The organism is Vibrio limimangrovi, from assembly GCF_054064025.1.
This window is the reverse complement of the sequence record NZ_JBSUGF010000002.1, coordinates 115,344-172,286: the sequence shown is the minus strand read 5'-3', so window position 1 is coordinate 172,286 and position 56,943 is coordinate 115,344. Positions and strand designations below refer to the sequence as shown.

Sequence of the window (56,943 nt, the reverse complement as noted above, 5' to 3'; positions counted from 1 at the left end):
CTTCTGTGAGCTATTTATCAGTCAACATCGTGAAAGCAGCTTGCCTATAAAGTTCAGAACAAAAAACCGGGTGCCATTTGGCTCCCGGTTTACTTATCCACTACCGTTTTATCCTCTTAGGCAACGTTGTCCATCTGAGGATAGCTTGGCTTTGCTGCCAACAGTTCTGGTGCAAAGTCATCAACATTGATGGTGTCCAGGCGATGTTGCTCTGCTTCTCTTAGCAGCTCAGCTTCTTCCTCAGTAATGATGCCTTGCTTCAACCCTTCCTCTGCAATCATATCCAGACGCAAGAATGGACGACGCTTACCTTGTGCTTTACACACTTTGTCAAACACAGGCTCCGCTTGTAGAATCACAGACAGTGCCAACTCAATCTTACCCGCAGGGTTGTGCTCTGTTGGCTCCAGATACTGACCGCGACCAATGCGGGAGCGTGTTGCACTCGGTGTTTGCAGAATACGAGCGACTTTGCTGTCGAGTTTATCGTTTGGTGCTTTTCGCACACGACCAAATGGCATGATGAGGACGCGAAGTACTCGGCCAATCACTTTGTTCGGGAAGTTCGCCAGGAACTCATCAATCGCAACTTCAGCTTGCTTCAAGCTGTCTTGCAATCCCCAGTGAACTAATGGTAAATCTTCCACCGGGCGGCCATCTTGATCAAAACGTTTCAGTGCTGCTGAACTCAAGTACAGTTGACTTAGGATGTCACCAAGACGTGCAGACAGGCGCTCTTTACGTTTCAACGAACCGCCAAGCACCGCCATAGAAATATCAGACAGCAGGGCTAAGTTTGCGCTGTAACGGTTAAGTTGCTGGTAGTAACGTTTGGTTGCATCTTTGGTTGGTGCTGATGAACCAAGACCATCGCTTAAGCCAAACCAAATGCTGCGCACAAGGTTACTCATGGTGAAGCCGACATGACCAGCTAGCGCTTTATCAAACTTCTCAACCGCGTCATCTGCTTCAGAATATGCCGCGTTCATTTCTTCCAGAACGTATGGATGACAACGAATTGCACCCTGACCAAAGATGATCATAGAGCGAGTAAGAATATTGGCACCCTCTACGGTCACTGCAATTGGTGAGCCTTGGTAGCCACGTGCCAGAAAGTTAGAAGGACCAATACAGATACCTTTACCACCGACGATGTCCATTGCATCGATGATGCTTTGTTGACCGCGGTGAGTACAGTGGTACTTCACTATCGCTGAAATGACCGATGGTTTCTCACCAAGATCGATACCAGCCACCGTTAAGTTACTGGCTGCATCCATTACATAAGCGTTCCCGGCGATGCGTGCCAATGGTTCTTCAATGCCTTCCATGTGTCCGATAGGCTGTTTGAACTGACGGCGAATACGTGAGTAAGCACCGGTTGCCAGTGCCGCTGTTTTGATGCCTCCGGTTGAGTTTGAAGGCAGGGTGATACCACGTCCGACAGACAAACACTCAACCAGCATACGCCATCCCTGTCCAGCCATCTTCTCACCACCGATAATGAAATCGATAGGAACGAAGATATCTTTGCCGCGTGTCGGGCCGTTCTGGAATGGAACGTTAAGCGGGAAGTGGCGGTTACCAATCTCTACGCCTTTCACGTTGGTTGGGATTAGCGCACAAGTGATACCGAGATCTTCTTTATCACCAAGCAGGCCTTCAGGATCGCGCAGTTTAAAAGCAAGACCAAGCACGGTTGCCACTGGAGCAAGCGTAATGTAGCGCTTATTCCATGTCAGGCGCATACCCAATACTTCTTTGCCTTCCCACTGACCTTTACACACAACACCGTAGTCTGGGATAGAACCCGCATCAGAACCGGCTTCTGGGCTGGTTAGGGCGAAACATGGGATCTCTTTGCCTTCGGCCAGACGAGGTAAGTAGTAGTTTTTCTGCTCTTCTGTACCGTAATGTTGCAGCAGTTCGCCCGGACCTAATGAGTTAGGCACGCCAACGGTAGAAGACAGAACGCCAGAAACGCCGGTCAGTTTTTGCAAAACCAGTGATTGTGCGTAAGCCGAGAACTCCAGACCACCGTATTTCTTCTTGATGATCATGGCGAAGAATTTGTGGTCTTTCAGGTATTGCCAGACTTCTGGTGGCAGGTCAGCAAGCTCATGAGTGACCTGAAAATCGTTCACCATAGCGCACACTTCGTTGACTGGGCCATTTAGAAAAGCCTGCTCCTCAGCGCTCAGTTTAGGTGTGCGGATAGCATGTAGTTTTTGCCATTCAGGTTTACCCTTAAATAGCTCGGCTTCCCACCAGACAGTGCCGGCATCCAAGGCTTCTTTCTCGGTTTGAGACATTGCAGGCAGGACTTTTTTGAAAACCACCAAAGCCTTACGACTGATAAGAGACTGGCGAATTGCCGATATGGCAAAAACGGCGATAGCAAGAACGTAAATAGCCCAGCCAATAAAGCCAACAGAACCGATGATTGTCAGCAGTAACATGGCAGCGGTTAAAAGGCTGACGGATTTTACGAGTGACATTCGGTGATAGAGCGTAATCCCTAAAACGACTGTCAGCGCAATGATTGAAAGCAAGATGTCCATATGTGTTTTCCTTTGCAGACTTTATAAGTGTGTCTGTATTCTGATAAGAGGTCTAACCAGTTACTGTAATTGTAATCAGAATATTAATAAAATGTAAAACCCAATATTGAGCAAAAAGCGAACCAAATAGAGTAAAGATTCTAAAAGTGAGATTTGGATGCTGTTTTCTTAGGCAATTTACTAAGTTTATTACTGCCACCAATCCAAATCTGTTGCTTCGCTATCGACACTAATTCTCGTTTGTGGGTAAACTCTCAGTAACGAAATGTCCGGAGCCAGATTGGCATCAGAACAATATGCTAAGGTAATGCAGATGCACGCCGATGGCCGAAATAATAAAGAGAACGTCTTATGTACCAAGATCTGATTAGAAGTGAACTGAACGAAGCTGCTGAAGTGCTCAACAAATTTTTAAGCGATGACCAGAACATCGCTCAAATAGAAGCTGCGGCGAAATTGATTGCGGATTCTTTTAAACAAGAAGGTAAGGTGCTGTCATGCGGTAACGGTGGTTCACATTGTGATGCAATGCACTTTGCTGAAGAGTTGACCGGTCGCTACCGTGATAATCGTCCAGGCTACGCTGGTATTGCGATTTCAGACCCAAGCCATCTATCTTGCGTGAGTAACGATTTTGGTTACGACTTTGTATTTTCTCGTTATGTTGAAGCAGTAGGTCGTAAAGGTGACGTACTGTTTGGTTTGTCAACATCTGGCAACTCAGGCAATATTCTTAAAGCAATTGAAGCTGCTAAAGCAAAAGGCATGAAGACCATTGCACTGACGGGCAAAGACGGTGGTAAAATGGCAGGCTTGGCCGACGTTGAAATTCGTGTTCCTCACTTTGGCTATGCTGATCGTATTCAGGAAGTACACATTAAGATTATTCACATCATCATTCAGCTGATTGAGAAAGAGATGGAATAAGTTTTTAGCAGCTTCTTTTGGGCTGTATAGGTAAGGAGTTCGTTACACCATGTGTGAATTGCTCGGCATGAGCGCCAATGTCCCAACGGATATCTGTTTCAGCTTCACCGGCTTGATGCAGCGTGGAGGCCGAACTGGCCCACACCGTGATGGCTGGGGAATCACTTTCTATGAAGGGAAAGGTTTTAGGACGTTTAAAGATCCTAAGCCAAGCTGTGATTCCAAAATAGCTGAACTTGTTCAGAACTATCCGATCAAAAGCCGGGCTGTTGTCAGTCATATTCGTCAGGCGAATCGTGGTGGAGTCAATTTAGAAAATACTCACCCATTCACGCGTGAATTGTGGGGTAAGTATTGGACATTTGCTCACAATGGTCAGTTGTCTGATTATCAGGACCTGCATACGGGACGACATCGTCCGGTAGGTCAGACCGATAGTGAACTGGCGTTTTGCTGGTTGTTGAAGCAAATGGAAGATAGATACCCAGAGCCTCCTGAGGATATGGCATCGGTTTTTGTCTATGTTGCAAAGTGCTGTGATCAACTCAAAGAGAAAGGTGTATTTAACATGCTGCTCAGTGACGGTGAGTTTGTCATGACCTATTGCACTAATCACCTCTATTGGATCACCCGCCGAGCACCATTCGGTAAAGCTGCATTACTTGATGAAGATGTGGAAATTAACTTCCAGGAAGAGACAACGCCAAACGATGTTGTTTCTGTTATCGCGACTCAACCGCTTACCGGCAATGAAGCATGGCAGCGAATGAAGCCAGGCGAATATGGTTTGTTTCATTTAGGTGAATTGATTGATGGCAACGCCGCAGAGCTTACTGATGTTGCTTTTGCACCAAAGAAAGTAGCCAGCCAGGCGCCGACGGAACCTTTGGAATAATCCATTCATTCTAGCTATTAAAAAGGCAGTCAATTGACTGCCTTTTTTGATTTTTTAAATCTGCGAGAAAGAGTTAGAGGACTACTCTTCATCCTCAGCGGCAGCGTAACCGTGTTTACCGAGTTCTTTGCCATCTAACCAGGCTTTACCGTTTTGCATCTTCAGTCTGTCTTCAACCAGCCACTTCGTCACAATTGGATAGATGGTGTGCTCTTGGGTTTGCACGCGTGCTGCCAGTGTTTCCGCATCATCATCTTCAAAAACAGGCACTTTTGCTTGCAGAACAATTGGGCCACCGTCTAGCTCTTCCGTCACAAAATGGACACTGGTGCCGTGTTCTTTATCTTTTGCATCAATGGCACGCTGGTGGGTGTGCAAGCCTGGATATTTTGGCAGCAGGGAAGGGTGAATGTTGATCATCTTCCCCATGTAATGCTGGACAAACTCGCTGCTGAGAATGCGCATGTAACCGGCCAGAATGACTGCGTCAGGTTTGTACTGATCGATTTGTTTCATTAACTCAGCATCAAATGCGTCGCGTGATTCAAATGCTTTTGGATCGACAAAATGGCCATCAACATTGAATTTTTTCGCTCGCTCTAATCCGTAAGCATCCGCTTTATTTGAGAAAACGGCAGCAACTTGTGCGTTAGGCATATTCGCTTCACACGCTTCCAGTATCGCTTGTAGGTTACTGCCACTACCAGAAATTAGGACCACTATGTTTTTCATGATGTTGAGACTGCCTTACTATTGTAGGTTTTCTAAATTACCTACTATTGAAATGGTTTTCGAGTTCCAGATAGCAGAATGAGGACCTAGTGTCCTCATTCTTTTTATTTTGTGAGCGAGAATCGCAAGTTAGTTAATTTCAACTTGTTCTTCATTTGCTTCCGCTTGAGCGATTTCACCAATCACCCATGCGTTTTCGCCTTCTTCTTGTAGAAGTGCAACTGCTGCTTCAGCTTGTTCTTTAGGTAGGGCAACGATTAGGCCAACACCACAGTTAAATGTACGGTACATTTCGCGGGTTTCTACGTTACCTTTCTCTTGTAGCCATTGGAAAATCACTGGCCATTCCCAGCTGTTACCGTCGATCACTGCTTTAGTGCCTTCAGGTAGTACGCGAGGGATGTTTTCCCAGAAACCACCACCAGTGATGTGTGAGATAGCGTGAATGTCGTGCTTCTCAATCATCTTCAGTGCTGATTTGATGTAAATCTTAGTTGGTTCAAGAAGGTGTTCACCGATAGTACGGCCTTCCAGTAGTTCGTTTTTGTCAGCACCAGAAACTTCAAGGATTTTACGAACCAGTGAGTAACCGTTTGAGTGTGGACCGCTAGAACCTACAGCGATAAGTGCATCACCAACCGCAACTTTAGTGCCGTCAATGATATCTTCTTTCTCTACTACGCCAACACAGAAACCAGCAACGTCGTAGTCTTCGCCTTCATACATTCCAGGCATTTCAGCAGTTTCACCACCGATAAGTGCACAACCAGCTTGCACACAACCATCCGCGATACCAGAAACAACATCTGCCGCGGTGTCTACGTCTAACTTGCCTGTTGCGTAGTAATCTAAGAAGAACAATGGCTCAGCACCTTGCACGATTAGATCGTTTACACACATAGCAACAAGGTCGATGCCGATGGTATCGTGCTTGTTCATATCCAGTGCCAGGCGAAGTTTCGTACCTACACCGTCGGTACCAGAAACCAGTACAGGTTGTTTGTATTTCGTTGGTAATTCGCATAAAGCGCCAAAACCACCGATACCACCCATCACTTCAGGGCGACGAGTACGTTTAACCGCACCCTTAATACGATCTACAAGCGCATTGCCTGCATCAATATCTACACCAGCGTCTTTATAGCTAAGAGAAGAGTTATTACCACTCACAGGGAAGTCCTCGGTATTTAAGTTGGATATGAAAACGGCGCTATTCTACCAGTGCTTAAATACAGATAGCAAACGTTTGCGCGAGTTTTTTTCTTTAGTCATATATCCTGATTTCCTAGTGGAAATCGTGTATAATCTGAAGGTTTGTTTAAATATAGCCAACTATAGCCGGAGATGGACATGAAAGTTGTTGAAGTAAAGCACCCTCTAGTAAAACATAAAATTGGTCTAATGAGAGAAGGTGATATCAGCACAAAGCGTTTTCGTGAGTTAGCGACAGAAGTCGGTAGCCTACTTACTTACGAAGCGACAGCAGACTTTGAAACTGAGAAAGTTACTATCGAAGGTTGGAATGGTCCAGTAGAAGTTGACCAAATTAAAGGTAAAAAAGTAACAGTAGTGCCAATCCTTCGTGCTGGTTTGGGTATGATGGATGGTGTTCTTGAGCACATGCCAAGTGCACGTATCAGTGTAGTCGGTATTTACCGCGACGAGGAAACGCTAGAACCAGTACCATACTTTAACAAGCTTGCGTCTAACATCGATGAGCGTATCGCGCTGGTTGTTGACCCAATGCTGGCAACTGGTGGTTCGATGATCGCGACGATCGACCTTCTGAAAGAGAAAGGTTGTAATCAAATTAAAGTTCTTGTTTTGGTTGCGGCTCCAGAAGGTATTGAAGCTCTGGAAAAAGCACACCCAGACGTTGAACTATATACAGCGGCAATTGATGAGAAGCTGAACGACAAAGGTTACATCGTTCCTGGTCTTGGTGACGCGGGTGATAAGATTTTTGGTACTAAATAAGCGCACAAAACACGCTTAATCAGTTGTGAACAAAGAAGAAAGGCTTGGTTAATACCAAGCCTTTTTTGTATAAGTCTAAGTTGATTCGACAAATTAGTTTGCTTTGTCTTCTTCCATTTGAGCGTTATCTACAACGTGGTTTTCACCCAGGTCGTGTGGAAGCACAAGGTTAAGAATGATCGCCACGATACCGCACAAGCTAACGCCTTGTAGGCTGAACTCGCCAATACCGAAAGCCATGCCGCCGATACCGAATACTAGCGTAACTGCAACGATAACCAGATTACGAGATTTGTGTAGGTCCACGTGGTTTTTGATCAGTGTGTTCAAACCTACCGTTGCGATAGAACCAAATAGCAGGATCATGATGCCACCCATGACAGGTACAGGGATTGTCTGAAGAATTGCGCCTAGCTTACCAACCAGAGCCAGAACAATAGCCGTCACTGCTGCCCACGTCATAATCACCGGGTTGAATGCTTTAGTCAGCATAACTGCGCCAGTCACTTCACTGTAGGTTGTATTTGGCGGTGCACCAACCATCGCCGCTGCCATAGTCGCTACCCCGTCACCTGCGATAGTGCGGTGAAGGCCTGGCTTTTTAAGGTAGTCTTTACCCGTTACATTTGAGATCGCCAGCATGTCACCCACGTGTTCCACAGCAGGGGCGATCGCTACAGGGATCATAAATAGAATCGCGTTAATATTGAATTCTGGTGTCGTGAAGTTTGGCAATGAAAGCCAAGCCGCCTGTGCTACTGGTGTAAAGTCAACCACACCGTATGCAAGTGACACTGAGTAACCAGCCAAAATACCACCCACGATCGGTACTAGCTTCAGGAAGCCTTTTGCAAATACACTCAATGCAATCGTCGTCAGTAGTGACACTGATGAAATCATAAGAGCGGCATCACCATTAATCAGTTGAACGCCGCCATCTCCTGTTTTACCAATCGCCATATTCACAGCGGTTGGTGCCAGGCCAAGGCCAATAACCATGATAACCGGACCAACAACCACGGGAGGCAGAATCTTATGGATAAAGCCTACGCCGCGAACTTTGATCGCTGCGCCCAGAGCAATATAAACCATGCCCGCCGCCATTAAGCCGCCCATTGTTGCGCCGATACCCCAAGTCTGGATACCGAACATAATAGGAGCAATAAACGCGAAAGAAGAGGCAAGGAAAATTGGGACAGAACGTTTAGTAATTAATTGGAAGAGGAGGGTACCGACACCGGCACCGAAGAGTGCTACGTTTGGATCGAGGCCAGTCAGAAGGGGCACTAGAACCAAAGCACCAAAAGCGACAAAGAGCATCTGAGCGCCTTGTAACGCATTTTTCATAATCATTTCCTATTTAAAGATACGCGGACAAATCCGGCGAATAGTATCACTCAGCAAACGTTTGCGACAATGATCAGATCAAACTTTTCGCCGATTTTAAGTGGCCAAATTATAGTTTTCGAGGTGTTTTATAACAAAAGTGTTTGTTTTATGAGCTGAAATTAATATTTTGGTAGATGAGCCGCAAATACAAGGATGTAATGTCGTATTTCTTACATTAGATAAGTCATTGTGGCGGATCATAATTGTTCTTACGTTCATCACATAAGCAATCAGGCACTTAAGGAAAAAGGGGGGCGAGTTAATGTACTCTACAGGACGTCCCGAAAGTGGCCTAAGCTGTTCATATTTCAAGCTATTTACCTTTGGGCTGCCTTGCTCCGGGTTTGATAGTTTTTTATTATGCGGTTTCTTGTTTAGAGGAAAATGAAAACTATGCACTATTTAGCTCTCTTATTGATAGGTTGGTTGTCCCTGCCCGTGTATGCATCAACTCAGGTAGATATCTATCATGCTGCAGTAGTCATCGACAGTGAACAGGAAAACGGTGAGTCTCTGGCTAAAGAACAAGGGATGAAAGATGTGATTGTTCGAGCAACTGGTTCTCAATCATCTTTAAACAATCCAGTTATTCAAAAGGCTTTGAGCTCAAGTTCACATTACATTTCTCAACTTGGTTATGCGCAAGTCAATGGTCAATCTAGTTTGAACATGCGTTTTAATGATAGCCAGATTGACGCGCTGCTCAAGCAAGCACAGTTACCGTCGTGGTCACCTTACAGAGCGAATATCCTTGTCTGGCTAATCGAAGAGCAGGCTTATGACCGCACGGTTACCTGGGAATATTCAGATTCCTCAAGCATCGCAGATCTGCGTTCTGCGGCAGAAGAGAGAGGATTGCCAATCACTATTCCTGTCGGCGATATTGATGATGTTACGGGTGTGAACGCGTCTGATCTTTGGGGCGGTTTCGTAGAGCCAATTGCTAAGGCCAGCCAACGTTACCCTGTTGATGCTGTACTGGTATTGCGTGCTCAAGGCGATCAAATCCGCTGGACACTTTACGATCAGCCACCATCTGCCATTCTTATTTCTCAACGCGCACCGCGCAGTGGTTCCGCTTCGGGTGCTGATGCGATTACTGCTATGGTCGATGGCATTAGCGATTACTACGCAGGTAAGAGCGCTTCCGTTGTCTCCGGCGAGTCTTCAGAAGGTATTACGATGAAAGTCGTTAACATTGCTTCAGCCTCTGATTTCTTCCGTTTAGAAAGTGCATTGAAGAAACTCAACTCGGTTGCAGGGAGTGAGATTAAACGTATTCAAGGTAATGAGTTGACGCTTAAACTTCATCTATTGGCATCAAAACAGGCCTTTGAACAAGAAGTGTCATCAATATCTCAACTCGCGGTGCATGAAGAGCCGAATAAGCCAGTTGAAGAGCGACTTCCTGTGCTGGTGACACAAGAGCCAACCTCAACGGACACATTGACAGATAAAGAGCAAGTAAACTCGCATGTAGTGATGGCTGAGGCTGAAATGCCGGTTCATGAAAGGCAGGAATCAGAGTCTGTCACTGTAGAGCCAGCGCAAGAACAGTATGATGTCATATACGAGTGGACCGCTCGTCAACGTTCTTAAAGTAAAATAATAACGTTTTCCAAATAATAAAAAGAGTCGCAAATCGCGACTCTTTTTTTGACACTTTGAAAGTGCTTATTTATTGAACTTGGCTTTTTCTTCTTTTTCTACTTGGGATAAGCGTTTGAGCTTTAGCCCGAGCTCTTTGCCTCGTGCGCGCGCAAACAGAATATTGCCGAAAAAGCCTAAAGTAGTCAGCACCAGTTCAACCACCGCTAACCAACGTTCCCCATTATCGACGTACAGGATGGTCAGCCCATGCAGGAAGTAAAGCATTAGCACGAAATTAGCCCAAGCATGCGTGTAAGGTTTACCAGCCAAAATACCCGGAAGAGGAAGTAACAATGGGATACACCACGCAATCGCTAAAGTTGTGCTGCTTAAGTGAGGGTGAGGCGACAATGCCAGTTGCCAGATTGCTACCCACGCCAACAAAGCCAAATTGCCAAACAAAGCCAGATATCGATAGCTTTTAGTCTGGGCACCAAGTGCAGGTTGGTCAAAAGATTGAGACATCGATTTACTATCCTTGAATTTACTAACAGCTTTTCAGCTTTAATGCTGCTGTCGCGAGTCGTTTGCCCAGTTTCTGAGCCAGACGAGCCTCGTCATTGGTAAGGCTTGGATCTTTTCCTACACTACTTGCACCGTAAGGTGTTCCACCTGACGTCGTTGAGTGCAGCTCGGGTTCCATATAAGGAATGCCAAGTAGCATCATCCCGTGATGCAACAATGGTGTCATCATGCTTTGTAGCGTTGTTTCCTGGCCACCATGCATCGAAGATGATGAGGTAAATACACACGCTGGCTTATCAATTAAGTCACCGCTTACCCACAAAGGAGTGGTTTGATCCCAGAAGTGCTTTAGAGGCGCTGCCATATTGCCAAACCAAACGGGACTGCCAAATGCGAGGCCATCGCAATTTTTCAGTTCTTCTAGAGTAACAATTGGATCGGAAGGGGTATGTGAGTGAGGTGACAATTCTTCAACTGTACGCAAAATTGCCTGGCATTGAGGAGTCGATTCGACTCCTCTTGCTATTTGTCTTGCCAGTTGTTTGGTTGCGCCATGTCGGCTGAAGTACAAAATAAGGATCTGGCAATCCATTTATAGAATATCCAACACTTGCTCTGGTGGACGACCGATTTTCGCTTTGTCGTTTGCGACAACAACAGGGCGCTCGAATAGTTTTGGATTTTGTGCCATTGCTTCGAACAGTTGTTCATCACTGACAGACGCCTCACCCAAGCCTAATTCTTTGTACTCGGCTTCTTTTGTACGCATCATGTCACGAACTGATGTGAAACCAAGCTGGGCATGAAGGGCTTTCAGTTCATCTACATTAAGTGGATTATCCAGGTACTTTACAACTTCTGGTGTCACACCATTTTGTTCAAGTAGTTCAAGAGTTTGACGGCTCTTTGAGCAGCGAGGGTTGTGATATATCACGACTGACATGGTTTTCTCCATTTCGTTATTGTAATGCCATGAATCGATCTCTTTGGATCATGAGTTGGTCAATACGAGCATCGTATCGAGCTTGTTCTAAGCTGCCCAACTGGGCCATTTTACTTGCTTCACTATAATATTGAATCGCTTTATTCCAGTTTGCCTGCAACGCCAAAATTTCGGCGCGTGCAGCTAGCTCTTCGTCATTACGTCCGAGTTCATGGTAATTCTTCGACAATAACTGCCAGCCATTGGTGTCTTCGGGGCGATCATGGGTGTAACGCTGAAGTAGGCGGACAGCTTGATCGTATTTTTTTGCCTCAAGCAGGGCATTCGCATAGTTAATGGTCAGGACTGTGTTCTGAGGGTTACGTGCAAGCGCACGACTCAACATCTCGACCGCTTTTTCAGGTTGTTTTTTCTCGATATAGAGATCACTCATCGCATCAAGATAGAACGGATTTCCTGGGTCTTGTGCCAACAGTTTTTTTAGGATTGTTTCAGCTTGAGACAAGCGTTTGCTGTCCAAATGAACCAAAGCCCTTCCGTAATCGAACGCTGGCATGATATCGGCAGAGGCATTTTTCTGTGTACGCTCAAACCAACCTAACGCGGCTGGTCCATCAATGCCTGCATAACGCGCAACGATCCGTGCCCGAGCCAGATGGTAATCAATCGATGGGACGATACGCATCGGTGGATAAGCCTGTGCTCGTTGTCGACTATCAGTAATACGGTCTTCTGGCAGCGGGTGGGTAAGCAGCATCGGTGGGGGCTTACTTGCATAGCGATACTCATCCGCTAAACGCCCAAAGAAACGGGGCATGGCTTGTACATCAAAACCTGCTTTTGCCAGTGTCGAGATGCCAAAACGGTCGGCTTCTTTCTCATTCGCACGCGTATAGTTTATCTGACTCTGCATGTTACCAGCCGTCGCTGCTGTGATGGCAGCAATACCTGCTTCTGGTGCTGCAATCGAAAGAAGCAAGGCACCAGCCAATGCCGCTAATGACGCTGGTGAGCGTCTCGCTTGGTCTTCCATACTGCGAGCAAGGTGGCGCTGGGTGACGTGAGCGATTTCGTGAGCAATAACGGACGCTAACTCACTTTCACTGCGGGCATGCAGAAACAGTCCTGAATGCAAAGCGACGTAACCACCAAAAAACGCAAATGCGTTGATATTACGGTCACGTATCATGAAAAAGTGGAACGGTGTCTTTACATCTGCCGCGTTGGCGACTAGACGATGGCCGAGAGAATCAATGTACTCGTTAATTACGGGATCGTTAACAATGGGCTTACTCGCTCTGAGCATGCGCATGTAAGCATCACCATAAATTAACTCTTGGTCTATCGATAGTGTACTTCCAGCGGCAGTCCCAATATCTGGTAAGTCAATACTACTGGCGTAGGTTGCCGGCGAACTAATTGCAGCAGCAATACATAGGCAAACTAGCGATCGAGTGCGTTTTAACATACGTTTTAAAGGTTCTCCCAAATACCTAAGCAAGTGGTTGGAGGTAGGGTACCTCTCAACGCTACCACTCTACTTTATGCTCATCCTGCCGGATGAGTGCGCTAGCAATAAGACCGAGAATAAATGAATTGGTTTCGTAAATTATTCTGTATCTTAGTGATTTCAGTTTCCGGTTAAATCATGTCAGAATAGCTAGCTCCAGCTCAAAAAGCCGTTACAATACAACCCTATCATAAGTGCAGAGCAATACAATGGAATCCATGTTACTTGATTTGCGCGCGCAACGCTGCCCCTTGGCACTGTTACTCGCTAAGCGTCACACTGCCGAGGCCTTTCAGGGAGAAAAGCAGCGGTATCATAAGCTTGTCATCAAAGTGATGGATAACAGCTCTAAGCAAGATATTGTGAAATACCTAAACGCTCAGGGATACATGGTTGATTGCCAACCAACATCAGATCACTACACATTGACTGTTCTCAATAAGGAATCCGTTTAAGATGTTCGAAATGGTAAATCGTTGGTATCAACGTCGATTTTCAGACCCACATGCCGTGAGCCTTGTAGCGATCCTGCTGTTTGGCTTTATCACCATTTATTTCTTCGGTCATCTCATTGCACCACTGCTTGTTGCAATTGTATTGGCCTATTTACTGGAATGGCCAGTGGTGCAAATGTGTCGTTTAGGCATGCCCCGAACGCTCTCGGTTATCATCGTACTGCTGGTTTTCATCAGTCTGATGTTGATCGCTTTATTTGGGTTGGTTCCAACTATTTGGACTCAGGTTGGCAACCTAATTAACGATATTCCAAATATGTACAATGGCTTACAAAAAATCATTGTGTCATTGCCTGAACGTCATCCAGAGCTGGCTAATATGCAAATCGTTGAAACTATTGCGACGAATGCGAAAAACCAGGCGTTGAGTCTTGGGGAGAGTGTGGTCAAAGGTTCATTGGCTTCTCTAGTCAGTCTGGCGACGTTAGCGGTGTACTTAATTTTGGTCCCTTTACTGATTTTCTTCCTGCTAAAAGATAAAGAAGTGATGCTCGGTATGGCCAGCGGTGTGTTACCTAAGAACCGTAAGCTAGCGAATAAAGTCTGGCATGAGATGAATCAACAAATCTCGAACTACATTCGCGGTAAAGTGCTGGAAATATTGATCGTCGGGAGTGTCAGCTATGTCACCTTCGCGATTTTGGATTTGCGTTACTCTGCGTTGTTAGCGGTAGCGGTGGGTTTATCGGTACTTATTCCTTACATTGGTGCGGCGGCGGTAACCGTACCAGTGGCTATTGTCGGGTTGTTCCAGTGGGGACTAACTCCGCCATTCTATTGGTTACTTGTCGCTTATGGCATCATCCAAGCACTAGATGGAAACGTACTGGTTCCGGTTCTTTTCTCTGAAGCAGTGAACCTGCATCCCGTAGCCATTATTGTCGCAGTGTTAGTCTTTGGCGGTCTGTGGGGCTTCTGGGGAGTATTCTTCGCAATCCCTCTAGCGACATTGGTCAAAGCAGTTTGGAATGCGTTACCTAGCCCTGATGAGCACGAGTCAGCCGAGCAAGAATAACTCTGAGGCCGGTAAGTCATTACCCGGTGCACACAACAATAAAAAGCCCAGCGACTTCAAAAGTGCTGGGCTTTTTGTTTTGTATTACGAATACGTGATTTTTAAGCGTTTTCGTTCAGATAATTTAAAACCGCTTCGTGGTGGTCTTTGGTTTTGAACTTGTTGAACACGTGTTCAATCACGCCTTCTTCGTTGATTAGGAAGCTGATTCGGTGGAGTCCGTCGTAGACTTTACCCATGAATTTTTTTTCGCCCCAAACACCGAACTGTTCTGCAACCGCATGATCTTCATCAGAAAGTAGGGTGAAGTTAAGTTCATCACGTTCGATAAACTTACCGAGACGTTTTACAGGATCGATGCTGACGCCGAGAACAACAACATTGTGTGCGTCGAGTTCTGCTTTAACGTCGCGTAGACCTTTTGCTTGTACGGTGCAGCCTGGGGTCATGGCTTTAGGGTAAAAGTAGAAAAGTACTTTCTTGCCTTTAAAATCACCAAGAGAAACAGTGTTGCCGTCTTGGTCGAGCAAAGAGAAGGCTGGCGCTGGCGAGCCTGCTGTCAGCGTGTTCATTATGATTTCCTTTACTTTATGGTGTGTTTTTAATGAAATTCAGAGAACCTTGTACGTTGAGCGACTTACAAAGTTCATCGAAATCTTCTTGGAGCTGCATAAGATTACAATCGGCGCTGACCGATGCAGTAATGGCGATGTGGAATTGATCGACATCGGCCTGAATTTTAGCTTTGTTGATAGTTTGTGCACTAAGTGAATCTAATCCAATCTGCTGGTCGGCGAAGAACTGAGTAAATTTTTCGGTTAGTCCCGGGCGATCTTCTGACTCAATAAAGACTTCCATGGCGTAACTGTTATCAAGTAACTCATGGGCAGCGGTGCGTTTCATTATCGTGATCAGGTCGTGTTCTTGTCCTAATAAAGGCATCTGAGTTTCAACGCGCGTAATATTCGTAGTGTTACCAGTCAGCAGCATGATGAGGGTAAATTCATTGCCGAAAATAGCGATGCGGCTATCGACAATATTACAGCCAGCTTGCGTAACGAGCTTTACGACTTGGTTACAGATGCCTGGACGGTCCGTTCCAACTGCTGTAAGTACCAGATGTTGCTTCATAAATGAGCTTCTTGTCCTTTGTTCAATAAAAAGATGTTAGCACAGATATGGTGGAGAAATATCGAGCCAGTTCTTTTTTTGGTTTTTTGCTGCTGTACGCTCTGGGCAACGGTTGAGCGACGGACAACCCGCAAGCGAGCAAAGGCAATAATCCCTTTGGGCGTGTTTGGTTGGGTTAAAACCATACCATTTATTCTCACGACACTTTCGGTCAGCTTATGTTTTACAAGATGATTTTTTTATTCACTCAAGTATGACTTGATAAAGCGCCTCAAAGAGTATATTTCTGAGCGTAGTGGAAATGAGGTCTTTCTTTTGCTGACGCCTTGTTCATCAAGAATTGAATTAGTTAACTAACACAACTATCAAATTTAGTGGGAATCAGGCCAAATCAGTAATTAAGTTGCTAGATCTCTAACATCTGATAATTATTCACTCATTTGTACTTTGTAAGCGAGTTTACGCTCTTGTGTTTTTCAATCGCATTACAGTACCATGCAGAAAGAACTAAATAAGGGAGATAAACATGTTTTCAGGAAGTATCGTAGCGCTGATTACGCCATTCAAAGCAGATGGTGAAGTAGACTTTGATAGTTTACAAAGGTTAGTAGAGTACCATATTGAATCAGGTTCAGACGGTATTGTGGCTGTAGGCACAACCGGTGAGTCAGCGACTCTGACGATTGAAGAGCATGTAAAGGTCGTTAATAAGGTTGTAGAGTTTGCCAATGGTCGCATCGCTGTGATCGCTGGTACGGGTGCGAATGCAACTCACGAAGCAGTAACATTTAGTAAATTGCTGGCTGATTCTGGTATCTCTGGTTTCCTAAGCGTAACGCCATACTACAACAAACCAACACAAGAAGGTTTGTACCTGCACTATAAAGCCATCGCGGAAGCGAGTGCTATCCCACTAATTTTGTATAATGTACCGGGTCGTACTGCAGTAGATATGCTGCCTGAGACTGTGGCACGTTTGTCAAAGATTGATAATATAGTCGGTATCAAAGATGCGACGGGTGATTTAAGCCGAGTTGCTATTCATCGTGAACTTTGTGGCGAAGATTTTATCTTACTAAGTGGTGATGATGCGACGGGCTTAGAGTTTGTTAAACTTGGCGGTAATGGGGTTATCTCGGTAACCAACAATATTGCGGCTAAAGACATGGCAGACATGTTCCATTTGGCAAGTGAAGGTAAGTACGAAGAAGCAGAGGCAATTAACCAACGTTTAATGACGCTGCATAAAAACCTATTCGTCGAAGCGAGTCCGATTCCAGTTAAATGGGCGGCTCAAAAGCTTGGTTTGATCGACGATGGTAGTCTGCGTCTTCCTCTAACCACGCTTTCTGAAAAAATGCAGCCGATCGTGGAACAGGCGTTAAGGGACGCCCGTATTTATCTAGATTGAGTTACTAGGATTGACGTTCATACTGGGGGCCAATGAGCCCTCAGTGTTTTAGGAGTATAAATGAAGCTTTCAAGCCAGTTAGTGTTAAGTTCATTAGCTGTATTCGTATTGACTGCCTGTTCAGGTGGTGCAACTCAACGTCGTCAGGCAAAAGACGACTTCGAGTATTTGAACACCCCAACATTGGGTGAGTGGAATGCCCCACAAGGTGCTCAGCCTCAGTTCTATCCAAATTACGAAATTCCTCAAGGCAATTACGCTGGTGGTGTGGGTAAAAACGTTGATATTCGACCACCACAACAAGTGCTGGAACTGATCCCAGGAGCGCGTTTGGATCGCGGTACAGACGGTGAAGTGACGCTATGGTTGTTACGCAAGGAAGAACAGGATAAGGTTTGGCAAACCGTTCAGGGTATGGTCGAAGCCCAAAAAATTCCGGTTGAAAGTCAAACGAATTCTCGTATCGAAACAGGTTGGCTCACATGGGACTCTGCTGATGAAGATATGGAGATCGGCAGCCGATATGAGATCACTCGTACGGAATCAGGCGGTCGATATGGTTTTAAAGTCAGTTTAATCGACTGGCGTGAAGGCAACCAAGTTAAAGAAGTTACCCCAACAAACCGTGAACGCTACAATGTGTTCATGACCAATCTGGTGACAGCCCGATACGATCAACAAGTTCGGGAAGAAGCGCAGCGTAAAGCTCAGGAATTGGTTAAACAGATCCCTATTACCATGGGCACAGACCGCAGTGGTCTTCCAGTCATTATTGCTCGTGCTCAATATGATGTGCTGTGGCCGCGTCTGCCGGTGATTCTTCCTAAGATGGGTTTCACGATTGAGGACCGCACTCAGTCTCAAGGTACAGTAGAGGCGAAATACGCATCACCGGATGATGATTTCTGGAATGATATTGGCGTTAAACCAGTCGATCTGAAAGCCGGTAAATATACCTTCTTGTTGGGTGATTTAGGCAACCGTACATCGATTAATATTACCGATTCAGCGGGCAAACCTGTTGAAGAAGAATTCCTGAAATCACTTGTGCCTGTTCTGGCTGAAGTGGTTAAGCAGTAATTGTTCAACACATAGATAAAAGGGACCGTATGGTCCCTTTTTTGATGGTTCGATATGATATTTAGTGCTTATTGGAATCGTCGTCTTTTCCGTTTTTATCCCCATAACGCTCTCGGTCAATTTCATTCAATCGATCCAATTCGTTTTTACGGCTTTTATCCATTTGATTAAATTTCATTTTAGCCGTGTATTTCAGGGCAGCGATGTTACCGATAACCACACTCAAAACCACAATGATGATAACCCAAGGGTTGGTAAGAAATTCGATCATAACGCCTCCGGCGGTGGGGTGATATTGCGAATATAGGTAGATAAGATGCTATCTAAATTATTCAGTATCGATTCTAACCCTGCAATCTTGTGCTGTTGATTTTGTCGAATCAGCTCATCTTTTAGTATTTCTGCATCTAATTGAGCGGCACAGCGCTGACCTACGGCGTTATGGCTAATGTGCCAGGGTTCAATCGCAACGCCCCCAAGATCGTCTTTATAGGGGAAGAAAAACCCAAACTCACTGATATGCTCTTTGAGCCAGACGTAGAACTCGTGCTGATGACCTTGTAGATATTCCCAAGGCTCCAGTTGAAGTTTCTTATCCTCAGGCAATAGGTTACGAGCATAAACATCGAAATCACAGCCCCAATGATGACGACTTCCGCCTGGAAGAGCAGACCAGCGAAGAATCGCCATTATCTTCTCTTCATCGCTTAAGTGCGCTTTGTTCATTGGCTTTGAGTCTGAATCAAGAATAGGCAACTCACCTGAAAACTTCCCATTCCAAATTGTACGCTGGCGAGCAAAATCACGAAATCCGCTGGCAATTTCCATGTTGAATCCAGCTTTATTCGCTGCCTCAATCATTTTCAATAGGTCGTCCGCCACTTCTGGATGAAGTAAAAAGGCTTTCTGACCCACCATGGTTGATTGAAGGTGAGAATCGGTAGTACCTGTGAGTTGCGATGGCGTCATGTTGTTCTCATTATTTACTTACGAACGATTAGTTGGCCAGCAAATGCTTCAGCGTGTTTTGGTACATGTCGGTCAACTTCTCTAAGTCATCAACTTTCACACACTCGTTCACCTTATGAATGGTTGCGTTCACTGGACCAAGTTCCACGACCTGTCCGCCCATACGAGCAATAAAGCGACCATCAGAAGTACCACCGGTTGTCAGCAACGCAGGTTTGGTGTGGTTAACTTCATCAACGGCTGCAACGACAGCGTCAAGCAAGGCTCCAGTATCAGTCAGGAACGGGTCGCCGTTGTATGTCCAGTTAAGTTCGTAGTTAAGATCGTATTTGTCCAGCGTTTGAGTGACACGTTCAACAATCACTTCGTTGGTGAGCTCTGTACTAAAGCGTAGGTTGAACTGAACATTGAATTCACCCGGAATAACGTTTGAAGCACCAGTGCCTGCAGATACATTCGGGATTTGGAAGCTGGTTGGCGGGAAGTAATCATTACCTTTATCCCACTCTGTTGTCGCCAGCTCGTGGATGGCTAACAATGAGGAGTGAACCGGGTTATTCGCAAGGTGTGGGTATGCCACATGTCCTTGGGTGCCTAATACGGTCAGATCGCCAGTAATGGAGCCACGACGGCCATTTTTCACCACGTCACCAACAATTTCTGTACTTGAAGGTTCACCGACGATACACATATCAATGATTTCATCACGTGCCATCAGTGTTTCTACGACGCGTACTGTACCGTTAATGAAAGGGCCTTCTTCATCTGATGTAATCAAAAAGCCAATCGAGCCTTTATGATCCGGGTGCTCTGCGATAAAGCGTTCAACAGCAACGACCATCGCCGCAAGCGAACCTTTCATATCGGCCGCTCCGCGACCATGCAGATAGCCATTTTTTACGACTGGATCAAATGGATGCGTATCCCATTGTTCAAGCTTGCCTGCTGGTACTACATCAGTATGGCCAGCAAAGGCGAATAAGGGCGCTTGTGTGCCGCGGCGTGCCCAAAAGTTGGTTGTATCTTCAAACACCATGACTTCAATTTCAAAACCAAGCGCTTTTAGACGCTCGATCATTAAGTCCTGGCAACCTGCATCTTCAGGCGTTACGGATTGTCTGCTGATTAGGTCTTTAGCAAGAGCCAGTACTGGACTGTCTGTCATCCTTGAGTGTTCCTTAAATTATGAGTTAAAAATAGTAGCGTATTGATCAGCTTTAAAACCGATATGGAGTTGATCATTCACTTTTAGAATAGGGCGCTTAATCATGGCTGGATTCTCGACCAACAGTTCAACGGCGTTTTCTTCATTGAGAGAATCTTTCTGTTCCTGCGTCAGTTGGCGGTAAGTTGTACCACGTTTATTGAGTACAGTCTCCCAGCCTAAAGCATCACAAAATTCCGTCACCAGAGACGTATCCACACCTTGTTTGCGATAATCATGAAATTCATACGCGATATTTTGCGCTTCTAGCCACTTTTTGGCCTTTTTTATCGTGTCGCAGTTTGGAATACCGAACATGGTAATCGTCATATTGTTTCCTTTTCTCTTATATCTAGTCTTAGGCACCTAATGTACTTAAGCAATTCTCGGCTGTTCACGCATCCTACCAAGAAGCAACCAAACTGACAAAATGCTACAGAGAATAATTATCTGTCTCTTAGTGTTTCTGAGTGACGAGGTGTAGGCGTTGATAACTTACAAAATGAGCCTATGTCGAACTCTATTTGTAGGAATTTGAGTAAAATGACACCAAATTCGATTGGAAAAGTCGAGTTATTGATCGAACGCAACATCTTATGGTGCAAAAACGAAATAATGACTCAGCACAATTTGAGGAGGTGTCAATGGAATTGAGTCCTGTTTTTGCAAGGCGGCTATATTTGGCCTTGTTGGTCGAAAACCTGGAAAGGCCAAATGTACCAAAACTAATCGAAAAAACGGGGTGGCCTCGTCGTACAATTCAAGATGTACTCAAGGCATTACCTGGAATCGGGATCGAGCTTATATTCGTTCAAGATGGTCGGCGTCACAATGATGGCTACTACCAACTTTCGGACTGGGGACCTTTTGATAGCCAATGGGTTCTGGAGCGAGAGAGCGATATCGCTATTAGCCTAGGATTTCGTGCGTAAGCCAGCAATCGCTGGCTTTTTTTCTTTGTATCCCTGCGCTCTTAGATGCTTGGCCAAAAGGCGTTAGTTACAGCGGTAAGCTGTGCCTAACACGGTGAAAGATGTCACGAAATATTGTGGAGAAATCATAAAGACCGTATCGGCATTGATGGCCATGGCATTATTTTTTAGATCGTTGATTGCGCCTTCTATCATGTCGTCATTCGAGTAGAACAGGTAGCTATACCAATGCCCTTCGCTGCCCGTTACGTCGCCTAAATACTGACACTGTGCTGGATCAAACTGGCTATCAATTCGAAGCTCGACTTGCTGACTTTTTGTGTGTGGGTCTATCGGTGTGGTTGAGCAGCCGAAGAGTGCGACCATCGTGCTGACAACAATCATGTGACGCATGTTATTTCCCCATAAGAATGAACGCAGCGAACCCTATCCAACTGAGCACAAGCAATACCCACGGAAGTGCAGATGAATTAGACGATTTCGATTCTACGCTAGCTTGCGTTTCTTCTTCTGTCATTTCATCGCTCTGACGTTGTCTATCTCTAATCTGCTTTTTTCTCGCTCTGTCTGCTTGGCGGTTTCGTTCTTTTTGTTGCTTCTTATATAGCGCGATGCCTTTTTCTATCCCTTGAGCGATCAGCTTGGTTTGTTCTTCGCTTTGCCCCGGTTTCTGAGTCGCCCGGGCAATGTTCATCGCTTCATTCTGGGTTTCTAAAGAGGGTACAGGTGCTGCTGGGGTTTTCTTTCTCATGGTTTTATTCACTCGGCTTATAGGAGCCTGCATCTTGAAATCACTGAAGGATAGTTTACCTGCCAAATGGGTTGAAATGAACTGCTACGCTCAAGTTCTGAGCATGCTTCTGGGTGTGTGCGACATTTCTGATGTTCCAGGGTACTGCATTGCAGTTTCTTGGCGATCAGGTAAAGTGACGGCTGTAAGTGATTAAAGAAGAAGATATTGTGCGCTACGCTATTGATCAATATGACGCTCATGGATTTTTGAAAGCGCCGTTTTTAGTCTGGTTAGGATGGATGTTTCTTGCCAGATCTTGGGTCGTGTTCGCCATGGCGGGGGTCAGCCGTGAAAGTGGAAGCAAACTGCTGTCGATTGTTTACCCGGATTCGAGCACGCTCTATTTGGGTTTGCTAGTGGGTATCCCGAGCCTGTTATTTATGTGGCTAATGGGATTACGCCAGCCTGATCGCAAGTGGGTAAATAAAATAATGCGCTTTGGTCGAGAGATGACTTTGATCTTGTGCGGTATTCAACTCGCTCAGACCATGTATCATGTGTATCTGGAACACGGGGTATTCAATTGGGCAAACGCTCTTACCATCACCTTATTAACCTGGTTTATGATTTACCTTGTCAACGGAAGGTGGGTAAAAGACTGTTTTAATGTGCCACAATTTGAGCATGATAAAGAACAGACTTCAAAGAATTAAAAATCAATAAATTCCCGCAAAGGGGCAAAGTTTAGAGGAAATTTTAATGTTACAAGCTCAAACGGCAATCGTGCCAGAAGCAGGACCATTTGCACTCTACACTCAACTGAAAGTGAACCAAAATCGTGACAACGTATTGGCGAAGCTCAAAGCGCTTCCAGAGCTGGTTGAAGAGTTAAATAACAGTCAGCCAGGTGCAGAGCTGACGCTTTCTATTGCATTCACAAAATCGTTCTGGCAGCACTTGAATATTGACGCACCTGAAGAGCTCATTGACTTCCCACAGTTAGGGGAAGGGGATATTGTTGCTCCAGCAAGTGATGTCGATGTACTCATTCACTGTCACTCTACACGCCATGATCTGCATTTTTACGTACTGCGTAAGTTTCTTGCAGACACCGTTGAAGATATAACTGTGGTTGATGAAACTTACGGATATCGTTACCTTGATGCGCGTGACATGACCGATTTTATTGATGGCACTGAAAACCCGAAAGGCGATGCTCGTGCCGACGTAGCATTGATCAAAGAAGGTCCATTTGCAGGTGGTAGTTATGTGATGGTTCAACGCTTTGAGCACAACCTTCCGGCATGGAACCGTTTGAATGTAAAAGCACAAGAAAAGGTTATCGGCCGCACCAAGCCAGATTCTGTTGAGCTGGAGGATGTTCCGGCTGCGTCACACGTTGGTCGTGTAGACATTAAAGAAGAAGGTAAAGGGTTGAAGATTGTTCGTCACAGTTTGCCATACGGTACAGTGACCGGCGCTCACGGTCTACTGTTCATCTCTTACTGCCATACTCTGCACAACATCAAAGTGATGTTAGAGAGCATGTATGGCGTTACCGATGGTAAGACTGACCAAATGCTGCGCTTTACTAAGGCGGTAACTGGTGCGTACTTCTTTGCCCCATCTCAGGAAATGCTAGCGGAGCTGGCTATCAAATAAGCCTCTGTTTCACATTTTTAAAGCCTTCCATTCTGGAGGGCTTTTTTGTGTCGGTTGCCTTTTCTTCCCTGTTCGTGTTTCTAAAACCGCTCAACTTTCCGCTAATTTGGCAGATCAATTACGGCTATCAACGTTAAGACCAATACTCCTGCACAAGTTGTACAGCTCAGGAGGGAAAGGAGAAAAAAACTGCCTGTATCGACAGATGAAAAAGAAGCTTTAGTGAAAATTTAACGCTTTCTCTGTTTTTTATCTATTTCGTCACATATCTTCTTTCAAGTTAACTTTTTCAAAAAAAATGGAAGATTTTTGCTAAAGAAATCAGGTTGCGTGTCGTTAATAAAAGTAACTTTGAGAGAACTACTTGGTTTTCCGAGACGTCGGAAACCGCTACATCGGAAAATCAATTGGAGAAATCACCATGGCAGTAAATGTAAATACAAACGTATCAGCGATGACCGCTCAGCGTTACCTAAACAGCGCAAATTCAGCGCAGCAATCTTCAATGGAGCGCTTGTCTTCTGGCTTTAAGATCAACAGCGCAAAAGATGACGCTGCAGGCCTGCAAATCTCGAACCGTTTGAACGTGCAAAGCCGTGGTTTGGATGTGGCGGTTCGTAACGCGAATGATGGTATCTCGATTGCACAAACTGCTGAAGGTGCGATGAATGAAACCACTAACATTTTGCAACGTATGCGTGACTTATCACTGCAATCGGCAAACGGCTCGAACTCAAAAGCAGAGCGTGTGGCCATTCAGGAAGAAGTCACCGCACTGAATGATGAGCTAAACCGTATCGCGGAAACAACATCGTTTGGTGGTAATAAACTGCTTAACGGTACTCACGGCACTAAATCTTTTCAAATTGGCGCAGATAATGGCGAAGCAGTCATGCTTGAATTGAAAGATATGCGTTCTGACAACAAAATGATGGGTGGCGTAAGTTATCAGGCTGAAAACGGCAAAGATAAAGACTGGAGAGTGTCAGCCAATAATTCAGAACTGACAATCAATCTGACAGACAGCTTTGGTCAAGAGCAAAGTATCTCTGTTAACGCCAAAGAAGGCGATGATATAGAAGAGTTAGCGACGTACATCAATGGTCAAACTGATCTGGTAAAAGCATCTGTCGATGAAGATGGCAAACTGCAAATCTTTGCTGGCAACAACAATGTGGACGGCGAACTATCATTCCGTGGTTCTCTATCTCGTGAGCTAGGGCTGGATGAAGGTAAAAAAGTCACCGTGGATTCTATTGATGTAACGTCTGTGGGCGGAGCACAAGAGTCTGTCGCGATTATCGATGCCGCTTTGAAGTATGTAGACAGCCACCGTGCAGAACTGGGTGCATTCCAGAACCGCTTCAACCATGCAATCAACAACTTGGATAACATTAACGAGAACGTGAACGCGTCGAAGAGCCGTATCAAAGATACTGACTTCGCGAAAGAAACGACGGCGATGACCAAGGCTCAAATTCTATCGCAGGCGTCAAGCTCAATACTTGCGCAAGCGAAACAAGCGCCAAACTCAGCGCTGAGTCTGCTAGGTTAAGCGTTATACCTACCTTAACCCAAGACTAGAACCACATTGGCTCGTGGTGAGAGATGAGCGAGTAAACCCAGCTTCGGCTGGGTTTTTTTCTGCCTTTACAAAGTGCAGCGAGGAAATAATCACTCACGTCAGACGTCCGTCACATTTCTGTAAGTAGAGGAAATGAATCGCAAATATTGGAAATTTATCCTAAAGGATATGCATCGTTCGCCGTTAAAGAGACTGAGAGAAATGAGATATACCTGAGTGAGGTGAGAGACACGACGGTATATTGGCAAACATAAGGAGATCAAATATGGCGATTAACGTTAATACTAACGTTTCTGCGATGACCGCGCAGCGTTACCTGAATCAGGCGGCTGCAGGTCAACAAAAATCAATGGAGCGTTTGTCTTCGGGTTACAAAATCAATAGCGCGAAAGACGATGCTGCAGGTCTACAGATTTCAAACCGTTTGAACGCACAAAGCCGTGGTCTCGACATGGCAGTGAAAAACGCGAATGACGGTATTTCTATTGCACAGGTTGCTGAAGGTGCAATGAATGAATCGACCAACATCCTGCAACGTATGCGTGACCTATCGCTTCAATCTGCGAACGGCTCAAACTCAAAAGCAGAACGTGTAGCGATTCAAGAAGAAGTGACAGCGTTAAATGACGAGTTAAATCGTATTGCTGAAACGACTTCATTCGGCGGGAACAAACTTCTTAACGGTACTTACGGTACACAATCTTTCCAAATCGGCGCTGACTCAGGCGAAGCGGTGATGCTTTCGATGAGCAGCCTGCGTTCTGATACTTCTGCAATGGGGGGTAAGAGCTACGCAGCAGAAGAAGGCAAAGATGCATCTTGGGCTGTGGGTAAAAATACTGAGCTAACATTGAGCTACACCAATAAGCAAGGTGAAGAGCAAGAGCTGACTATCAACGCGAAGCAAGGCGACGATATCGAGCAGCTAGCGACTTACATTAACGGTCAGAGCGACGACGTAAAAGCGTCGGTAGGTGAAGACGGCAAACTGCAAGTGTTTGCTTCTACTCAGAAAGTGACTGGTGAAGTAGAGTTCTCGGGCAATCTGGCTGATGAAATTGGCTTCGATGATGCAAAAGATGTCACGGTTCAAGACATTGATGTTACCTCTGTAGCGGGATCACAAGAAGCGGTGGCAGTTATCGACGGTGCGCTTAAGTCAGTGGACAGCCAGCGTGCGTCTCTGGGAGCGTTCCAAAATCGCTTCAATCACGCAATCAATAACCTAGATAACATCAATGAGAATGTGAATGCGTCGAAGAGCCGTATTAAAGATACTGACTACGCGAAGGAAACCACGGCGATGACTAAGTCGCAAATCCTTCAGCAAGCGAGTACTTCAATTCTGGCGCAAGCGAAGCAGTCACCATCTGCAGCGCTAAGCTTATTGGGCTAATCTGGCTCACTCAGAGCTAAAGCGATAGTTTTTATCGTTAGCGCGTTAAGTTGGAAGGGAGATTGTAATGGAAATATCCTCCTATACATCGAATATCCAGTCTTACGGTGCAGAGGATGGCACCAAAGTTGCTAGTAAAAACGGCTATGGCATAGGCGTGCCGGGTCCAGCAAGTTCTTCCGGTGATGTTGCGCTGCACAAAGTGAAAGGCACCGAACACGACTTCTCTGTGCAGGCTGCGATTGAGATGGTGGAAAGCCGTCAGGAGCTAAACAGGGAAGAGCGTGAAAAAATGGTGGCACAAATGAATGCGTTTGTGACTTCCATAAATAAGGGAGTAGCGTTTCGCGTGGATGAAGAATCTGGCAGAGACGTTGTGACGATTTACGAAGCCACAACAGGCGACATAATTCGTCAAATCCCTGATGAAGACATGCTGGTAGTACTGCGTCGTCTAGCTGAGCACACAGCTAACAGCGGTTTGTTCGTTGAAAAAGTGTAAGTCGTTTTTGAGGTGATTTAATGAGTTTAGGCCCTGTGGGGATGTCTGGTGGCATGGATATCAATGCCATGGTCAGCAAAATTGTCGATTCTGAGCGTGTGCCAAAGCAGCAACGTATCAACAATGAACGCACGACTATAGACGCCAGCATCAGTGCTTATGGGCGACTCAGAGAATCATTGGATACGATGAAAAACCTCATGGCGAACTTTCGTCAAGAGAAGGCCTTTGCCGCTCGAACGGTTGAGACCACGGACGAAAAGGTCGTCTCTGCTACAGCAACTACCGATGCAATAGCAGGCAAATATGCGGTCGATGTGTTGCAGCTTGCGCAGAGCCATAAAGTCGCGTCTGATGTTTTGCCCCAAGACGCGAAGTTTGGCCCGGGTAAGCTGCATATTTCGCTCGGTGATGACAGCTTTACGATTAATGTCCGTTCAAACGCTAAGCTCGTTGATGTCGTGCGCGGTATTAACGGCGAAAAAGATAACCCCGGTGTACGAGCCTCGCTCATCAATGATGTTGAAGGGGCACGCCTTATCCTCGCCTCTAACCTTTCTGGCAAGGAGCATCAAATTAAAATCACCGTGGATGCCAAGCAAGGTAATCCACTGGAAAAATTTGCTTACCAGGCACAAGCGAAGTTTCAAGATTATCTTGGTATGAATGAAGTTCAGGCTGGTCAGGACTCGGTTGTGCTGCTCGACGGTGTTGCGAGGCTATCCAGCCACAACAACGTGATTGAAGACGCGATAGAAGGTGTTGACCTTACCTTGAAGGGTCAATCAGACCCAAACCAAGCGCCCGCTGAGATTGGTGTTGAGTATGACCGCCAGGGCGTTCGTAGCGATATAGATAACTTTGTCGCCGCTTATAACTCGTTCTACCAGACTTCTCAGGCGTTAGCGAATGTCGACCCGCTTACCGGGCAAAAAGGCCCTTTATCGGGAGACAGCACAGTGCGAAGTGCTGACGCCAGGCTGAAATCGGTCTTCTCCTCGCAAATTGACAAAGCGCCAGAAAATCTTAAGTCACTGACTGAGTTTGGTATCACTACCACGCGTCAGGGGACACTCGAAATCAATTACGACATGCTTGATCGGCAGTTGAATAACCACTTCAATGATCTGGAAAAGTTCTTCGGTGGCAATACGGGGTTTGCGAAACGAATCGAAGACGCGATCCACGGCATCACTGGTGTTACCGGTAGTATCCGTACCCGAGAAAAAAGTCTTACTGAACAAAACTATCGTCTCAATGATGATCAAGTAGCATTAGATCGCCGCATGGAAAGTATAGAGAAACGTACCTACGCGAAGTTCTCCGCCATGCAAGATGCCACCGGTAAAATGCAAGGTCAGTTAGGGGCGCTAATGAGTGCTTTGGGCTAATCGATGAAAAGTGAACTCATAGAAATTCATGATGTAGATCTGTACATTAACCGCGAACTGAAAAAAGTTGAGATAAATACTGAAGAAATAACAAGACTGGTCGATATCAGGGAACGGTTATTGCGAAACTTGCTACCAATTGTTCAACAAAATCCGCTGGTTAAGCAGGATGAAGAGTGGCAAGACTTACTCGCTCGCACCAAAAGTATTGTTGAGCTGATGCAATCAGAAACGTCAAAGACCAGTAAAGAGCTGCACAAATTGCGCTATGGCCAACGTTCACTTCAGCAGTACAAAAAGTTTATTTAAAAAGAGGATTACTATGCGCGGATCTTTGCAAGCATACAAAAAGGTATCAGTCGACAGCCAGCTAAGCGCGGCTTCTCCGCACAAAGTCATTCAGATGCTAATGGCTGGTGCGATTGAGCGCCTTATTCAAGGTAAAGCAGCCATGCAAGCCGGTAACATTCCGGTCAAAGGCGAGCGCTTAGGTAAAGCGCTGGACATTATCATTGCGTTACGCAGTTGTCTGTCGATGGATGATGGTGGTGATATTGCTTCAAACTTAGATTCACTTTATGAGTTTATGATTACGCAGATTTCTTCGGCTAACCATAAAAATGATTCGCAAGCTATTGATGATGTTATTGATATCATTCGAGAGATAAAATCGGCCTGGGATCAGATCCCGGCAGAGTTTCATAATTTAACTGCAGCTGAAGTTGGTATTTGATAATTAAAACAAATGGTTATATTTACTTGAATATATATTAATCACTTAAGCAACAAGTTGTGCAGCAAGGTCACAATCGCGCCCAGAGCCCTCATTTGCTTGGTTGCCTTATTTTTTTATTCAAATAAAATAGCCGCCATTAGTAGCCCTAATGGCTTTTTTTGTTGCTGATTTTCCTATGCCTATCGTGAATTGAGTGTGGCGTTTCTGCCCTTCTAAACACTCATTTGGGCTCATCAAGGTTTGGCCGCAACATACCCCAAAATAAAGGCAATCATTCTTACTTATGCAAGGTTTGGCAAAGCTGCTTGTAATTGATGACGATGCTTCAAGTCGTTTAAATTTAAGCAATATATTGGAATTTGTTGGAGAAAGTTGCGAAGCTGTCAGTTCTGAACAGTTGGGCGACATTGATTGGTCTGAACTATGGTCTGGATGCATTGTAGGTCACACTACTTCAGATATGGCGGCTGCCACCGTTATGGCTCATCTTCATGATGCTTACCATATTCCACTGCTTGTTATGGGCTGCTTTCCGTTGTCTGTTGACGACCTGCCAAGCTATGTCGGAGAACTGGAACTGCCGCTCAATTATCCGCAGTTAAGTAATGCTTTGCGTCATTGCAAAGACTTTCTCGGCCGTAAAGGTGTGAATGTGATCGCAAGTGAGCGAAAAAATACACTTTTCCGCAGTTTGGTCGGTCAGAGTCGCGGTATTCAGGAAGTGCGCCACCTTATTGAGCAAGTCGCGAAAACCGAAGCGAATGTTCTGATTCTTGGTGAATCTGGCACAGGTAAAGAAGTTGTAGCACGTAATATCCATTACCATTCCACATACTCAAATGGTCCATTTGTGCCAATTAACTGTGGTGCGATCCCTCCTGAGCTTTTAGAAAGTGAATTGTTTGGCCATGAAAAAGGGGCTTTTACTGGTGCTTTGACGTCGCGTAAAGGTCGATTTGAGTTGGCCGACGGCGGTACGCTGTTTCTTGACGAGATTGGCGATATGCCGATGTCAATGCAGGTGAAGTTACTGCGCGTGTTGCAAGAGCGATGTTTTGAGCGGGTGGGCGGCAACAATACCATTAAGGTCAATGTTCGGGTGGTGGCGGCAACACACCGCAATCTAGAGAGCATGATTGAAGAGGATACGTTCCGTGAAGACTTGTTCTATCGCATCAACGTATTCCCAATTGAGATGCCAGCGCTCAAAGAGCGTAAACAAGACATTCCTTTATTACTGCAAGAATTGATGGCGCGCTTAGAGGCAGAGGGTGGGCAGCCAATTTGCTTTACGCCACGTGCCATTAACTCTTTGATGGAACATGATTGGCCGGGTAACGTCCGTGAACTTGCAAATCTGATTGAGCGAATGGTGATTTTGTACCCAAACAGCTTGATTGATGTGAACCACTTGCCAACCAAATATCGTTACAGCGACATTCCGGAGTTCCACCCGGAAGGTAATCCTTTTGTTTCGATTGAAGAGCAAGAGCGTGATGTGTTCCATGACATTTTTTCGGAAGAATTTAGCTTCGATGAACTCAGCGATTTAGATCATAACGCCAATGCGCCGCAGGATCTGCCTCCAGAAGGGGTCAATCTGAAAGAACTGTTGGCTGAGCTTGAAGTCAACATGATTAGTCAGGCCCTTGAAGCACAAGCTGGCGTCGTGGCCCGAGCCGCAGACATGTTGGGAATGCGCCGCACTACATTGGTTGAAAAGATGCGTAAGTACAACTTACAACGTTAACGCTGCACTCTGGTGTAATGCCGTTCACTTAACAGCGGTCAATATAATCCAGTTTACCGTCATCCTGAACAGCGACGAAGGAGCGTGATTCAGGATCTTCTATCCGAGCACGTTGTTGTCAAAGAGTTTTCTAACTATTCTCAGCGTGCTGATATTAGATTCCTAGTCTCGCTAAGGCTCGCTGGAATGACCCTAAAAGAATCGCTAAGCGACTGGAATTTTCACTCCGGTGGACTGTTTTCTGGAACACCAAACCGTCTACATTCTTATGTCAATTTTGTGTCAACTTATTGTCGCATTGTAAGTTGCTGATAAATATAAAAATATAGCTTGGTACGCTAATTGCTTACTAGGCTTTTTATTATTTAGTGGCGATATTTCGACAGGCAGTTGATGGAAAATAACACCAACCAATCCCATTTGGACTCAGTAGAAAATCAGGTCGAACGCTATAAGCAGGTACTGGATGTGATGCCGGCAGGGGTGATCCTGCTCGATACATTTGGGGTAGTGCGCGAAGCGAACCCGGAAGCACACCGCATCCTTGAAATTCCATTGGTCAACGAGAAGTGGTTTAACGTCATTCAGGCGGCATTTGATCCGCGTGAAGATGACGGCCATGAAGTATCCCTGCGCAATGGTCGCAAAGTTCGTTTAGCGATTTCCGCGTCCGAAACTGGCCAGCTTATCCTGATCACGGATTTAACTGAAACCCGCTTGTTGCAAGCCCGTGTGAGTGACTTACAACGCTTATCGTCACTAGGGCGTATGGTGGCATCTCTTGCCCATCAAGTCAGAACTCCCTTATCCAGCGCGATGCTTTACGCGTCAAACCTGACCGCACCAAATCTTCCTCCGAATACACGCGACCGTTTTCAGAGCAAACTAATGGATCGGCTGCATGATCTGGAAAAGCAGGTGAATGACATGCTGCTCTTTGCCAAAGGTGGGGATAACAAAGTCATTCAGCCATTTACGATTGCTCAGTTGGTCGCGGAATATCAGCCAATGGTGGAAGCCGCCTTAAAAAACAACAGCATTGATTACTTTCTTGAAGTAGAAGAAGAGCATACAGGGCTGATTGGCAACGCGAACGCCATTGCATCGGCACTGAGTAACTTAGTTATGAATGCGATGCAGATGTCGGGTAAATCCTCCCAAATCGACGTTTTCTTCCGTCCGGTAAACGGCGAGCTGCGCATCTCTGTGCAGGACAACGGGCCGGGTGTACCTACAGAGTTACAAAGCAAAATTATGGAGCCATTTTTTACTACCCGTTCACAGGGAACTGGTTTAGGGCTCGCCGTAGTTCAAATGGTTTGCCGTGCCCATGACGGTCGATTGGAACTCATTTCTGAGCAGGGTGATGGAGCCTGCTTCACCATGTGCATTCCACTAGAGCGAATGCAAGCAGAAGCGCAATAAGCGGCTTCTGCCAATAACAATTACTGGAGAATCAGAATGACGCAAAGCAAAGTGCTGATCGTAGAAGACGACGAAGGTCTTCGCGAAGCCCTGGTGGATACCCTGGCTCTGGCAGGCTATGAGTGGCTGGAAGCAGACTGTGCAGAAGACGCACTAGTGAAACTGAAATCAAACGCCGTGGACATTGTCGTCTCCGATGTACAAATGGCCGGAATGGGTGGACTGGCGCTGCTCAAAAATATCAAACAGAACTGGCCGAATCTGCCTGTCCTGCTGATGACGGCGTATGCCAATATTGAAGACGCGGTCTCTGCGATGAAAGACGGCGCGATTGATTACATGGCTAAGCCATTTGCACCGGAAGTGTTGCTCAATATGGTCAGCCGCTATGCGCCAATCAAAAGTGATGACAGTGGCGATGCTGTGGTGGCAGATGAAAAAAGTCTGCGACTGTTAGCGCTGGCAGACCGCGTGGCACGTACTGACGCCAACGTCATGATTCTGGGGCCAAGTGGTTCGGGCAAAGAAGTCATGTCGCGTTACATCCATAATGCGTCAAGCCGTAAAGATGGTCCTTTTATTGCTATTAACTGTGCGGCTATCCCGGACAACATGCTCGAAGCGACGCTGTTTGGTTACGAAAAAGGGGCGTTTACCGGAGCAGTACAAGCGTGTCCTGGTAAATTTGAACAAGCGCAGGGTGGGACGATTTTGCTGGATGAAATCAGTGAAATGGACCTCAACCTGCAGGCAAAACTGCTGCGTGTACTGCAAGAGCGTGAAGTTGAGCGATTAGGCAGTCGTAAGAGCATTAAACTGGATGTGAGAGTTTTGGCAACCAGTAACCGCGATCTTAAGCAATATGTGTCGCAAGGTAACTTCCGCGATGACTTATATTACCGCCTCAACGTCTTCCCGATTGCATGGCCTGCACTGTGTGAGCGCAAAGGTGACATTGAGCCATTAGCAAAACATCTTGCTGAGCGTCATTGTGGCAAGATGGGTATGCCAGTACCGAAGTTTTCTGTATCGGCAGTAGCAAAATTGCTCGAATATTCATGGCCAGGTAACGTGCGTGAACTTGATAACGTTGTCCAACGCGCTCTTATCCTGAGTGAAAATGGCGACATTGGCACGGAACACATTCTTTTAGAAGGTGTGGATTGGCAAGACGCTAATAGCCTTCAACGAGTGATACAAAACGCTGAAGTATTGGTGCCGGATGTTAAGCCCGTTGCTCAGACTGAAAGCGTGAGTCGTATCGTGTCAGGCGGAGAAGGGTTAGGCAGCGAACTGCGTGATCAAGAATATACGATCATTCTCGATACGCTGGTTGAGTGTAACGGTCGCCGCAAAGAGATGGCCGAGAAACTTGGCATTAGCCCGCGAACGCTACGCTACAAACTGGCCAAAATGCGTGATGCTGGTATCGATATTCCTGGTTAATTTTTTGCGTGACTTATTTTTTTTTGCGTAAGTTTTTTGCGTGAAAAGTCACAGGCGAAAGTGTAAGCAGGCAATAGACACTCGCCTTCTGGCACGCGAATTGCTTTGATAATAAACAGTTTTATTAATAGTCAAACTTTTGGCTTCGGGGAAGTAATGAAAATTGATGGTATTCAGGCAGATATGCGCGCCATGATGGTAGAGGCAACGAACACCGCTCCTACGGCAACTGGTGCGAAAGTTGGGGCAGATTTTGGCGACCTTCTGACTCAGGCCATCAATAACGTAAATTCACTTCAAAAAACCTCGGGTGATCTGCAGACTCGCTTTGACCGGGGGGATGCCGATGTTTCCCTTTCTGACGTTATGATTGCCCGTAACAAGTCCAGTGTTGCATTTGACGCCACGGTTCAAATCCGCAATAAGCTCGTCGAGGCCTATAAAGACCTCATGAATATGCCAGTGTAATTTAGGTAATAAGTGTGGCAGACAAGTCTACAGATTTAACCGTCACTAATGGCGGTGCAGATGGTGTTCTGGTTGCGAACTCTGAAATGGATGTGGAAAGCCAAAATCCAGATCTAGAAGAACGCAGTGCTTCCAAGCTCGATATGGCAGTCGGCGACCTGGATTTACTTCGTCAGGTCGTACTCGTGCTGTCGATTTCTATCTGTGTCGCTTTGATCGTGATGCTGTTCTTCTGGGTGAAAGAGCCAGAGATGCGTCCGCTTGGCGCTTACCAGACGGAAGAACTGATCCCAGTTCTTGATTATCTTGATCAGCAAAAAATTGATTACAAGCTGGACGGCAATACCGTGTCCGTGGAAGCAAGTGACTACAACTCCATTAAGCTTGGTATGGTACGCGCTGGTGTGAATCAGGCAACGGAAGCTGGCGATGATATCTTGCTGCAAGATATGGGCTTTGGGGTTTCTCAGCGTTTGGAGCAAGAGCGCCTGAAACTCAGCCGTGAGAGGCAACTCGCTCAGGCAATTGAAGAGATGAAACAGGTTCGTAAAGCTCGTGTGTTACTGGCGTTGCCAAAGCACAGCGTATTTGTGCGCCATAATCAAGACGCCTCTGCTTCTGTTTTCCTGACCTTATCGACAGGTGCAAACCTTAAGCAGCAGGAAGTTGACTCCATCGTTGACATGGTCGCGAGTGCCGTCCCGGGAATGAAAACGTCCCGTATTACCGTGACCGATCAGCATGGTCGCCTGTTGAGTTCTGGCTCGGAAGATCCGGCCTCTGCCGCTCGACGTAAAGAGCAAGAGTTGGAGCGCAATCAAGAGCAGGCACTGCGCGAAAAAATTGATTCAGTGCTACTGCCAATTTTGGGTATTGGCAACTATACCGCGCAGGTCGATATCAAAATGGATTTCAGCGCCGTGGAGCAGACCAGTAAACGCTTTGATCCAAATACACCGGCGACACGCAGTGAATACGCACTGGAAGATTACAACAACGGCAATATGGTTGCTGGCATTCCGGGCGCACTGAGTAACCAACCACCGGCGGATGCTTCGATTCCACAAGACGTCGCACAGATGAAAGACGGTTCGGCGATGGGACAAGGCTCTGTGCGTAAAGAATCCACACGCAACTTTGAGTTAGACACCACGATCAGCCATGAGCGTAAACCGGCGGGAACCCTTGCGCGCCAAACAGTGTCAGTCGCCATTAAAGAACGTCGTCAGGTGAACCCTGGAAACGGTGAGGTGACTTACACGCCAATGTCTGAAGAAGAGATCAACGCGATTCGTCAGGTATTGATTGGTGCGGTCGGTTTTGACCAGTCACGAGGCGATTTACTCAACGTGTTAAGTGTGAAGTTTGCAGAGCCGGAAGCCGAGTTACTTGCCGAGCAACCAATCTGGGAACATCCGAACTTCAACGATTGGGTACGATGGCTTACCAGTGCCTTAGTCATCATTGTGGTTGTGCTGGTTCTTGTTCGTCCGGCAATGAAAAAACTGCTTAATCCAAGTGCTGATAACGAAAACGAAATGTCGGGCTCGGATGGTCAGTTAGTAGGCGCAGATGGTGAAACCCGCTTACTGGGCAGTGATATCGAAAACAGTGAGTTGTTTGAATTTGGCTCAGGTATTGACCTGCCTAACTTACATAAAGATGAAGATGTGCTGAAAGCAGTCCGTGCTCTGGTTGCAAATGAGCCTGAACTGGCAGCGCAAGTTGTAAAAAACTGGATGAATGAACATGGCTAACGATATCGTACCTCAAGGTGAACGTGGCGCAGGGATGCCGATCGAGTTTGATGCATCAAGCATTAGTGGTGATGATAAAGCCGCCATTTTGTTGCTAAGTCTTAACGAGCAAGACGCGGCGGGCATCATCCGCCATCTGGAACCCAAACAGGTGCAGCGCGTCGGTAGTGCTATGGCTCGAGCAAAAGATTTGAGTCAGGAAAAAGTTTCAGCGGTTCACCGGGCATTTTTGGAAGACATTCAGAAGTACACCAGTATTGGTATGGGCAGCGAAGATTTCATGCGTAAGGCACTGGTTGCCGCTCTGGGGGCAGACAAAGCGAACAACTTAGTTGACCAAATTTTACTTGGCACCGGCTCAAAAGGGCTGGATTCATTGAAATGGATGGATCCCCGTCAGGTAGCCAGCATCATTGTCAACGAGCACCCACAAATCCAAACGATTGTTCTGTCTTACTTAGATGCGGATCAGTCAGCGGAAATCTTGTCTCAGTTCCCGGAACGTGTGCGTCTGGACCTGATGATGCGTATTGCCAACCTTGAGGAAGTCCAGCCTTCAGCCTTGGCAGAGCTTAACGAAATCATGGAGAAACAGTTCGCAGGTCAGGCGGGTGCACAAGCGGCGAAGATTGGCGGCCTTAAAGCAGCTGCTGAGATCATGAACTACCTCGACAACAACGTCGAAGGCATCTTGATGGAGCAGATTCGCGATCAGGACGAAGACATGGCGACGCAAATTCAGGATCTGATGTTTGTCTTCGAGAATCTGTCGGAAGTCGATGATCAAGGCATTCAGAGACTGCTGCGCGATGTACCACAAGATGTGTTGCAGCGAGCACTGAAAGGGGCTGACGATTCTCTGCGAGAGAAAGTATTTAAGAACATGTCGAAACGTGCCGCTGAGATGATGCGTGATGACATTGAAGCCATGCCACCAGTACGCGTTGCTGATGTGGAATCGGCGCAGAAAGAGGTGCTCGCGATTGCTCGTCGTATGGCGGATGCTGGCGAACTCATGTTGTCTGGCGGCGCAGACGAATTCTTGTAATCCCTATTGCCCTGCGTTCTCCTGTCGCAGGGCGTCTTCCCTTCAAAATCGAATACACATAACCGAACATAAATAGGTAACCCATGGCTGGCGATAGAAAACGTGGATTTATCCGCCCCGACGAAGATGATGCGATGATCGAACCGCAACGCTGGGGACTTCCTGACTATGGTGAGCCAAAAGCCAAGCAAGCCAGACAGACTGCGTTGAATTACGACCCCGGCTGGATACCGAGCTTTGACGAACCAGAAGAAGAGCAAGTTCTGCAGTTGACCGAAGAGCAGATCGAATTAATCAAGCAAGGCGCTTATCAGGAAGGGTTGTATCAAGGTCAGGAAGCGGGCTTTAAACAAGGTTATGACAAAGGCAAAGAAGAAGGTCTACAAGCTGGTCATGCTGAAGGTTTAGAGCTTGGTAAAGCTGAAGGTGTGAGTGCGGGACAAGCGTTTATTCAGCAGCAGGTGGAAGTCTTTATGAACCTGGCTAATCAGTTTGCCCAGCCACTGGAGCTGATGAACGCTCAGGTAGAGAAACAGCTGGTGGATATGGTGTTGTGCCTCGTGAAAGAAGTGGTTCACGTAGAAGTCCAGACCAACCCACAAATTATTCTCGATACCGTCAAGCAGTCGGCTGAAGCATTGCCGATCTCAGGTCATCCCATTACGTTGCACCTTAATCCGGAAGATGTGGTCATCATTCGCTCAGCGTATGGGGAGCAAGATTTAGATTGTCGCAACTGGACACTGGTCTCTGAACCGTCTCTCAATCGTGGTGATGTGCAGATCGAAGCGGGTGAGTCGAGCATCAACTACCGTATGGAAGAGCGCATTAAAAACGTGCTGCATAGTTTTTGCGGCGCAAACCGCCACCAAGAGGGTGAGTAACCCATGTTAGCGCTGGCCGACCGTTTAAAAAACTACAAAGTAGAAGGCTTAACCATGCGACCGGTTGCTTCAGGCAAGCTGGTGCGTGTTGTCGGATTGACGTTAGAAGCAACAGGATGCCGGGCTCCTATCGGCAGTTTATGTCTGGTCGAAACCATGTCAGGACACATGGAAGCTGAGGTGGTGGGTTTCTCCGGCGACAACCTGTTTTTAATGCCGAGCGAGCAAATCACCGGTATTTTACCCGGCGCTAAAGTCACGCCATTGACCAGTGATGCAGGCCTGCCTGTTGGGATGGAGTTACTTGGGCGTGTCATTGACGGTGTTGGTAATCCACTTGATGGGCTTGGTCCTATCTACACTGATCGTCGTGCTTCATTTAATGCAGACCCTATTAATCCACTGGCACGTAAACCTATCACTGAGCCTCTTGATGTGGGATTAAAGGCGGTCAATGGTTTGCTGACAGTTGGTAAAGGTCAGCGAATTGGCCTGTTCGCAGGCTCTGGTGTCGGTAAATCGGTCACGCTGGGCATGATGACCAGAGGCACCACCGCTCAAGTCGTTGTCGTCGGGCTGATTGGTGAGCGTGGACGAGAAGTCAAAGAGTTCATCGAAGAGATATTGGGTGAAGAAGGGCGTCGCCGCTCGGTAGTGGTCGCCGCGCCTGCCGATTCTTCTCCTTTGATGCGTTTAAAAGGCTGTCAGACCGCACTCACCATCGCAGAATACTTCCGCGACCAAGGTTTGGATGTACTGCTATTAATGGATTCGTTGACACGCTTTGCTCAGGCTCAGCGTGAAATTGCATTGTCAGTAGGTGAGCCTCCTGCAACTAAAGGTTATCCACCATCGGTATTTGCCAAACTACCCGCACTGGTCGAACGTGCTGGTAACGGTAGTGCGGAACAGGGCTCAATCACCGCATTTTTCACCGTTCTGACAGAAGGTGATGACCTGCAAGACCCGATTGCCGATGCGTCTCGGGCAATTCTCGATGGTCACATCGTGTTGTCACGAGAAATGGCCGATGCGGGTCACTATCCGGCCATTGATGTCGAAAAATCCGTCAGCCGTGTAATGCCGCAGATCACTACCGAAGAGCATGTTCTGATGTCGAAAGCCGTACGCCAGGTGTTGTCGATTTGCCGTAAAAATCAGGATTTGGTTTCCATCGGCGCTTATAAGCCGGGTACCGATCCGGCGATTGATAGCGCATTTACGCTCAAGCCAAAGTTAGATGAATATTTGCAACAGCGCATGAAAGAGTCTGTGCCATATGATATGTGCGTCAACATGCTGAGAAGCATATTAGGTGGGTAATAGCGTATGAACAATGCAATGGAATTCTTGCTTGAACAAGCCAAAGAGCGAGAAGATCAAGCGGTGCTAGCTCTGAATAAAGCGCGTTCGGAGCTTGAGAGTTATTACCGCCAAGTTGAGCAGATTGAAAAATATCGTCTCGACTACTGCCAGCAGTTGGTTGACCGGGGACAAGCGGGACTAACCGCAAGTCAATATGGTCATCTGAACCGATTTCTTACTCAGCTTGATGAAACGCTATCCAAGCAAAAACAAGCGGAAAACCATTTCAAAGAGCAGGTTGAAAACGGCAAACAGTATTGGCTGAAAATGCGTAAAGAGCGAATGTCATACGAATGGATGAAAGAAAAGCGCATCAAAGAGAAACAAGTTTTGGAAGCCAGACGTGAGCAGAAACAAATGGATGAATTCTCGACTCTGCTCTATAGCCGCAAGTTAAAACCATTTTAAATTGCTTTAGATGCTGCTCGTCCTGCCTTTACACATTCCTACATTGTCAGAAGAAATAGTGTCAGAATTTTAACGCTATGTATTGGCGTGATTTTTGCTAATTCACCCTCTAGTCATTCAAATGACCTCTGATTTGCAATTTGCCTGCGCCGTTTTATGTGATGCCAAGAACGAGAAGATTTATATGAATGTGAATTTGACTAATGTTTCTGCGACCAGCAAGGCGTCGGTTTCCATGTCTGGCGCAAAAACGTCAGCAGAAGGCTCAGAAAGCCAAGGTTTTCTGGAAACCTTGTCGGGCGCTTTCACAGATTCACAAAAGAACCAATCTTCTCTGGCTAATCCCGTGACACAAGCAAATGAAGTAGAGGATTCATCCTCTGTCCAGTTCATGCAGTCACAAGGCGAAAGTCAAGAAACAGTCACTGTTGATGGCAAAAATGAAAATCAGTCGACCGATGCTTTGTTAGTGAAAGAGAGTGTTCAGGAGACGTTTGACGATCAAGTCGTTGCCTTGGTAAAGCAAGATAGCGAAACCGAAAGCAAAGCGGAAGCAGCGGACAACTCTGCTGAGGTGGAGAGTACAGCGGACTCTGACCGTGATGCATCTGAGACAATGATCAGCAAATCAGATCAACAGCACGCCAAGAGCGATAAAGCCGAGGCTCACGATGTGAAGCGATCGATGGATGAAGGTCAGCAATTACTCGGGCGTATTGAACAAGCGCAGCAAACATTAAAGCCTCAAAGCCAAGGCGCGAACAGCGGCAAGGGATTGCCCCCTCAAATTGTCGGTGGTTTTTCTAACACTAACGACACTAACAACAAAAGCATCAAGAGTTCTGATGAAGTGGAACTGGGTGGCAAAGCGATGGGCTTTGCTCCTGCAGAGGCGGGTTCTGAACTACCAGAATGGCAACCACAGTATGTCCAGGAGCTTCAAACGGAATCTGGCATGGAGCAACATGACGAGGAAATGGAAGGCATCGCACAAGTGACAAATATACTTCGCGATGTTTCTAGTGATGTTGATCTTAAGATGGTTCAGCGCATCTCGATAGAAGATCTAGAAGTGATTGATACCAAACTGGCTCAGGGGAAACCGCTCACCAGTCACGAGGTTGAAGTCATTGAGGACCTGAAAAGCGGGGTGTTAGTTGCGGACGTAACGGAGCAAGCCTTCGCTCAGTTGGTTGCTTTGCCAGATGAGGTAAAAGTGGCGCTTTCAGAATCGTTTCCCACTCAGCATAGTGTGACGCGTCAAACGTCAGCAACGAAGATGGCTCAGCAGAATCAGCACGTGGTTACTCCGGATGTAAAGCACGCAGCTTCGCAACCGACAGTTGTAGACAAAGCGGCGTTGTCTGCCACGCCAGAAGCATTAGTAACGGCAAGCCTGAATCCTGCCATGCAGCAGGTGGTGGTTAATAGCCAAGTTGATAATGAAGTTGGCAATAAAGCCATGAACGCTGCTCTGGTTGCTAGGTCACTTAAAACTACAGTACTTAAAACCACAACGGATAAGCAGGACAAAACCGAATTACAGCAAGGTTTGGCTGGTCAGTTGCAGGCAGCGGTTAATCAGCAAGGCGTAACAACACCGCAGCAAACCAGAGCCGTCGATACTGCGCAGCAAGCGCAATTACCGTTACAGCTGACCAAAGAGTTGGCAAATGATCAGGTCGCGGAAAAAGTGCAAATGATGATGTCGAAGAACTTAAAGAATCTCGATATTCGTCTCGATCCTCCTGAACTTGGCCGAATGCAGATACGGATGACGATGAACAGTGATTTAACCAATGTACATTTTACCGTTACCAATCCACAGGCTCGGGAGATCATTGAACAGACACTGCCTCGCCTGCGAGAAATGCTGGCTCAGCAAGGTATGCAGTTGGCTGAATCGTCGGTGCAGCAGCAAAGTAGTGGTCAGCAACAGAGTGGTTATGCAGCGGCACAACAGAATAGGCAAGGCACTATTGGCCGAGGTTTCTCTTCTGAACAGCCAGACGACAACCTTGATGCTGACGTCGAACTGAATGTGAAAGTAACGTCACCGCGAGATGGAATTAGTTTCTACGCATAGCGTAAACGAAGTGGTCTGTAGAACACAGATATGTCTGGTTTTTGGCCAGATTAAATAAAACAAACAATAAGAGATAGGAATGGCTGAACAACAGTTACAAGGGGCTGGTGCGCCAAAAAGCAAAGGCAAGTTACTGATTATTATCATCGCAGTCGTTGTCCTGTTACTGGGTGGTGGTGCAGCGGCGTTCTTTTTCATGGGGGCGGATGAGCCTGTTCAAACGGCAGAATCGGATTCTCAACAAATTCAGGCGTCCCCAGAAGCCAATCCGATTGCGTATGTGAACCTTCCACAGCCGTTCGTTTTCAATGTGACGGGAGACAGCCGTGACAGACTGGTACAAATCAAAGCCCAGTTAATGGTTCGTGGTTCTGAAAATGAGCAGCTAGCGAATTACCATTCGCCGCTGATTGAAAGCTCTTTACTGTCGACGTTTGCTTCTGCAACGGTTGAACAGCTGCGTTCGCCAACGGGCCGTGTGGAATTACGCACTCGAGCTTCGGAGGACATCAAAGCTGCCCTGAGCGCTGCCATCGGTAAGCCAGTGATTGAAAAAGTACTGTTTACAGATTTTGTTATTCAATAGGTAAAACGTGACCGATCTATTAAGCCAAGACGAAATTGATGCACTGTTGCATGGCGTTGACGATGTTGATGACATTGACGATTCGATAAATAACGATCCCGGCGCTGCTGTCAGTTTTGATTTTTCGTCTCAAGACCGAATTGTACGCGGCCGAATGCCGACACTCGAGCTTATTAACGAGCGCTTTGCCCGGCATATGCGGATCAGTCTGTTCAATATGTTACGCAAAACAGCAGAAGTGTCGATTAACGGCGTGCAGATGATGAAGTTTGGTGAGTACCAAAATACGCTGTATGTGCCAACCAGTTTGAACATGGTTCGTTTCCGTCCGCTAAAGGGCACGGCACTGATCACCATGGAAGCCCGTCTGGTTTTTATTCTGGTAGAAAACTTCTTTGGTGGTGATGGCCGCTTCCACGCCAAAATTGAAGGCCGCGAATTTACTCCTACTGAGCGACGCATTATCCAGCTTTTGTTGAAAATCGTCTTCGAAGATTACAAAGAGTCATGGTCGCCCGTGATGGGCGTAGAGTTCGAGTATCTCGACTCGGAAGTGAACCCGAGTATGGCGAATATTGTTAGTCCAACGGAAGTGATCGTCGTCAGTTCATTCCATATTGAAGTGGATGGTGGTGGTGGGGACTTCCACGTGGTGATGCCTTACTCCATGGTTGAACCCATCCGTGAATTGCTGGATGCGGGCGTGCAGTCGGACAAGATGGAAACCGATGTTCGCTGGAGTTCAGCGCTGCGTGAAGAGATCATGGACTGTCCGGTTAACTTCCGTGTGAACCTACTGGAAAAAAATATCTCACTGCGTGATTTGATGGAACTGCAACCAGGGGACATCATCCCAATCGACATGCCGGAACACGCGACCATGTTTGTCGAAGATTTGCCGACCTATCGAGTCAAAATGGGCCGCTCGGAAGAAAAACTGGCGGTCCAGATTTCACAAGACATTCCCCGCCCTCACGTTGTGAAAACCGATTTAGCTTTCTTAAGTAAAGACATCATGTCTGCACTTGAGAAAGACAATGACACAGAAGATTAGAGACCTTACGCAACTCGCATGTTATGGCGTGAGTAAGGCTAAACACAGGATAGTAAAATGGAACGAAGTGACGATCAAAAGCTTGCAGACGAATGGGCAGCCGCTCTAGGCGAAGATCCGTCTGTACCGTCTATTGATGTTGATGAAGTGTTGGCAGCGCCGCTTGAGGAGTTGAGAGACACGTCGAGCCCAATCTCTGATGATGAGCGTCGTAAACTCGATACGATTATGGATATCCCGGTGACGATTTCGATGGAAGTCGGTCGCTCCCAAATCAGTATTCGGAACCTGCTGCAACTGAACCAGGGCTCGGTGGTTGAACTGGACCGTTTGGCTGGCGAATCTCTTGATGTCTTGGTTAACGGTACTTTGATTGCTCACGGAGAAGTGGTTGTAGTGAATGACAAGTTCGGTATTCGTTTGACTGACGTTATCAGCCAGACAGAACGCATTAAGAAGCTGCGCTAATGGTGGTCAATTCAGTCAAACTGCGATTGAAGCAACTTTTTGGTGCGCTTGGCTTGATGCTGAGTGTCCCTCATACATTGTCTGCAGCCCCCATTTCTACGGCACCAACGAATCTCGATTTCGCGACTACGCTCGGTTCTTTAGTGCTGGTCATCGGCGTTATATTGTTGCTTGCCTGGTTGCTAAAACGCATGAAAGTGCCAGCACTCGGCCAGCAAAAAGGTTTACGTATCGTCAGCCAGCTACCTGTCGGGCCGAAAGAACGCATCGCTGTTGTTCATGTCGGCGAAGAGCAGTTCTTAGTTGGCATCACCAGCCAATCTATTCAGACGTTAGCCAAGCTTGAAAAGCCGCTCAAAGAAGAAGATCTGACGAGCAGTGCATTCGCCCACCAATTTAGCCAACTGATTAAAAAAAATGACAAAGGGTAATCCTATTCGCCTGCTCATTAGCACCTTGATGCTGCTAATGAGTATGCTGTTTTCTTCACTTTCGTTTGCTCAGGTGGAGGAATCTCCGCTACCCGATAATTTGGCAGATGGCAGCAGCGTCACGGTTCAGGCAATGCAGAGTGATACAGGTGCTAGCCGCTCGATGTCGGTCACCAATAGCGGTGGAATACCAGCGTTTACCATGACCACCAATCCAGACGGCAGCGAAGACTATTCCATCACACTGCAAATTCTTGCCTTGATGACCATGCTGGGTTTCCTGCCGGCGATGGTGATTTTGATGACGTCATTTACCCGAATCGTCGTGGTGATGTCGATACTTCGTCAGGCAATGGGTCTGCAACAAACGCCGTCGAATCAGGTGATCATTGGTATCGCACTTTTCCTCACTTTCTTTGTGATGTCACCGGTTCTGAATGAGATCAATGATAAGGCTATTCAGCCATATTTGAATGAGCAGGTGACAGCGCGTGAAGCGTTCGATGCCGCTCAGGTGCCAATGAAAGCATTTATGCTCAAGCAGACGCGAATTAAGGACTTGGAAACCTTCGTCAATATGTCTGGCGAGCAGGTGACTAACCCAGAAGATGTGTCGATGGCGGTGCTGATTCCGGCGTTTATTACCTCAGAGCTGAAAACCGCCTTTCAAATCGGTTTTATGCTGTTCTTGCCGTTTTTGATCATCGACCTTGTGGTGGCGTCAGTACTTATGGCGATGGGTATGATGATGTTGTCTCCAATGATTGTTTCTCTGCCATTTAAGCTGATGCTGTTTGTGTTGGTGGATGGCTGGAATTTGATATTGTCGACGCTCGCAGGCAGTTTTGCCCTGTGATTGGCGCGGAGTAGAGGATAAAACATGACACCAGAAATGTTTGTCGAGTTGTTCCGTGAAGCGTTGTGGATGGTGCTGATCATGGTCTGCGCCATTATCATCCCGAGCTTGCTTATTGGTCTTCTCGTGGCAATTTTTCAGGCAGCGACATCCATTAACGAACAGACGTTGAGTTTCTTGCCGCGTTTGATCATTACTTTGCTAACTCTGATGCTCTTTGGGCACTGGATGACACAAATGTTGATGGAGTACTTCTTCGGCTTGATTGAGCGTCTGCCTCAGGTGTTGTACTAGAAGCGCGTATGGAGTACCCGGCTGATATCGTCCTTGAGTGGATCGCCAATTACTTTTGGCCTTATGTCCGAATTTCTTCCATGTTAATGGTGATGACGGTCACTGGCGCACGTTTTGTTTCTCCCAGGATACGTCTCTACCTTGGTCTGGCGATCACGTTTGCAGTTATGCCCGCGATTCCCGCTGTTCCACAAGATATCGAGCTGGTTTCTTTTCGCGGTTTTATGACTATTGCGGAACAGATGATTATAGGCATCGCGATGGGCATGGTCACTCAATTCATGGTTCAGACTTTTGTCCTGCTTGGCCAAATTCTGGGCATGCAATCCAGTTTGGGTTTTGCCTCGATGGTTGACCCCGCCAATGGACAAAGTACGCCGTTGCTCGGCCAGTTGTTCATGTTCTTAACCACGATGTTTTTTCTTGCGACAGATGGGCATTTAAAGATGCTGCAGTTAGTGGTTTTCAGCTTTAAAACATTGCCGATCGGTTCCGGTACTTTAACGGCAGTGGATTTCCGTGAGCTGGCGAGCTGGCTTGGTATCATGTTCAAAACTGCGTTGAGTATGTCGCTATCTGGGATTATTGCTTTGCTGACTATCAACCTGTCATTTGGTGTTATGACCCGTGCCGCACCGCAGTTAAACATCTTCTCGCTTGGCTTCGCGTTTGCTTTGATGGTGGGGTTATTACTTTGTTGGTACATTTTGGCTGGCCTTTACAGTCATTATGAATTGTTCTGGGCAGTGGGTGAGGAGCAAGTTTGCCGCCTCATTCGTTTGGAGTGCTAGGATTTGGCAGAGTCAGACGGTCAGGAACGCACCGAAGAAGCCACGCCCCGACGGTTACAACAAGCCAGAGAAAAGGGGCAGGTCGCTCGTTCCAAAGAACTTGCATCGGCGTTAGTGCTGATCGTTGGCGCTAGCTCGCTGATGTGGTTTGGCGAGGCATTAGCACGCTCTTTATTTTCCATGATGAGCCGGCTATTTAACCTGAGCCGCGATGAAATCTTCGATAGCGCAAAGTTGTTTGATATCGCATTAGGCGCGATGACGGAGTTACTTTTCCCACTTTTTCTTATTTTGGTCACCTTATTTGTTGCTGCTATGATCGGCGCGGCTGGTGTGGGTGGCATCAGTTTTTCCGCCCAAGCGGCAATGCCGAAGTTATCAAAAATGAATCCACTTAGCGGCCTTAAGCGTTTGGTCGGAATGCAAAGTTGGGTTGAACTGATTAAGTCGATCCTCAAAGTTGTGTTGGTCACCGGAATCGCCATCTACTTGATTCAGGCTTCGCAAGCGGACTTTATTCAGTTAAGTATGGAAGTTTACCCGCAGAACATTTTCCATGCTCTCGATATCTTGCTGAACTTCATCTTGCTGATCAGTTGTTCACTGCTGATCGTGGTCGCGATAGACATTCCGTTTCAGATTTGGCAACACTCAGAACAACTGAAAATGACCAAGCAAGAGGTCAAAGATGAGTACAAAGAGACGGAAGGTAAGCCCGAAGTTAAAGGTCGAATCCGCATGTTACAAAGGGAAGCTGCTCAGCGCCGTATGATGGCCGATGTACCTCAAGCGGATGTCATCATTACCAACCCGGAGCACTTCTCGGTCGCGCTGCGCTATAAGCAGAAAACGGATCGAGCTCCGGTTGTGATTGCCAAAGGCACTGACCATATGGCAATGAAAATCCGTGAAGTGGCACGTGAGCATGACATTACTATTGTCCCGGCACCGCCACTGGCAAGGGCGTTGTACCACAGCACGGAGCTGGAACAAGAAATTCCGGATGGATTGTTTACCGCAGTGGCGCAGGTCCTGGCATTTGTCTTCCAGCTAAAACAGTATCGCAAGCGTGGTGGCCAAAGGCCTAAGCTTCAGGATTACGATTTGCCAATCCCACCAGAACATCGTCACTAACGTTGACTGAACGTCAAATAAAAATCTCCATATTCAGCGGCTTGTGATGCTGCTGAGTGTTTAGTCATTATTTTGGCGCAATCATGGTACGTAGATTGCTTAAAATGTCATAACTATAAACAATACCTAAACTTTTAGGCAAAAGTCGTCGCGTATAAGTTCGTTACCCACCGCGATGCTTCAAATCGATTGAGATATCTCGCAGTATGAAGTTAAGCCTGCCATTTGCAGATAAATTGCCAAGAATTCGTCAGCGTGAAATACCAGCTATTGGCGCACCTGTTATGGTTTTAGCCACCCTGGCAATGGTGATTTTGCCAATTCCTGCATTCTTGCTGGATATGTTTTTCACCTTCAATATCGCCTTATCCATGGTGGTGTTGTTAGTGACGGTTTACACCCGGCGTCCGCTAGACTTTGCTGCATTTCCTACCGTACTGCTTATCGCCACACTGCTGCGTCTCGCACTGAACGTCGCGTCGACTCGAGTTGTATTGTTACACGGCCACGAAGGCGGTGATGCGGCAGGTAACGTTATCGAGGCATTTGGTAACGTTGTGATTGGTGGTAACTACGCCGTTGGTCTGGTTGTTTTCCTCATTTTGATGATCATTAACTTTATGGTGGTGACCAAAGGTGCAGGTCGTATTTCAGAGGTGAGTGCTCGCTTTACTCTGGATGCTCTGCCGGGTAAGCAGATGGCAATCGATGCAGACTTAAATGCGGGACTCATCGATCAGGAACAAGCGCGCGTCCGCCGTTTTGAAGTGACCAAAGAAGCGGACTTTTATGGCTCAATGGATGGTGCGTCTAAGTTTGTAAAAGGGGATGCGATTGCCGGTATCCTAATTCTGTTTATCAACATCATCGGTGGTCTTTCCATCGGTATGGCGCAATACGGTTTGGGTTTTGGTGACGCGATTGAAATCTACACTTTGCTGACCATTGGTGATGGTCTGGTTGCACAGATCCCGTCGTTATTGCTGTCGATTGCCGCTGCTATGATGGTCACACGTCAAAATACCGATGAAGACATGGGCGAGCAGTTGATTTTCCAAATGTTCGATAATCCAAAGGCGCTGATGATCACGGCTGCAATTCTCGGTGTGATGGGCATTGTTCCGGGCATGCCGCACTTTGCGTTTCTGTCTTTAGCTGTCACGGCCGGAGCGGGTGCTTACTTCATCGACAAGCGTCAAAAACAGAAAGCAAAAGAGACTGTATTACCAGCAAAATCCGAAGATGGTAACGAGCCTATTTCCAAACGTGAGCTGTCCTGGGATGACGTGCAACCCGTCGATATTATCGGTTTGGAAGTCGGCTATCGCTTGATTCCACTGGTGGACAGGGACCAGGGTGGTGAATTGCTGGAACGTGTCAAAGGCGTGCGCAAAAAGCTCTCTCAGGATTTCGGCTTTCTCATTCCTGCGGTACACATTCGGGACAACCTTGAGTTGACCCCAAACAGCTACCGAATCACGTTGATGGGAGTAGCCGTCGGTGAGGCGGAAATCCGACCTGACCAGGAGCTGGCGATTAACCCGGGACAGGTATACGGCATGATTGACGGCGAACCGACGATGGATCCTGCTTTTGGACTGGAAGCGGTATGGATTCGTGAAGAGCAACGCGAGCATGCACAGGCACTGGGCTACACGGTGGTAGACTCATCAACCGTTCTTGCCACACACCTTAGTCAACTGCTCACCAATAATGCTGCGCAGTTGATTGGTCACGAAGAAGTTCAGAACCTGTTAGAGATGCTTGGTCGAAGTGCGCCTAAGCTGGTGGAGAGTTTTGTACCCGATCAACTGCCACTGGGTGTGGTGGTGAAAGTGTTGCAAAATCTGCTCAATGAAGCGATTCCGATTCGTGATATCCGAACCATCGTCCAAACCTTGGCCGAGTACTCAAGTAAGAGTCAAGATCCTGACATCTTAACGGCAGCCGCGCGCATCAGTCTTAAACGCCTAATTGTTCAGGAAATCAATGGAATAGAGCCAGAATTGCCAGTGATCACCCTGATTCCTGAGCTGGAACAAATATTGCATCAAACTATGCAGGCATCAGGCGGTGAATCTGCGGGCATTGAACCGGGACTTGCTGAGCGAATGCAATCTTCACTAAGCCGGGCAACGCAAGAGCAAGAGCTAAAAGGCGAACCTGCCGTTCTGCTGACGTCTGGCGTGCTGCGTTCCACATTGGCTAAATTTGTGAAGAACACAATACCTAATCTCCGGGTACTGTCTTATCAGGAAATTCCGGATGAAAAACAGATAAGAATTGTGCAAGCCGTGGGTAACTAACCTCACGCATCATTAATGGACTCATAGTTTGAAAATAAAGCGATTTTTTGCCAAAGACATGCGAACAGCGCTGCTCCAAGTAAAAGAGGAGTTGGGTGCGGAAGCGGTAATCATGTCGAATAAGAAAGTGGCAGGCGGAGTCGCTATCGTTGCGGCGATTGACAGCGATGCTATCCCGTCTTTACCCAATAATTCTGCGCAATTGAATCGTGGCGCTTCCCAACCGAATCGCTTTAACGAACATCGTCAAATGTCATCATCATTAACGGGTCGTTTTCAGGAACGCAGCTTAGATGACGATAAAATTAGCCTGAGAAGTCATCAAACGAATGAAAAAACAGGTTCAATGACGCAGCGCTTTGCGAGCATGTTTAAGCAATACAGTGGCGGTGCTCATTATCCGGAAGAGCAGGTCGCAGAAAACGCCGACTCTTTGTCAGCGCTGTTGCAACGTCAGAACAAGCATCGCGATGGTTATAATCAAGACAAACCAGCGCCTTATCAACCGGACTCCGCGTTAGCAAAACTGATTGCTCAGGATGACCGTTTTGAGCGTCCGATGCCAAAGCTTGACCCAACACGGTATGAACGACGCAAAGCTTCTGACTCTGGTGATGAATCGGTGACTGAACTGGAAAACATGCGTGAAGAGATGACCTCTATTCGTCGTCTTTTAGAACATCAGGTTTCGGGGCTCATGTGGCAAGAAGTCGAGCGTCGTGAACCGCTGAGAGCCATGCTGATCAAACGTCTGGAGCGAATGGGTGTGTCCCCGGAATTAGCCGATCAAATGGCGTGTTATATTCCAGAAGACACCAAACCAGCGCGAGCATGGAAGGCGTTGCTGTTACTCGTGGCAGATCAAATCCAGATTCCCAAGCAAGATATTTTAAAACGTGGTGGTGTGGTTGCTCTGCTTGGTCCAACTGGCGTCGGAAAAACGACCACAGTGGCCAAACTCGCAGCGCGTGCCGCCATGGAATACGGTGCAGACAATGTCGCACTGGTGACAACCGATACTTATCGTATTGGTGCACATGAGCAACTTTCCATTTACGGGAGAATTATGGGTTGTCCTGTAAGAGTTGCTAAAGATTCTAAAGAGTTAGCCGATGTAATATATCAGCTACGAAACAGAAGATTGATTTTGGTTGATACGGCAGGGATGGGGCAACGAGATGTGAGGCTGAGCGAACAGCTTGATACTCTGATGCAAGAGAGCGGAGAAGTGATTCACAGCTACCTTGTTTTGCCTGCTACCGCTCAACGTCGTGTCCTGCAAGAAACTCTGGAACATTTCCGACGTATTCCACTGTCGGGCTGTATTATGACTAAACTTGATGAATCACTAAGTCTGGGTGAATTCATCAGTGTGGTGATTCAGAATGCGCTACCAGTGGCTTACATCGCTAATGGCCAGCGCGTACCAGAAGACATTGTGATGGCACAACCAAAATACATGCTTGCAAAAGCAAATGAACTGTTAGAGAAGTCGACAGAGAACGAACCTCACTTTTGGAACAGTGACAGCGAAGGACTCTAGGGCGGCGGATTACGATGACTGAGAATATGATACACGATCAAGCAAGCGGCCTGCGTCGCTTAACCCAACCATCATTGACCAAAGTAATTGCTGTTACTGGTGGTAAAGGTGGTGTGGGGAAATCAAACGTAACACTGGGTTTGGCGATTTCTATGGCTCGTCAAGGCAAAAAAGTGATGGTTCTCGATGCAGACTTAGGTCTGGCGAATGTTGACGTGATGCTCGGTATCCGTACAAAGCGTAACTTAGGACATGTCCTGGCCGGTGAATGTGAGCTGAAAGATGCGATTGCTGAAGGCCCTTACGGCATTAAGGTCATTCCGGCAACGTCTGGCACTCAGAGCATGACCGAACTGTCTCATGCACAACATGCCGGTCTCATTCGTGCTTTTGGTAGTCTTGAAGACGAAATGGATGTTCTGCTGATTGATACCGCGGCCGGTATTTCTGACATGGTGATCAGTTTTTCACGTGCGGCTCAAGATGTGGTGGTCGTTGTGTGTGATGAACCAACCTCAATCACGGATGCGTACGCGTTAATTAAATTGCTGAGCAAAGAGCATCAGGTTCAGCGCTTTAAAGTGGTCGCGAACATGGTTCGTAGCTACCGGGAGGGCCGTGAATTGTTTGCCAAACTGACACTTGTCACTGAGCGATTCCTGAGCGTCAGTCTTGAGCTGGTCGCCTGTATTCCGTTAGACGATAACGTACGGCAGGCAGTTAAACGACAAAAAATTGTCGTAGATGCCTACCCACGTTCGCCAGCTGCTTTAGCGATCAGTTCGTTAGCAAACAAAGCGTTAACGTGGCCAATTCCGAAAACCCCGAGCGGACACTTGGAGTTTTTTCTTGAAAGTCTGCTAAGTCGTAGCGAATTCACAGAGGATCCGTTTGGTGAATAATGCAGTAACCTATAACCAACACGGTAGATTCAATAGTCAGCAGTCGTTCATTGAGCGTTACTCTGTGTTAGTTAAGCGTATTGCTCATCACCTCTTAGGTCGTTTACCGCCGAGTGTTCAGGTAGAGGACTTAATTCAGGCTGGCATGATTGGTCTTATCGAAGCTCAGCAGAATTACGATGGCACTAAAGGTGCGAGCTTTGAAACGTATGCTGGCATCCGTATTCGTGGAGCCATGTTAGACGACATGCGTAAAGGCGATTGGGTACCGCGTTCTGTTCATAAAAATAATCGCGAAATTAATCAAGCGATCGCAGCGCTGGAAGGCATTCTGAATCGTGACCCGAGTGACTCGGAAGTGGCCGCGCATCTCGGGATGTCACTGAATCAATACCATAGTGCATTAACTGATATAAACTGCTCAAAGATAGTCGGTATTGAGGATTTAGGTGTTTCGGACGATGTGTTTTCACCTGCTGACGAAAGCGACGACAGCAACCCGTTTAAAGGTGTAGCCGATGAGTCGTTTCGTCATGCACTGGTTGAGTCAATAAAACAGCTTCCGGAGCGCGAAGCTTTGGTTCTGTCACTTTATTATGACGAAGAACTGAATTTAAAAGAGATTGGCGATGTATTGGGTGTAAGCGAATCTCGCGTAAGTCAAATACTGAGTCAATCGATGCAACGTTTACGCACCAAGCTCAGTGCGTGGACACAAAATAATTAAAAACACTGACTTAAGATTCAGTGGAGGCAATTTTGAATAAAAACATGAAGATCCTTATTGTTGACGATTTCTCAACAATGCGCCGTATTGTTAAAAACCTGCTTCGTGATTTGGGTTTCAATAACACGCAGGAAGCAGACGACGGTTTAACTGCTTTACCAATGCTGAAAAAAGGTGACTTCGATTTTGTGGTAACGGATTGGAACATGCCTGGTATGCAAGGTATCGATCTGCTGAAACATATCCGAGCAGATGCCGATCTTAAACACCTTCCAGTTCTGATGATCACCGCTGAAGCCAAGCGCGAGCAGATCATCGCAGCGGCTCAGGCTGGTGTAAATGGTTACATTGTGAAGCCATTCACTGCTGCAACATTAAAAGAAAAACTAGAGAAAATTTTCGAGCGTTTATAACTCTCTTACTCTTTGTTATTCGAGCCATTTATTCCAAATAAAAATACTCAAAAATGGCTCGATTAGCGTTTCCCAAAGCGATAAGAAGAACAAAACGTAAAGGGTCTATTCAGAATGATCTCACTAGAGCAGGCGAAGTCGCTCGTTCAGATGCTAGAGAACGGGCAACAAGAGCAAGCCAATATGCTCGTTGCCTCGTTATATGAGGGTACCGAGAATCTGATGCTTCAAGAAATTGGAGCCTTAACTCGTGATCTTCACGATTCACTAAAGCAGTTCAATCTCGATCAACGCATGACCGAAATTGCAAAAGATGAAATCCCTGATGCAAGGGATCGTCTGAACTATGTGATTGAGAAAACCGAGCTGGCAGCCAATAAGACGATGGATGCGGTCGATTACTGTCTTCCTATAGCCGATAACTTAAATGATTGCCTGCAACAAGTCCGTCCTCAATGGAATGAACTGATGCGTGGTCGCATTGAGTTAAGCGAATTCAAATCACTTTGTCATCGAATCGACGAGCTACTCGTTCAGGTTGAAGGCGACAGTACTGAGTTACGCGGTCAGTTAACGGAAATCCTTATGGCACAAGACTTCCAAGACTTAACTGGCCAAATTATTCGCCGAGTCATTACATTGGTGAATGAAGTTGAAGGTCGTTTAGTCGATATTCTTACCGTTTTCTCTGGCAATAAACCAGAACAACAGGCTCAAGTTGTGGCGAAATCTGCCGATAAAAAGGCAAAACCATCTAGTGAAGCCGAGGGCCCAATTCTTCATGCTGAATTGAGAGAAGACGCGGTTTCATCGCAGGACGAAGTCGATGACTTATTGTCCAGTCTTGGATTTTAAAGGTAACGTATGAGCTACGATTTAGACGAAGATATTCTTCAGGACTTCCTCATTGAAGCCGGGGAAATTCTCGATCTGCTTTCTGAGCAGCTGGTAGAATTGGAAAACAACCCGGATGACAAAGAGTTACTTAACGCTATTTTTCGCGGGTTTCATACGGTAAAAGGGGGCGCAGGCTTCCTTTCATTGACTGAACTGGTTGATACTTGCCATGGTGCGGAGAACGTATTTGACGTATTGAGAAATGGTCAACGTTCCGTCACGCCAAAGCTTATGGACACCATGCTCAAGGCGCTGGATACGGTCAATACTCAGTTCCGGGCAGTACAAGAACATGAGGTGCCTGTAGCAGCCGATCCGGCCCTTCTTGAAGAACTCCATCGCTTATGTAAGCCGGAATCAGAACACGAGACTGTGACAATCGCGATTGAAGAGCCTGTCATTTCTTCCGAGCCGATAATTCCAGAACAAGAAACCGCTGCTGGTGCAAGCATTGGTTCTGTGGACGAAATTACTCAAGACGAATTCGAAAAGCTATTGGATGAACTGCACGGCAAAGGCGCTGCGCCTGGTGTGGTTAAATCCGCCTCTGCTGAGTCATCACAAGCTAATGTCTCTGCGAGTGATAGCGATGATATTACTGATGACGAATTTGAACGTCTGCTTGATGAGCTTCATGGTGTAGGAAAGAGCCCATCGAATTCGATGACAACTCCAGTTGAGCCTCCAAAAGCGCCGGAACCTGTGACTCCAATAAGTGACGTATCTTCCAGTGACAGTGATTTGATGACGGATGAAGAGTTTGAAAAATTACTGGATGAACTGCATGGAACAGGGAAAGGACCGTCGGTTGAAGAACTCGATATGGCGACCAAACCTGCATCTGCGAACGTAACAGCAGAAACGCCGAAAGCACCAGTTTCAATACCACAACCACACGCAAAACCAACTGCGGTAAAAGAAGACACTAAAGTTTCGGCACCTGCGGTTAAAAAGCCACAAGCGGAAGCAACCGTCCGTGTTGATACCTCAACGCTTGATACCATCATGAATATGGTTGGTGAGTTAGTGTTGGTGCGTAACCGTTTATTAAGTCTTGGCTTAAATAGCAACGATGAAGAAATGTCGAAAGCGGTGGCGAACTTAGATGTTGTAACCGCTGACCTGCAAGGTGCGGTAATGAAGACGCGCATGCAGCCAATCAAAAAAGTGTTTGGCCGCTTCCCGCGTGTCGTTCGCGATTTGGCGCGTAACCTGAATAAAGACATTGTGCTGGAAATGCGCGGTGAAGAAACGGATCTCGATAAAAACCTGGTGGAAGCGCTGGCCGATCCTCTGATCCACTTGGTTCGAAACTCGGTAGACCATGGCATCGAAATGCCCGATGACCGAGTAAAAGCGGGTAAATCACGCACAGGTAACGTGATTCTTTCGGCATCTCAGGAAGGGGATCACATTGAGTTGGCGATCATCGATGACGGTGGTGGCATGGATCCGAATAAGCTTCGTGGTATTGCCGTCAAACGCGGCATGATGGATGAAGATGCCGCTGCTCGCCTGACTGACAAAGAGTGCTTCAACTTAATTTTTGCGCCGGGTTTCTCAAGCAAAGAGAAGATCTCTGATATATCTGGTCGTGGGGTTGGGATGGATGTGGTGAAAACCGCAATCAATACCCTCAATGGTTCCATCGATATCGATTCTGAACTTGGCAAAGGCACCAAAATTACCATCAAAGTGCCGCTGACATTAGCGATCTTACCCACCCTGATGGTCGGTGTCGGTGGCCATCCGTTTGCATTACCTTTGGCATCGGTTAATGAAATCTTCCATCTAGATTTAAGCCGTACGAACGTTGTCGATGGTCAGCTGACGATTATTGTCCGTGATAAATCTATTCCATTGTTCTATCTGCAAAACTGGCTGGCGACTAAGTCATCTCCTCGAGTTCAGGAGCGTACTGGCCACGGTCACGTCGTGATTGTTCAGATCGGCAGTCAACGTGTTGGTTTTGTCGTTGATACCTTAATAGGGCAAGAAGAAGTGGTGATCAAACCGCTGGATAAATTATTGCAAGGTACGCCTGGTATGGCGGGTGCGACGATCACCAGTGATGGCCATATCGCATTGATTCTTGATGTGCCAGATTTACTTGCGCGGTACGCATCGTCTTCACGCATTTAAAAAGCGGACGTTTAGAAAAGGAATAAAATGGCGATTAAAGTACTAGTCGTTGATGATTCGAGTTTTTTCCGTCGTCGCGTTAGCGAAATCATCAATTCAGAATCGCGCCTTGAGGTGATCGACGTTGCGGTTAACGGCAGAGAAGCGGTAGAGAAAGCCAAAGTTCTCAAACCTGATGTCATTACCATGGATATTGAAATGCCCGTTATGGATGGCATTACGGCTGTGCGTGAAATCATGGCCGCGTCTCCAACGCCAATCCTGATGTTTTCGTCACTGACACATGAGGGGGCGAAAGCAACGCTCGATGCGCTCGATGCGGGTGCACTGGACTTCTTACCGAAAAAATTTGAAGACATTGCACGGAACCGTGATGAAGCAGTATCGCTACTTCAGCAGCGCGTCATTCAGATCGCGTCCAAACGAGCATTTTTACGTCGACCAGTCACAC

60 protein-coding genes (1 of these 60 cut by a window edge) are annotated in these 56,943 nt (G+C 46.7%); 44 read left to right on the top strand and 16 right to left on the bottom strand.

Annotation, left to right across the window (positions count from 1 at the left end; all coding sequences use genetic code 11):
* Positions 1–116: 116 nt before the first annotated feature.
* The gene (gene fadE / locus ACWYU8_RS02870; protein WP_457516967.1) at positions 117–2,561 is read right to left on the bottom strand and encodes an acyl-CoA dehydrogenase FadE; all 2,445 of its coding nucleotides are present in this window, start codon (positions 2,559–2,561) and stop codon (positions 117–119) included.
* Positions 2,562–2,912: 351 nt separating this feature from the next.
* Between fadE and lpcA the strand changes: the two genes are divergently transcribed.
* Positions 2,913–3,488, top strand: coding sequence for a D-sedoheptulose 7-phosphate isomerase (gene lpcA, locus ACWYU8_RS02865; RefSeq protein ID WP_457516965.1), 576 nt, complete (start codon positions 2,913–2,915; stop codon positions 3,486–3,488).
* A gap of 49 nt (positions 3,489–3,537) precedes the next feature.
* The gene (locus tag ACWYU8_RS02860; RefSeq protein WP_457516963.1) at positions 3,538–4,383 is read left to right on the top strand and encodes a class II glutamine amidotransferase; all 846 of its coding nucleotides are present in this window, start codon (positions 3,538–3,540) and stop codon (positions 4,381–4,383) included.
* Between the two features lie 81 nt (positions 4,384–4,464).
* On the opposite strand, the gene purN is transcribed toward ACWYU8_RS02860, so the two are convergent.
* Together purN and purM are read right to left on the bottom strand one after the other, a co-directional pair.
* Positions 4,465–5,115, bottom strand: a complete 651-nt coding sequence (gene purN, locus ACWYU8_RS02855) for a phosphoribosylglycinamide formyltransferase (protein ID WP_457516962.1) — start codon at positions 5,113–5,115, stop codon at positions 4,465–4,467.
* A gap of 129 nt (positions 5,116–5,244) precedes the next feature.
* Positions 5,245–6,285 (bottom strand): phosphoribosylformylglycinamidine cyclo-ligase, encoded by a 1,041-nt coding sequence (purM, locus tag ACWYU8_RS02850; RefSeq protein WP_457516960.1) that lies wholly within the window; start codon positions 6,283–6,285, stop codon positions 5,245–5,247.
* A 180-nt stretch (positions 6,286–6,465) separates the two neighbouring features.
* Here purM and upp point away from each other — a divergent pair, with 180 nt between their 5' ends.
* Positions 6,466–7,092: a uracil phosphoribosyltransferase gene (gene upp, locus ACWYU8_RS02845; RefSeq protein WP_014232731.1), complete on the top strand. Its 627-nt coding sequence runs from the start codon at positions 6,466–6,468 to the stop codon at positions 7,090–7,092.
* A gap of 93 nt (positions 7,093–7,185) precedes the next feature.
* Here upp and ACWYU8_RS02840 read toward each other — a convergent pair whose 3' ends face one another.
* Entirely contained in the window at positions 7,186–8,439 is a 1,254-nt protein-coding gene (locus ACWYU8_RS02840; protein WP_457516958.1) for a uracil-xanthine permease family protein, read from the bottom strand.
* Positions 8,440–8,874: 435 nt separating this feature from the next.
* Between ACWYU8_RS02840 and ACWYU8_RS02835 the strand changes: the two genes are divergently transcribed.
* Positions 8,875–10,080: a DUF2066 domain-containing protein gene (locus ACWYU8_RS02835; RefSeq protein WP_457516956.1), complete on the top strand. Its 1,206-nt coding sequence runs from the start codon at positions 8,875–8,877 to the stop codon at positions 10,078–10,080.
* Positions 10,081–10,155: 75 nt separating this feature from the next.
* On the opposite strand, the gene ACWYU8_RS02830 is transcribed toward ACWYU8_RS02835, so the two are convergent.
* From ACWYU8_RS02830 to bepA, 4 genes are read right to left on the bottom strand one after another with little or no spacing between them, the layout of a single operon-like run.
* The gene (locus ACWYU8_RS02830) at positions 10,156–10,596 is read right to left on the bottom strand and encodes a DUF2069 domain-containing protein (RefSeq protein WP_457516954.1); all 441 of its coding nucleotides are present in this window, start codon (positions 10,594–10,596) and stop codon (positions 10,156–10,158) included.
* A gap of 22 nt (positions 10,597–10,618) precedes the next feature.
* Positions 10,619–11,188 carry an NAD(P)H:quinone oxidoreductase gene (gene wrbA, locus ACWYU8_RS02825; RefSeq protein ID WP_457516952.1) on the bottom strand — a complete coding sequence of 190 codons (570 nt, stop codon included), beginning with the start codon at positions 11,186–11,188 and terminating at the stop codon, positions 10,619–10,621.
* Positions 11,189–11,539 (bottom strand): arsenate reductase (glutaredoxin), encoded by a 351-nt coding sequence (gene arsC / locus ACWYU8_RS02820; protein WP_457516951.1) that lies wholly within the window; start codon positions 11,537–11,539, stop codon positions 11,189–11,191.
* 16 nt (positions 11,540–11,555) lie between these two features.
* Positions 11,556–13,007, bottom strand: coding sequence for a beta-barrel assembly-enhancing protease (bepA, locus tag ACWYU8_RS02815; RefSeq protein ID WP_457516950.1), 1,452 nt, complete (start codon positions 13,005–13,007; stop codon positions 11,556–11,558).
* A 260-nt stretch (positions 13,008–13,267) separates the two neighbouring features.
* On the opposite strand from bepA, the gene ACWYU8_RS02810 reads away from it, so the two are divergent.
* Positions 13,268–13,504: a sulfurtransferase TusA family protein gene (locus ACWYU8_RS02810; RefSeq protein ID WP_457517333.1), complete on the top strand. Its 237-nt coding sequence runs from the start codon at positions 13,268–13,270 to the stop codon at positions 13,502–13,504.
* Between the two features lies 1 nt (position 13,505).
* Positions 13,506–14,579 (top strand): AI-2E family transporter, encoded by a 1,074-nt coding sequence (locus tag ACWYU8_RS02805; RefSeq protein WP_457516949.1) that lies wholly within the window; start codon positions 13,506–13,508, stop codon positions 14,577–14,579.
* Between the two features lie 101 nt (positions 14,580–14,680).
* Here ACWYU8_RS02805 and bcp read toward each other — a convergent pair whose 3' ends face one another.
* Both bcp and ACWYU8_RS02795 read right to left on the bottom strand, forming a co-directional pair.
* Positions 14,681–15,151, bottom strand: a complete 471-nt coding sequence (bcp, locus tag ACWYU8_RS02800) for a thioredoxin-dependent thiol peroxidase (RefSeq protein ID WP_457516947.1) — start codon at positions 15,149–15,151, stop codon at positions 14,681–14,683.
* 16 nt (positions 15,152–15,167) lie between these two features.
* Entirely contained in the window at positions 15,168–15,710 is a 543-nt protein-coding gene (locus ACWYU8_RS02795; protein ID WP_457516945.1) for a glycine cleavage system protein R, read from the bottom strand.
* 526 nt (positions 15,711–16,236) lie between these two features.
* Here ACWYU8_RS02795 and dapA point away from each other — a divergent pair.
* Together dapA and bamC are read left to right on the top strand one after the other, a co-directional pair.
* Entirely contained in the window at positions 16,237–17,121 is an 885-nt protein-coding gene (gene dapA, locus ACWYU8_RS02790; protein ID WP_457516944.1) for a 4-hydroxy-tetrahydrodipicolinate synthase, read from the top strand.
* Positions 17,122–17,181: 60 nt separating this feature from the next.
* Entirely contained in the window at positions 17,182–18,201 is a 1,020-nt protein-coding gene (gene bamC / locus ACWYU8_RS02785; protein ID WP_457516942.1) for an outer membrane protein assembly factor BamC, read from the top strand.
* Between the two features lie 61 nt (positions 18,202–18,262).
* On the opposite strand, the gene ACWYU8_RS02780 is transcribed toward bamC, so the two are convergent.
* From ACWYU8_RS02780 to ACWYU8_RS02765, 4 genes are read right to left on the bottom strand one after another with little or no spacing between them, the layout of a single operon-like run.
* Entirely contained in the window at positions 18,263–18,472 is a 210-nt protein-coding gene (locus tag ACWYU8_RS02780) for a DUF2897 family protein (protein ID WP_457516941.1), read from the bottom strand.
* Complete coding sequence (locus ACWYU8_RS02775; protein ID WP_457516940.1) at positions 18,469–19,170, bottom strand: M15 family metallopeptidase; 702 nt, start codon at positions 19,168–19,170, stop codon at positions 18,469–18,471. Before ACWYU8_RS02775 ends, ACWYU8_RS02780 begins: the two co-directional genes overlap by 4 nt.
* 28 nt (positions 19,171–19,198) lie before the next feature.
* Positions 19,199–20,335, bottom strand: a complete 1,137-nt coding sequence (gene dapE / locus ACWYU8_RS02770; protein WP_457516938.1) for a succinyl-diaminopimelate desuccinylase — start codon at positions 20,333–20,335, stop codon at positions 19,199–19,201.
* An 18-nt stretch (positions 20,336–20,353) separates the two neighbouring features.
* On the bottom strand, positions 20,354–20,704 hold the full coding sequence (locus ACWYU8_RS02765) for an ArsC family reductase (RefSeq protein ID WP_457516937.1): 351 nt from the start codon (positions 20,702–20,704) through the stop codon (positions 20,354–20,356).
* A 314-nt stretch (positions 20,705–21,018) separates the two neighbouring features.
* On the opposite strand from ACWYU8_RS02765, the gene ACWYU8_RS02760 reads away from it, so the two are divergent.
* The gene (locus ACWYU8_RS02760) at positions 21,019–21,306 is read left to right on the top strand and encodes a winged helix-turn-helix domain-containing protein (protein ID WP_457516935.1); all 288 of its coding nucleotides are present in this window, start codon (positions 21,019–21,021) and stop codon (positions 21,304–21,306) included.
* A 63-nt stretch (positions 21,307–21,369) separates the two neighbouring features.
* On the opposite strand, the gene ACWYU8_RS02755 is transcribed toward ACWYU8_RS02760, so the two are convergent.
* Both ACWYU8_RS02755 and ACWYU8_RS02750 read right to left on the bottom strand, forming a co-directional pair.
* Positions 21,370–21,699, bottom strand: a complete 330-nt coding sequence (locus ACWYU8_RS02755; protein WP_457516933.1) for a DUF4156 domain-containing protein — start codon at positions 21,697–21,699, stop codon at positions 21,370–21,372.
* 1 nt (position 21,700) lies between these two features.
* Positions 21,701–22,057, bottom strand: coding sequence for a DUF2956 domain-containing protein (locus ACWYU8_RS02750; protein WP_457516931.1), 357 nt, complete (start codon positions 22,055–22,057; stop codon positions 21,701–21,703).
* A gap of 34 nt (positions 22,058–22,091) precedes the next feature.
* Here ACWYU8_RS02750 and ACWYU8_RS02745 point away from each other — a divergent pair, with 34 nt between their 5' ends.
* The 35 genes from ACWYU8_RS02745 to ACWYU8_RS02575 form a co-directional block, all read left to right on the top strand.
* Positions 22,092–22,253 (top strand): hypothetical protein, encoded by a 162-nt coding sequence (locus tag ACWYU8_RS02745; RefSeq protein WP_457516930.1) that lies wholly within the window; start codon positions 22,092–22,094, stop codon positions 22,251–22,253.
* Between the two features lie 13 nt (positions 22,254–22,266).
* Positions 22,267–22,752: a DUF2919 domain-containing protein gene (locus ACWYU8_RS02740; RefSeq protein WP_457517331.1), complete on the top strand. Its 486-nt coding sequence runs from the start codon at positions 22,267–22,269 to the stop codon at positions 22,750–22,752.
* Between the two features lie 46 nt (positions 22,753–22,798).
* Entirely contained in the window at positions 22,799–23,701 is a 903-nt protein-coding gene (locus ACWYU8_RS02735; protein WP_457516928.1) for a Dyp-type peroxidase, read from the top strand.
* Positions 23,702–24,122: 421 nt separating this feature from the next.
* Positions 24,123–25,256 carry a flagellin gene (locus tag ACWYU8_RS02730; protein ID WP_457516927.1) on the top strand — a complete coding sequence of 378 codons (1,134 nt, stop codon included), beginning with the start codon at positions 24,123–24,125 and terminating at the stop codon, positions 25,254–25,256.
* Between the two features lie 295 nt (positions 25,257–25,551).
* Positions 25,552–26,682: a flagellin gene (locus ACWYU8_RS02725; protein WP_457516925.1), complete on the top strand. Its 1,131-nt coding sequence runs from the start codon at positions 25,552–25,554 to the stop codon at positions 26,680–26,682.
* 67 nt (positions 26,683–26,749) lie between these two features.
* The gene (gene flaG / locus ACWYU8_RS02720; protein ID WP_457516923.1) at positions 26,750–27,184 is read left to right on the top strand and encodes a flagellar protein FlaG; all 435 of its coding nucleotides are present in this window, start codon (positions 26,750–26,752) and stop codon (positions 27,182–27,184) included.
* Between the two features lie 20 nt (positions 27,185–27,204).
* On the top strand, positions 27,205–28,575 hold the full coding sequence (gene fliD / locus ACWYU8_RS02715) for a flagellar filament capping protein FliD (RefSeq protein WP_457516922.1): 1,371 nt from the start codon (positions 27,205–27,207) through the stop codon (positions 28,573–28,575).
* 3 nt (positions 28,576–28,578) lie between these two features.
* Entirely contained in the window at positions 28,579–28,884 is a 306-nt protein-coding gene (locus ACWYU8_RS02710) for a flagellar protein FliT (RefSeq protein WP_457516920.1), read from the top strand.
* Positions 28,885–28,897: 13 nt separating this feature from the next.
* Positions 28,898–29,308 carry a flagellar export chaperone FliS gene (gene fliS, locus ACWYU8_RS02705; protein ID WP_457516919.1) on the top strand — a complete coding sequence of 137 codons (411 nt, stop codon included), beginning with the start codon at positions 28,898–28,900 and terminating at the stop codon, positions 29,306–29,308.
* Positions 29,309–29,594: 286 nt separating this feature from the next.
* Complete coding sequence (locus ACWYU8_RS02700; RefSeq protein ID WP_457516918.1) at positions 29,595–31,061, top strand: sigma-54 dependent transcriptional regulator; 1,467 nt, start codon at positions 29,595–29,597, stop codon at positions 31,059–31,061.
* Between the two features lie 393 nt (positions 31,062–31,454).
* Positions 31,455–32,486, top strand: a complete 1,032-nt coding sequence (locus ACWYU8_RS02695; RefSeq protein WP_457516916.1) for a sensor histidine kinase — start codon at positions 31,455–31,457, stop codon at positions 32,484–32,486.
* Between the two features lie 36 nt (positions 32,487–32,522).
* Positions 32,523–33,932: a sigma-54-dependent transcriptional regulator gene (locus tag ACWYU8_RS02690; RefSeq protein WP_457516914.1), complete on the top strand. Its 1,410-nt coding sequence runs from the start codon at positions 32,523–32,525 to the stop codon at positions 33,930–33,932.
* A gap of 156 nt (positions 33,933–34,088) precedes the next feature.
* Positions 34,089–34,400 carry a flagellar hook-basal body complex protein FliE gene (gene fliE, locus ACWYU8_RS02685; protein ID WP_457516912.1) on the top strand — a complete coding sequence of 104 codons (312 nt, stop codon included), beginning with the start codon at positions 34,089–34,091 and terminating at the stop codon, positions 34,398–34,400.
* Positions 34,401–34,414: 14 nt separating this feature from the next.
* Positions 34,415–36,157 (top strand): flagellar basal-body MS-ring/collar protein FliF, encoded by a 1,743-nt coding sequence (fliF, locus tag ACWYU8_RS02680; RefSeq protein WP_457516910.1) that lies wholly within the window; start codon positions 34,415–34,417, stop codon positions 36,155–36,157.
* Complete coding sequence (gene fliG, locus ACWYU8_RS02675) at positions 36,150–37,205, top strand: flagellar motor switch protein FliG (protein WP_457516908.1); 1,056 nt, start codon at positions 36,150–36,152, stop codon at positions 37,203–37,205. The genes fliF and fliG overlap by 8 nt, the downstream gene beginning before the upstream one ends.
* An 83-nt stretch (positions 37,206–37,288) precedes the next feature.
* Positions 37,289–38,089, top strand: coding sequence for a flagellar assembly protein FliH (gene fliH, locus ACWYU8_RS02670; protein WP_457516906.1), 801 nt, complete (start codon positions 37,289–37,291; stop codon positions 38,087–38,089).
* 3 nt (positions 38,090–38,092) lie between these two features.
* Positions 38,093–39,412 carry a flagellar protein export ATPase FliI gene (fliI, locus tag ACWYU8_RS02665; protein WP_457516905.1) on the top strand — a complete coding sequence of 440 codons (1,320 nt, stop codon included), beginning with the start codon at positions 38,093–38,095 and terminating at the stop codon, positions 39,410–39,412.
* A 6-nt stretch (positions 39,413–39,418) separates the two neighbouring features.
* Positions 39,419–39,862 carry a flagellar export protein FliJ gene (fliJ, locus tag ACWYU8_RS02660; RefSeq protein ID WP_457516903.1) on the top strand — a complete coding sequence of 148 codons (444 nt, stop codon included), beginning with the start codon at positions 39,419–39,421 and terminating at the stop codon, positions 39,860–39,862.
* 184 nt (positions 39,863–40,046) lie between these two features.
* Complete coding sequence (locus ACWYU8_RS02655; protein ID WP_457516901.1) at positions 40,047–41,948, top strand: flagellar hook-length control protein FliK; 1,902 nt, start codon at positions 40,047–40,049, stop codon at positions 41,946–41,948.
* Between the two features lie 79 nt (positions 41,949–42,027).
* Positions 42,028–42,534, top strand: coding sequence for a flagellar basal body-associated protein FliL (gene fliL, locus ACWYU8_RS02650; RefSeq protein WP_457516900.1), 507 nt, complete (start codon positions 42,028–42,030; stop codon positions 42,532–42,534).
* 7 nt (positions 42,535–42,541) lie between these two features.
* Positions 42,542–43,588, top strand: a complete 1,047-nt coding sequence (gene fliM / locus ACWYU8_RS02645) for a flagellar motor switch protein FliM (RefSeq protein WP_457516899.1) — start codon at positions 42,542–42,544, stop codon at positions 43,586–43,588.
* Positions 43,589–43,645: 57 nt separating this feature from the next.
* Complete coding sequence (gene fliN, locus ACWYU8_RS02640) at positions 43,646–44,056, top strand: flagellar motor switch protein FliN (protein ID WP_457516897.1); 411 nt, start codon at positions 43,646–43,648, stop codon at positions 44,054–44,056.
* Complete coding sequence (gene fliO, locus ACWYU8_RS02635; protein ID WP_457516895.1) at positions 44,056–44,487, top strand: flagellar biosynthetic protein FliO; 432 nt, start codon at positions 44,056–44,058, stop codon at positions 44,485–44,487. The genes fliN and fliO overlap by 1 nt, the downstream gene beginning before the upstream one ends.
* On the top strand, positions 44,474–45,343 hold the full coding sequence (gene fliP, locus ACWYU8_RS02630) for a flagellar type III secretion system pore protein FliP (RefSeq protein WP_457516893.1): 870 nt from the start codon (positions 44,474–44,476) through the stop codon (positions 45,341–45,343). Before fliO ends, fliP begins: the two co-directional genes overlap by 14 nt.
* Before the next feature lie 24 nt (positions 45,344–45,367).
* Entirely contained in the window at positions 45,368–45,637 is a 270-nt protein-coding gene (gene fliQ / locus ACWYU8_RS02625) for a flagellar biosynthesis protein FliQ (protein ID WP_457516892.1), read from the top strand.
* Between the two features lie 8 nt (positions 45,638–45,645).
* Positions 45,646–46,428, top strand: coding sequence for a flagellar biosynthetic protein FliR (fliR, locus tag ACWYU8_RS02620; RefSeq protein ID WP_457516890.1), 783 nt, complete (start codon positions 45,646–45,648; stop codon positions 46,426–46,428).
* A 3-nt stretch (positions 46,429–46,431) separates the two neighbouring features.
* Positions 46,432–47,562 carry a flagellar biosynthesis protein FlhB gene (gene flhB / locus ACWYU8_RS02615; RefSeq protein ID WP_457516889.1) on the top strand — a complete coding sequence of 377 codons (1,131 nt, stop codon included), beginning with the start codon at positions 46,432–46,434 and terminating at the stop codon, positions 47,560–47,562.
* A 206-nt stretch (positions 47,563–47,768) separates the two neighbouring features.
* Positions 47,769–49,868: a flagellar biosynthesis protein FlhA gene (gene flhA, locus ACWYU8_RS02610; RefSeq protein ID WP_457516887.1), complete on the top strand. Its 2,100-nt coding sequence runs from the start codon at positions 47,769–47,771 to the stop codon at positions 49,866–49,868.
* A 28-nt stretch (positions 49,869–49,896) separates the two neighbouring features.
* On the top strand, positions 49,897–51,411 hold the full coding sequence (gene flhF / locus ACWYU8_RS02605; protein ID WP_457516885.1) for a flagellar biosynthesis protein FlhF: 1,515 nt from the start codon (positions 49,897–49,899) through the stop codon (positions 51,409–51,411).
* A 14-nt stretch (positions 51,412–51,425) separates the two neighbouring features.
* Positions 51,426–52,313, top strand: a complete 888-nt coding sequence (locus tag ACWYU8_RS02600) for a MinD/ParA family protein (protein WP_457516883.1) — start codon at positions 51,426–51,428, stop codon at positions 52,311–52,313.
* Positions 52,306–53,040, top strand: coding sequence for an RNA polymerase sigma factor FliA (locus tag ACWYU8_RS02595; protein ID WP_457516881.1), 735 nt, complete (start codon positions 52,306–52,308; stop codon positions 53,038–53,040). The genes ACWYU8_RS02600 and ACWYU8_RS02595 overlap by 8 nt, the downstream gene beginning before the upstream one ends.
* Positions 53,041–53,084: 44 nt before the next feature.
* On the top strand, positions 53,085–53,453 hold the full coding sequence (cheY, locus tag ACWYU8_RS02590; RefSeq protein WP_444495109.1) for a chemotaxis response regulator CheY: 369 nt from the start codon (positions 53,085–53,087) through the stop codon (positions 53,451–53,453).
* Positions 53,454–53,567: 114 nt separating this feature from the next.
* Positions 53,568–54,308 (top strand): protein phosphatase CheZ, encoded by a 741-nt coding sequence (locus ACWYU8_RS02585; protein WP_457516879.1) that lies wholly within the window; start codon positions 53,568–53,570, stop codon positions 54,306–54,308.
* Positions 54,309–54,317: 9 nt separating this feature from the next.
* Complete coding sequence (locus ACWYU8_RS02580; RefSeq protein WP_457516878.1) at positions 54,318–56,492, top strand: chemotaxis protein CheA; 2,175 nt, start codon at positions 54,318–54,320, stop codon at positions 56,490–56,492.
* A 27-nt stretch (positions 56,493–56,519) separates the two neighbouring features.
* A protein-coding gene (locus tag ACWYU8_RS02575) for a protein-glutamate methylesterase/protein-glutamine glutaminase (RefSeq protein ID WP_457516877.1) crosses the window boundary here: on the top strand, positions 56,520–56,943 show its beginning. Its footprint extends 689 nt past the window's final position; 424 of the gene's 1,113 nt are visible here — the first part of the coding sequence; its start codon is at positions 56,520–56,522; its stop codon lies off the right edge, out of view.

What these genes read in the sequence shown, in the direction of transcription:
- fadE (WP_457516967.1), bottom strand. Translation starts at nt 2,561, where the DNA reads ATGGACATCTTGCTTTCAATCATTGCGCTGACAGTCGTTTTAGGGATT.
- lpcA (WP_457516965.1), top strand. Translation starts at nt 2,913, where the DNA reads ATGTACCAAGATCTGATTAGAAGTGAACTGAACGAAGCTGCTGAAGTG.
- ACWYU8_RS02860 (WP_457516963.1), top strand. Translation starts at nt 3,538, where the DNA reads ATGTGTGAATTGCTCGGCATGAGCGCCAATGTCCCAACGGATATCTGT.
- purN (WP_457516962.1), bottom strand. Translation starts at nt 5,115, where the DNA reads ATGAAAAACATAGTGGTCCTAATTTCTGGTAGTGGCAGTAACCTACAA.
- upp (WP_014232731.1), top strand. Translation starts at nt 6,466, where the DNA reads ATGAAAGTTGTTGAAGTAAAGCACCCTCTAGTAAAACATAAAATTGGT.
- ACWYU8_RS02840 (WP_457516958.1), bottom strand. Translation starts at nt 8,439, where the DNA reads ATGAAAAATGCGTTACAAGGCGCTCAGATGCTCTTTGTCGCTTTTGGT.
- ACWYU8_RS02835 (WP_457516956.1), top strand. Translation starts at nt 8,875, where the DNA reads ATGCACTATTTAGCTCTCTTATTGATAGGTTGGTTGTCCCTGCCCGTG.
- ACWYU8_RS02830 (WP_457516954.1), bottom strand. Translation starts at nt 10,596, where the DNA reads ATGTCTCAATCTTTTGACCAACCTGCACTTGGTGCCCAGACTAAAAGC.
- wrbA (WP_457516952.1), bottom strand. Translation starts at nt 11,188, where the DNA reads ATGGATTGCCAGATCCTTATTTTGTACTTCAGCCGACATGGCGCAACC.
- arsC (WP_457516951.1), bottom strand. Translation starts at nt 11,539, where the DNA reads ATGTCAGTCGTGATATATCACAACCCTCGCTGCTCAAAGAGCCGTCAA.
- bepA (WP_457516950.1), bottom strand. Translation starts at nt 13,007, where the DNA reads ATGTTAAAACGCACTCGATCGCTAGTTTGCCTATGTATTGCTGCTGCA.
- ACWYU8_RS02810 (WP_457517333.1), top strand. Translation starts at nt 13,268, where the DNA reads ATGTTACTTGATTTGCGCGCGCAACGCTGCCCCTTGGCACTGTTACTC.
- ACWYU8_RS02805 (WP_457516949.1), top strand. Translation starts at nt 13,506, where the DNA reads ATGTTCGAAATGGTAAATCGTTGGTATCAACGTCGATTTTCAGACCCA.
- bcp (WP_457516947.1), bottom strand. Translation starts at nt 15,151, where the DNA reads ATGAACACGCTGACAGCAGGCTCGCCAGCGCCAGCCTTCTCTTTGCTC.
- ACWYU8_RS02795 (WP_457516945.1), bottom strand. Translation starts at nt 15,710, where the DNA reads ATGAAGCAACATCTGGTACTTACAGCAGTTGGAACGGACCGTCCAGGC.
- dapA (WP_457516944.1), top strand. Translation starts at nt 16,237, where the DNA reads ATGTTTTCAGGAAGTATCGTAGCGCTGATTACGCCATTCAAAGCAGAT.
- bamC (WP_457516942.1), top strand. Translation starts at nt 17,182, where the DNA reads ATGAAGCTTTCAAGCCAGTTAGTGTTAAGTTCATTAGCTGTATTCGTA.
- ACWYU8_RS02780 (WP_457516941.1), bottom strand. Translation starts at nt 18,472, where the DNA reads ATGATCGAATTTCTTACCAACCCTTGGGTTATCATCATTGTGGTTTTG.
- ACWYU8_RS02775 (WP_457516940.1), bottom strand. Translation starts at nt 19,170, where the DNA reads ATGACGCCATCGCAACTCACAGGTACTACCGATTCTCACCTTCAATCA.
- dapE (WP_457516938.1), bottom strand. Translation starts at nt 20,335, where the DNA reads ATGACAGACAGTCCAGTACTGGCTCTTGCTAAAGACCTAATCAGCAGA.
- ACWYU8_RS02765 (WP_457516937.1), bottom strand. Translation starts at nt 20,704, where the DNA reads ATGACGATTACCATGTTCGGTATTCCAAACTGCGACACGATAAAAAAG.
- ACWYU8_RS02760 (WP_457516935.1), top strand. Translation starts at nt 21,019, where the DNA reads ATGGAATTGAGTCCTGTTTTTGCAAGGCGGCTATATTTGGCCTTGTTG.
- ACWYU8_RS02755 (WP_457516933.1), bottom strand. Translation starts at nt 21,699, where the DNA reads ATGCGTCACATGATTGTTGTCAGCACGATGGTCGCACTCTTCGGCTGC.
- ACWYU8_RS02750 (WP_457516931.1), bottom strand. Translation starts at nt 22,057, where the DNA reads ATGAGAAAGAAAACCCCAGCAGCACCTGTACCCTCTTTAGAAACCCAG.
- ACWYU8_RS02735 (WP_457516928.1), top strand. Translation starts at nt 22,799, where the DNA reads ATGTTACAAGCTCAAACGGCAATCGTGCCAGAAGCAGGACCATTTGCA.
- ACWYU8_RS02730 (WP_457516927.1), top strand. Translation starts at nt 24,123, where the DNA reads ATGGCAGTAAATGTAAATACAAACGTATCAGCGATGACCGCTCAGCGT.
- ACWYU8_RS02725 (WP_457516925.1), top strand. Translation starts at nt 25,552, where the DNA reads ATGGCGATTAACGTTAATACTAACGTTTCTGCGATGACCGCGCAGCGT.
- flaG (WP_457516923.1), top strand. Translation starts at nt 26,750, where the DNA reads ATGGAAATATCCTCCTATACATCGAATATCCAGTCTTACGGTGCAGAG.
- fliD (WP_457516922.1), top strand. Translation starts at nt 27,205, where the DNA reads ATGAGTTTAGGCCCTGTGGGGATGTCTGGTGGCATGGATATCAATGCC.
- ACWYU8_RS02710 (WP_457516920.1), top strand. Translation starts at nt 28,579, where the DNA reads ATGAAAAGTGAACTCATAGAAATTCATGATGTAGATCTGTACATTAAC.
- fliS (WP_457516919.1), top strand. Translation starts at nt 28,898, where the DNA reads ATGCGCGGATCTTTGCAAGCATACAAAAAGGTATCAGTCGACAGCCAG.
- ACWYU8_RS02700 (WP_457516918.1), top strand. Translation starts at nt 29,595, where the DNA reads ATGCAAGGTTTGGCAAAGCTGCTTGTAATTGATGACGATGCTTCAAGT.
- ACWYU8_RS02695 (WP_457516916.1), top strand. Translation starts at nt 31,455, where the DNA reads ATGGAAAATAACACCAACCAATCCCATTTGGACTCAGTAGAAAATCAG.
- ACWYU8_RS02690 (WP_457516914.1), top strand. Translation starts at nt 32,523, where the DNA reads ATGACGCAAAGCAAAGTGCTGATCGTAGAAGACGACGAAGGTCTTCGC.
- fliE (WP_457516912.1), top strand. Translation starts at nt 34,089, where the DNA reads ATGAAAATTGATGGTATTCAGGCAGATATGCGCGCCATGATGGTAGAG.
- fliG (WP_457516908.1), top strand. Translation starts at nt 36,150, where the DNA reads ATGGCTAACGATATCGTACCTCAAGGTGAACGTGGCGCAGGGATGCCG.
- fliH (WP_457516906.1), top strand. Translation starts at nt 37,289, where the DNA reads ATGGCTGGCGATAGAAAACGTGGATTTATCCGCCCCGACGAAGATGAT.
- fliI (WP_457516905.1), top strand. Translation starts at nt 38,093, where the DNA reads ATGTTAGCGCTGGCCGACCGTTTAAAAAACTACAAAGTAGAAGGCTTA.
- fliJ (WP_457516903.1), top strand. Translation starts at nt 39,419, where the DNA reads ATGAACAATGCAATGGAATTCTTGCTTGAACAAGCCAAAGAGCGAGAA.
- ACWYU8_RS02655 (WP_457516901.1), top strand. Translation starts at nt 40,047, where the DNA reads ATGAATGTGAATTTGACTAATGTTTCTGCGACCAGCAAGGCGTCGGTT.
- fliL (WP_457516900.1), top strand. Translation starts at nt 42,028, where the DNA reads ATGGCTGAACAACAGTTACAAGGGGCTGGTGCGCCAAAAAGCAAAGGC.
- fliN (WP_457516897.1), top strand. Translation starts at nt 43,646, where the DNA reads ATGGAACGAAGTGACGATCAAAAGCTTGCAGACGAATGGGCAGCCGCT.
- fliO (WP_457516895.1), top strand. Translation starts at nt 44,056, where the DNA reads ATGGTGGTCAATTCAGTCAAACTGCGATTGAAGCAACTTTTTGGTGCG.
- fliP (WP_457516893.1), top strand. Translation starts at nt 44,474, where the DNA reads ATGACAAAGGGTAATCCTATTCGCCTGCTCATTAGCACCTTGATGCTG.
- fliQ (WP_457516892.1), top strand. Translation starts at nt 45,368, where the DNA reads ATGACACCAGAAATGTTTGTCGAGTTGTTCCGTGAAGCGTTGTGGATG.
- fliR (WP_457516890.1), top strand. Translation starts at nt 45,646, where the DNA reads ATGGAGTACCCGGCTGATATCGTCCTTGAGTGGATCGCCAATTACTTT.
- flhA (WP_457516887.1), top strand. Translation starts at nt 47,769, where the DNA reads ATGAAGTTAAGCCTGCCATTTGCAGATAAATTGCCAAGAATTCGTCAG.
- ACWYU8_RS02600 (WP_457516883.1), top strand. Translation starts at nt 51,426, where the DNA reads ATGACTGAGAATATGATACACGATCAAGCAAGCGGCCTGCGTCGCTTA.
- cheY (WP_444495109.1), top strand. Translation starts at nt 53,085, where the DNA reads ATGAAGATCCTTATTGTTGACGATTTCTCAACAATGCGCCGTATTGTT.
- ACWYU8_RS02585 (WP_457516879.1), top strand. Translation starts at nt 53,568, where the DNA reads ATGATCTCACTAGAGCAGGCGAAGTCGCTCGTTCAGATGCTAGAGAAC.
- ACWYU8_RS02580 (WP_457516878.1), top strand. Translation starts at nt 54,318, where the DNA reads ATGAGCTACGATTTAGACGAAGATATTCTTCAGGACTTCCTCATTGAA.